Source organism: Ochrobactrum sp. P6BSIII (assembly GCF_014138065.1).
GTDB lineage: Bacteria > Pseudomonadota > Alphaproteobacteria > Rhizobiales > Rhizobiaceae > Brucella.
The window spans coordinates 1-57671 of sequence record NZ_JACGXB010000005.1 but is presented as its reverse complement, the minus strand read 5'-3'; the positions used below and the strand labels follow the sequence as shown (position 1 = coordinate 57671).

The window sequence follows — 57671 nt, the reverse complement described above, 5'->3', positions numbered from 1 at the left end:
CTCATCCACAACCGTCGTGCTGGCGGGGCTGATGGTGGGGCTTTACTGCAACGCTGTTTTCAGCCTGCTGGTCCTGTTTAACCACGATTATCTGATCAATCTTCTCACGTGGCATGCTGGCTCCCTGCAACAGGGTGGGTGGGAGGTCTTCCTCTATCTTCTGCCGCGTCTGCTGCCATTGGCTGTGCTGATTTTGCTATTGCAGCGACCGCTCAACCTTCTGTCGCTGGGCGATGGTCAGGCCAAGGGGCTCGGCGTATCTCCGGCCTTCATGCGGCTGGTCCTGCTGGCAGCGGCTGCGGCGATGGCTGCGATCGTCACCAGCAGCCTTGGACTGATCGGTATGGTGGGGCTTGCTGCTCCCAATCTGGCACGCTCCTTTGCGCCGGGCTATGACGGGCGGCGTCTGGCCTGGTCGGCTATTCTGGGTGCGCTTTTGCTCGTGGGCGTTGATCAGCTGTTACAGGCAATCACGCCAATTGTCGGCACTATTCCGGCGGGCGCTGCTGCGGGTCTCTTTACCGGACCCGTCTTGGTGATCCTCGCAACGCGCGTGCGGCTTGGCAGTGCGCCGCAAATAGGGGAAGCGGCATCGGAAACCAACGCTCTCAAACAGCCGGGGAGAGCGCTGCTCTTGCTTTGCGGTCTATGTGTCTTGAGCGCGGCTTTGTCATTTCTGGTGGCGAAGAACGCGCAAGGATGGGCTTTCAGCCTGCCAGATGTGACGGATATGGCAGCGAGTCTCTGGCGCGTACCACGCATCTTTGCGGCAGCCGGCGCTGGCGTGTGTCTGGCCATAGCAGGCGTGATCTTGCAGGGCACATTGAGAAACCCGATGGCGAGCCCCGATCTGTTGGGTATCGGTTATGGTGCTGGGGTCGGTCTGGCTGTCGCGGTGCTGTTTCTGCCCAATGCCGGTGGCATGTCCAAACTGGCCGTTGCTACCATTGGCGCTTTTGTCGTTCTGGCAGCGATTGCGTTAATCGGTAAACGCATGGCGTTTCAGCCGGAGCGGGTTCTGCTGGTGGGCGTCGGTCTTGGCAGTGCCTTTCACGCCCTGATGATCCTGCTTCTCGCCAGCGGCAACCCGCGTGTGGCAGGGCTTTTGAACTGGTATTCCGGGTCCATGGGCAATGTCGGCAGCAGCGATGCTGTTCTGGTTTGTGTCTGTGCGCTGGTCGTTTTCCTCGCGGCTATGCTTTTGAAACGCCCGCTTGAAATATTCCCGCTTGGCGATACCACCACCCGCGCCATCGGATTGAAGGTGCCGCAAAGCCGTGGGGTTTTGCTGCTGGTCGCAGGCGTGGCGACAACTGCTGCAACACTGACCGTCGGCCCCATTAGCTTCATAGGGCTTATGGTTCCGCATTTCGTGTCGCTGCTTGGCTTTCGCACCATTGGGGTTCGTTTATCGGCAGCGGCGCTGGTCGGCGCGTTGATGTTGATTTTCGCTGACTGGTTGGGGCGCAATATCGCCTATCCATGGCCAATGTCGCCAGGTCTCATCGCTTCGCTGGTCGGCGGTGTCTGGTTCCTTTGGCTGCTCTATCGCAGGAAAGGGATCGTCAGCTAGACGCCTGTCTTGGGGGTGACTCGAAGTACGCGCCAACCGAGCAGCGTGAAGCCGATAGATAGCAGCAGGTTGATGATGTTGAAGAAGCAAAAGGCGGCATAGGCAGTGGTGCTGACCCCAAGTGCCGCCGCCATGTAAGCACCACAGCTGTTCCACGGTATCAGTGGCGAGGTCACGGTTGCGCTGTCGCCGATCACGCGGGACAGGAGGGCTGGTGCGAGGCCCCGGCTGGCAAAGGCCTGTTTGAACATGCGTCCCGGCAGGGCAATTGAAATATACTGATCGGACGTGACCACATTTGTCAGCACGGCGGTCCCGGCAACGGTGGTGACCAGACCGGCATCGGATTTGGTACGACGGATCATCGGGCCGATCAGGCGATTGAGAATGCCTGCATGTTCGATCACCGCACCGAAGGCGAGCGCGGTGATGATAAGCCAGATGGTCGTCATCATGCTGGCCATACCGCCACGGCTGAGAATGATATCGATGTCGTGGTCACCAACGGAACTCGTATAGCCGGTGGCAAGCGCCAGCCATGCGCCTTTCAAAAGCGCAAGCGCGCTGGGCAGCGCGGCATCATTGGCAAAAGTGATCACGCGCTGCGGGTCCATAATGACGCCCTGGATCGCTCCGGCCAGAGCGCCGCCGAATATCGCCACGACGGGTGAAACCCGCGCCACCGACAGCACGAAGACCAGCAGTAACGGCAGGAAAGCCCAGAGCGAAACCTGAATCTGGCTGTCGATCTTCGTCAGAAGAGAACTGGCGTCAAAATCGTTCTGCTCACCCAGAAGGCCAAAAAGTACAATCGTCAGAAGCAAAGCCGGGATCGACACCCAGAGCGATTCCCTGATGTGGTCGAATATTTCCGAACCGGCGGACGCTGCCGCCAGATTGACCGTATCCGATAGCGGCGATGCCTTGTCGCCGAAATAGGCGCCGGAAATGACGGCCCCCGCCGTAATGGCAGGCGACAGATTCATATGGGCTGCCACGCCCATCAGCCCGATGCCGATGGTGCCTGCGACAGTCCAGGAACTGCCGATGCTGAATGCGACAGCAGCGCAAACAATGGCAGTCGTGGCATAGAAATAATCGGGGTTGAGCAGTTTCAGCCCATAATAGACCATGGATATGATCGTGCCGCTGAGCGCCCATGTGCCAATCAGTGCGCCCACCGCCATCAGGATGAGAATGGCGGGTAAGCCCGCGGCGATACCGTCGACGACGGAGGCGCGGACAGCGGACCACGTCGATCCGTTCTTGTAGGCCACGCCTGCGGCGACCATACCGCAGACTGCAAGGGCGATCTGATTGGGACCGGACGAAGCCTCATCACCGAACAGATAATAGGAAAGGGCAAGAAAGACGATCAGTGCGATACAAGGCACCAGGGCATCCAGCATGGATGGAGGGCGGACGCCGCTTGTTGAACCCTGTTCGCTTTCGCTCACTCTATGGTCTCCCCGGTGGTAAATTGAGTGTAGGCGTAAGTTTAAACAAAGAAAACTCCGATCTTTCACCAAAGACCGGAGTTTCAATACTTAATTCAGTGCCAGATTAGTTTCGGAAAGCCTGTGCTGACGATCGTGCCCTTCTTGCCGTCGACAATAGCGGGAATGTCAGCCAGTGCGCCGATGGCGGCGGAGTTTCCCGTCGCCTTGGCGAAGTTACAGGCGGCATCCACCTTTGGTCCCATGGAGCCTGCCGGAAACTGATATTGCGAGAGCGCTTCCGGGGTTGCTTCGTGGATGCCCTTTTGCGTCGGCTTGCCCCAGTCGGTGAAGACTGCCTCGGCATCGGTCGCCATGATGAAGAGGTCGGCGTTGAGTTCACGCGCCAGAAGTTCACTGGCCAGATCCTTGTCGATGACAGCCTCCACACCGCCAAGCGACCGCTCCTTGCCTTTCTCATACATGGTGGGAATGCCGCCGCCGCCCGCGCAGATGAGAATGGTGTCCTTTTCAAGCAGCCATTTCAGCGGGCGTATTTCGAATATCCGCTTCGGCAGCGGCGATGGAACAACCCGTCGCCATTTGTCGCCATCCTGCTTGAAAGCCCAGCCTTTTTCGCCACGAATACGGTCGGCATCGTCTTTCGAATAGACCGGGCCGACGAACTTGGTCGGGTTCTGGAAGCCGGGGTCGTCGCCATCCACCTCAACCATGGTGAGGACGGTGGCGATGGGAATATCGAACGGCAGAACATTGCCAAGTTCCTGTTCGAGCATATAGCCGATCATGCCTTCCGTCTGGGCGCCAAGCACGTCCAGCGGATAGGCTTCGTCGGGCTTGTAAGCTGCGCCCTGCAAGGCAAGCAGCCCCACCTGCGGACCGTTGCCATGGGTGATGATGACCTGGTGGTCCTTGGTGATCGGCGCGATGGCCTCGACAGCAGTGCGGATATTCTTGCGTTGCACCTCGGCTGTCATTGGCTCGCCGCGCCGCAAAAGGGCGTTGCCGCCCAATGCGATGACGATGCGCATCCTCAATCTCCAATCGTTGCCACAAGCAGGGCCTTGATGGTGTGCAGGCGGTTTTCCGCCTGTTCGAACGCGATATTGGCGTGGGATTCGAACACTTCGTCCGTCACTTCGAGACCATCCGAAATGCCGAACTGATCGGCGATTTGTTTGCCCACCACGGTTTCCGTGTCGTGGAAGGCAGGCAGGCAGTGCATGAACTTTACCTGCGCGTTGCCCGCGGCTTTCATCAGCGCTGCGTTGACCTGATAGGGCTTCAGGAGCTTGATGCGTTCGGCCCAGACTTCCTTCGGTTCGCCCATCGACACCCAGACATCGGTATGGATGAAATCCACATCCTTGACCGCAGCCTTGACATCATCGGTGATAGTCAGCTTTGCGCCCGACGCCGCAGCGAGTTCCTCGGCGATCTCCCGATACTCTTCGGCAGGCCACAGTTCCTTCGGTCCACAAATGCGCACATCCATGCCCATCAGGCAGCCGACGATCATCAGCGAATGGCCCATATTGGAGCGCGTGTCGCCAACATAGGCATATTTGATCTGGGGGATCGGCTTGTCGCTGTGTTCCCACATTGTCAGCACATCGGCCAGCATCTGGGTCGGATGGTATTCATCAGTCAGGCCGTTATAGACCGGTACGCCCGCATATTTAGCCAGTGTTTCCACGCCGGTCTGGGATGAGCCGCGATATTCGATGGCGTCATACATGCGGCCCAGAACACGCGCGGTATCCTTGAAGGATTCCTTGTGGCCAATCTGCGAACCCGCAGGGTCGAGATAGGTGACATTGGCGCCCTGATCGGAACAGGCGACCTCGAAGGCGCAGCGCGTGCGTGTGGAGGTCTTTTCGAAAATGAGGCAGATTTCCTTGCCCGACAGGTGTTTTTGTTCGGTGCGGGCATATTTGGCGCGCTTCAGATCGCGTGCCAGATCCAGCAGGAAGCGAAACTCGCGCGGCGTGTAATCCTGCACCGTGAGAAGGGAACGATTGCGCAGATTAAAGCTCATGATACGTCTCCAAAACTATATAACGTTGCGATGAGTGTCCGGTGATCAAACCGGATCGCGCCAGATGGGGCAGGTCATGCAATGCCCGCCGCCTCGACCGCGGCCAAGCTCCGAGCCGCGAATGGTGATGACTTCAACGCCGGCCTTGCGCAGCAGCGTGTTGGTGTAGGTGTTGCGGTCGTAGGAGACCACCACGCCGGGTTCCAGCGCTACGACATTGTTGCCGTCGTCCCACTGCTCGCGCTCGGCTTCATAAGCGTTGCCGCCCGTTGCGACCGAGCGCAGTTTCTTCAGCTCAAGCGCTTCGGCGACCACTTCCAGAAGATGCTTGGTTTCCGGCCGGACAGCGATTTTGCCATCGTCGCCGGGGTAGATGCTGAAGCAGCGGATCTGGTCCACCACTTCGCCAAAAATGGTCACGAGGTCGCGGTCGCAGAAGCTGAACACCGTATCGAGATGCATGGCCGCGCGGCTCTTCGGCATTACGCAAGCGATGACGCGGGTCGCGGCGTTTGCTGCAAACAGCGCTTCGGCTACCTGGCCGACGGCCTGATAGGTCGTGCGTTCGCCCATGCCGATTAGCACGGTGCCATTGCCGATCGGCATGACGTCGCCGCCTTCCATCGTGGCATTGCCGTGGTCGGCGTCGAAGTCGCCCCACCAGATCTTGAAATCGCCATCCTTGAATTCCGGGTGGTATTTATAGATTGCACGCTGGATCAGCGTTTCCGGCTGACGTGCTGGCCAGAACATCGGGTTGACCGTCACGCCGCCATAAATCCAGCAGGACGAGTCGCGCTGGAAAAGCGTGTTGGGGATTGGCGGAATGATGAATTCCGTGCCGCCCAGCACGTCGAGCATCAGTTCCTTGCCCCATATATCGGGAAGGTCGGAAACGGCCACGCCGCCAATGAGAAATTCGGCAAGGTTTTTCGACGGCAGTTCGTCCAGCCATGGGCGCATGGAGTCGGCAACATTGCGTCCCACCTGATTGGCGAGAATGCGCCGGTCGAGCACGAACTGCCGCGCTTCCTTGTCGTTCAGCGTTTCAGCGAGCAGGTCCTGCATTTCCAGAACTTCCACGCCGCGTTCGCGCATTTTGAGCACGAAGTCGAAATGGTCCTTCTGGGCTTCGTGGACCCAGATAACGTCATCGAACAGAAGGTCATGGCAATTGGCTGGGGTCAGTCGTTGATGGGCCAGCGAAGGGCTGCAAACCATCACCGTGCGCAGCTTGCCGACTTCCGAATGCACTCCAAATTGTCTCATCTCGATGCTCCTGTTTGAAACCAGTGGTCTGGGTGGGATGGCTTTGCTGGTCCGGTTGCGTCATCTTGAAAGCCGGCAAAGGACCGTTCCCACGGATGAACATGTCAGAACGGTGTGATGACCCCTGTCCACATCAGATAGATGGCGACCAGAGCCAGCAGGGTAATGCCTGCTGCTATCCACACTTCGTATCCTTCGAAGATCGGCTCGCCATGTTCCTTGCGGGCCTTCGCGTAAACCAGAATGCCGGGTGCAAAGAGCACCGTGCACATCAGCAGGAAGCTTAATCCCGCTGCATAGACGAGCCAGACGCCATAGAGGGTTGCGATCAGGCTCACCCACAGGTCGCGACGCCGCGCCTTGCTGTTGGCGCTATAGGTTTCGCCGCTGAGCGCAAGTTTCAGGGCGAAAGCGCCTGAGAACACATAGGGCGGCAGAATGGCGACCGACGCGATGAAGTAGAAGAACTGGTAGGCGCTTTCGGAAAAATAGGTGAGCAACAGGAAGAACTGGATCGCGAGGTTCGTTGCCCATAATGCGTGGGCGGGCGAGCCGTTCTTGTTCTCGACTGCAAACCATTTCGGGAAGGTGCCGTCACGACCGCAGGAAAACGGGATTTCCGCGCAAAGCAGCGTCCACGACAAAAAGGCGCCGCCAACCGAAATCAGAAGGCCGACATTGATGAGCAGCGCACCCCAATGTCCGACAAGCGGCTCGAAGACACCTGCCATGGATGGCACTTTCAGTCCGGCCAGTTCCGGCTGGCTCGTCAGGCCGGTCGACAGCAGCGACACCAGCACATAGATGCCGAGCGCTCCAAGGAAACCGATGACGGTTGCGCGTCCCACATCCTTGCGGTTGGCCGCGCGGGCTGAATAAACACTGGCACCTTCGATGCCGATGAACACCCACAGGGTCACCAGCATGGTGCTCTTGATCTGGTGCGTGATGCTGCCGAGGGTGGCTTCTTCACCGCGGCCCCAGAAATTGAAGGTGAACTTGTCCCAGTGGAAGGCGATGATGGCGATCAGGATGAACAGCATCAGCGGCACCAGTTTCGCAATCGTGGTGACGATATTGACGAATGACGCCTGTTTGATGCCGTAAAGGACGAGCGTGTGGATCAGCCAAAGGCAGATGGATGCGCCGATGATCGACGGCAGGTTGGAGCCGTCGCCAAAGACCGGGAAGAAGAAGGAGAGCGCCGAGAAAATCGCCACCGCATAGGCGACATTGCCGAGAAAGGCGCTGAGCCAGTACCCCCAGGCGCTGTTGAAGCCAATGAACGACCCGAAACCGGCCTTGGCATAGGCGTAGGGTCCGGCATCGAGATCGGGACGGCGATTGGCCAGCGATTGATAGACCTTCGCCAACATCAACATGCCGATGCCGGTGATGATCCAGCCGATAATCACCGCGCCCGGCGATGCTGCCCGGGACATGTCCGATGGTAGATTGAAGACGCCCCCGCCAATCATCGACCCAAGAACGAGCGCAATCAAAGGAAACAATGTCAGTTTGTGCGGTTCTTTTTCCACCGCAACCTGTCCGCTGTGCGTATCGGCCATGCAATTCTCCAATCGTGCGCGATTATGAGCATGAAACGAAATTTCACAGACAATGATATGAGAGCTAATCTCGCGTCATTGATCTCGATCAGCGGTATAATTAATATTTATCAACGGCATTTTGGCTGGATTTCGTAAGTGAAATAAGTGCAAATTAAATAAAGTCAAGAAATTTTATCAACTTAATTCCGACCAGATATTCCTATGTCAAATTTATTTCTGTAATTTGACTTTTAACCAGCTAAATACTGCAAAAAATAATTTTGGTTTTATGTATATATGTCAAACAATATTTATTCTTTTCGAAAAAACTCTGAGCGTCGGTGGCGGTCACGCCACGCACGCTGGTTTTTCCGTGTCATCCTCAATGCCATTCATTTTTTCACGCGATACGCAATTAAAACCGCCTGCGACCAAACCCGTGGTTGGCTACAGGCAGGGCAATAAATCAGTAAATTCTGATTGAGAGCTATAGCAGCGATACATTTTATCAATATGGTTTTCTTAAAAAAATTCGTGTGGTCCGGTTTTTCCAGATCGCGCGGGTGTAACCTTCGCAAGTGCGCTAAACTTAATTAGCGCCCTTGCGAAGGTTATGACGTTTCGAAGAGTTTTCCGGTGACCCGACTTCGTGATGCGCGCTTTCGATCTCAGCGGTTACGAAACTGTGGCGGGCGCTTTTCGGCGAAAGCGTTCATGCCCTCACGGCGGTCATCCAGCGCAAAGGTTGAGTAGAGCAGGCGGCGTTCGACATAAATGCCTTCCTGCAGGTGGGTCTCATAAGCCTTGTTGACCGCTTCCTTGGCCAATTGAACAACAGGTTGGGAATAGGCCGTAACCTTGGCGGCAAGCTTCACCGCCTCCACCACTTGTGTGCCTGCTGGTACTACGCGACTCACCAATCCCATGCTTTGTGCTTCCGCGGCCGAAAGCGCGCGGCCGCTCAGAATCATATCCATCGCCACGGCTTTGCCGACGATCCGGGTCAGGCGCTGTGTGCCGCCAGCGCCGGGAATAATGCCGATAGAGGTTTCCGGCAGCGCAAAGCGCGCAGTTTCGGACGCGATGATCATGTCGCACATCATGGCGATCTCGCAGCCGCCGCCAATGGCATGGCCGGAAACGGCGGCAATCGTCGGCTTGCGCACCCGCGCCAGTCCTTCCCAAGTCGAGGTGATGAGCTGCTCCTCATAGACTTCGGCGAAAGTCTTGTCCTTGATTTCCTTGATGTCTGCTCCGGCGGCAAAGGCCCTGTCCGAGCCGGTTATGACGATGGCGCCAATAGCCGGATCGGCATCGAAGGTGGCTGCGGCTTCTGAAAGCTCGGCGGTCAACTGCCGGTTCAGCGCATTAAGCGCTTCCGGGCGGTTCAATGTGATGATGCCGACCTGTCCTTCGACGGTGACAAGGATATTTTCATAAGACATGAGAACCTCTCGGCAAGTTCAGGCGATGCGGACCAGAATTTTGCCCATGCGGGCCGGATCTTCGAGTTGGGCAAAGGCAGCAGGTACATTCTCCAGCGTGACGGCGCTGTGGATCAGCGGTTTAAAACCGCCCGTCTCCCAGGCGCGGATCAGGCGGACAAACTCTTCCATGCTGCCCATGGTTGACCCGTGAATGGAAATCTGGCGCACGAACAGGCGTTGAATGTCGGCGGAAGGGTGAGCGCCTGTCGTCGCGCCACAGGTGACGAGGTGGCCGCCGCGCGCAGCACTGCGCAGGCTTGCGCCCCATGTCCGTTCGCCGACATTGTCGATGACGAGATCGGCGCCTTCGCCGCCGGTCAGGCGCAGAACAGTCTTCGGTACATCCTCGTTACGATAGTCGATGACCTCGACGCCGAGATTGCGGAAATGATTGAGCTTGTCATCGCCGGATGTGGTGACAATAACGCGCGCGCCAGCCATGCGGGCAAGCTGCATGGCCGCATAGGCAACGCCGCCGCCCGCACCCTGGATCAACACCACGCTGCCGGGGCCGGTTGGTGCTTTGCCGAACACCATGCGCCATGCTGTCAGATAGGCGACGCCGAGGACGGCGGCCTGATCGATATCCGCCTCGTTGCTGATCTTGACCAGAGATCGCGCCGGCAGAACCACTTCTTCAGCAAAAGTTCCATGGCGATGCTCGCCGAGAATGCGCGCCGAATGGCAAAGCGGCTGGTCTCCGGCAAGGCAGGGGCGGCAGGTGCCGCAAAATTCGTAAGGATAGAGTATGACGCGGTCGCCTGCGGTCAAGCTGCTGTCCTGCGGGGCTTCAAGCACTTCGCCCGCACCATCGACGCCCATGATCAGTGGGAGGTCATGGGTAATGCCCGCGCCATTGTCCCGCATATAAAGATCGACGCGATTGACCGAGGCGGCAAGCATCCGCACCCGCGCAAAGCCCGGTGGGCAAGCCGGGCTTGGCGTATCCATATAGGCGACGCCAGCTGCGCCGCGCTCTTTCAAAACAATGGCTTTCATGATCGATCCTCCCGCCAAAGAAGGTAAATATATTTACTCAAATTATCAAGCTTCTTTCACCGTAGCGCCTAAATAACGGCTTTAAAAGCCTGTTGCCTCAAACGGCATATGGGTATAAATGACAATATATTGCCATACATGGGAGGATATCATGGCTATGGATTCCGATACGCTGGCGCAATTTCTGGATACGCTGCGCCGTTTCGTTGATGACAGGCTGATCCCGGCGGAGGCTGAAGTGGCCGAAACCGACGCCATCCCGGCGGATGTTCTAAGCGAGATGCGGGAAATGGGCCTGTTTGGCCTGACCGCGCCGGAGGAGTTTGGCGGCCTAGGGCTCACGATGGAGGAGGAGGTGCTGGTCATGTTCGAGCTGGGGCGTGCCGCTCCTGCGTTCCGCTCAATTTTCGCCACCAATGTCGGCATAGGAATGCAGGGCATCGCCATTGATGGTACCGATGAGCAGAAGGCAAAATACCTGCCGCTTCTCGCCTCGGGTGAACTGACCGGCTCTTTCGCGCTGACCGAGCCGGATGTCGGTTCGGACGCGGCTGCGGTCAAGACAACGGCGCGCAGGGATGGGGATTTCTATGTGCTGAATGGCACCAAGCGTTTCATCACCAATGCGCCGCATGCGGGTTTGTTCACAGTGATGGCGCGGACCGATCCGACGCAAAAGGGTGCGGCGGGCGTGTCGGCCTTTGCTGTTGAGCGCGGTACGCCCGGCCTCTCTACTGGCAAGCCGGAAAAGAAGATGGGCCAGCAGGGCGCGCATGTCTGTGATGTGATTTTCGAGGATTGCCGGGTGCCCGCTTCCGCACTGATCGGAGGCGTTGAGGGGCAGGGCTTCAAAACGGCCATGAAGGTGCTCGACAAGGGGCGTCTGCATATCGCTGCCGCCTGCGTTGGTCTGTCGGACCGGATCATCGACGACATGCTGGATTATGCAGTGAACCGCCGCCAGTTTGGCAAGCCTCTGTCGGATTTCCAGCTCTTGCAGGCGATGTTCGCGGATTCAAAGGCGGATGCCTATGCGGCGCGCTGCATGGTGCTGGATGCGGCGCGCAAGCGCGACGCAAAGCAGAATGTCAGTGTTGAGGCATCCTGCGCCAAGATGTTTGCCTCGGAAGCTGTGGGGCGTATTGCTGACCGCAATGTGCAGGTGCATGGCGGCAACGGCTATATTCGTGAATATCGCGCCGAGCAGCTTTATCGCGATGCGCGTCTGTTCCGTATCTATGAAGGCACGACGCAAATCCAGCAGATCGTCATTGCCAAGGCGCTTGTTGCAGGCGCGAAAGAGCGGGCCGGTCTGTAACCCCGATGCAGAAGGCGGCGGATTGATCTGCCGCCTTTATTCTATTCGGCAGCGTCTTCGGTTGAGGCTGCTTCGGGGTCGATGGCTTTGAAATTGTGTAGCATCTTGTCGAGGTAATGCAGCATGTGGATCTTGTCCTCGGTCGAGAATCCGTCCAGCGCTTCCTCGTAATAGCCGGTGATGACGGGGCGCATATTTTCGTCCCAGAGGCTAAGCCCCTTTTCAGTCAGCCGGATGAGGCGGGAGCGATTATCGGTTTCCGATACGGCGCGCTCGATATAGCCGAGACTTTCCAGTCGTGACAGGACGCCCGCCAGATTTTGACGGCTGACCAGCAGGAAGGTGGCGAGATCGCCCACCGCGACGCCATTTTCAAAATTCGTGCGCGTCAGCGCGCCGAGCACGGCCCATTGCTGGGTGGTGATTCCATATTCTTCGAGCGCGCGCGTGCCCGTTTTATGCAGCATGTTGGCGCACTGATACATCCGGAAGAACAGCCGGTTGCTGAGACCTAGGGACAGGTCGGTAAATTTTGCGCGCTCTTTTGTGGTCTTTGTCATGTTTTCCGCTTCGGTTGTCGGCGACAGAGTGTACGTCCTTCGACTTTAGGTCAAGAGAGTGTGGCATATAAAATAACGTAAATATATTGACATAAATTTCCGCTGGTTGTAACCATTTCAAATGGGAGTTTGATCCGAGGTTCGGAGCTGACTAAGGCGATAAATGCACTTATAACCGTAGTTATAAGGCATTGCACCGTTGGTCTGCCATTGGGAAGGAGGACGCCATGCGTGGCCTAAAAGGTAAAGTAGTTGTCGTAACTGGCGGCGGCGGTGGGATTGGCTCAGCCACTTGCCTGCGTTTCGCCGAAGAAGGTGCACGTGTTGTCGTTGCCGACATCAGTGCGGATGCTGCCGCAAAGGTCGTGGATGTGATCAAGGCCAAGGGCGGCGACGCAACGGCGATGATCGTGGACCTGACAAATTTCGATGCGACGGGTGCGGCAGTAGCCAAGCTTGAGGCCGAATATGGTCCGGTCGATGTGCTGGTCAACAATGCCGGTTGGGATCTGTTTGTGCCTTTTCTCAAGTCCGAACCGGACTATTGGGCGAAGATCATCGACATCAATCTGCGTGCCGTCCTGAACATCACCAAGCCGGTTCTGGCCTCGATGGTGGCGCGTGGCAACGGCGGTCGTGTCGTGTCGATTGGCTCAGATGCAGGTCGCGGCGGCTCGTCGGGTGAGTCAGTTTATTCGGCCTGCAAAGCCGGTGTGATCGCCTTCATGAAAACGCTGGCGCGCGAGCATTCGCGCAACAACATCACCTTCAACACGGTCTGCCCCGGTGTGACCGAAACGGCCATGCTGGAAAACTTCATGGAAGCGGCGGGCGACAAGGAAAAGCTGCGTACTGCCTTTGCCAAGGCTGTTCCGCTCGGTCGTCTTGGCCGTCCGGACGATCTGCCCGGCGCGATTGTATTCCTGTCGAGTGACGATGCGGCCTTCATCACCGGACAGACGATTAGCGTCTCCGGCGGTCTGACGATGCACGGCTAAGCATTTGCGGCCGGGCGGTAGCGCCCGGCGTCGCAAAATGCCTCAGAACAAGAAGTTTGAGCAGGTTTCCCGATTTGATCGGGATGCTGTTTGCAGGAGGAAGCCATGACTGAATATACCGATATTCTCTATGAGGTTCGCGGCGGTGCGGCATGGATCACCATCAACCGTCCCGACAAGTACAATGCCTTTCGCGGTCATACGATTGACGAGCTGATTCATGCTTTCCAGAAGGCAGGCTGGGACAAGTCCATTGGCGCCATTGTGCTGACGGGCGCTGGCGACAAGGCGTTTTGCACCGGCGGAGATCAGTCGGCCCATGACGGGCAATATGACGGTCGCGGCGTGATCGGCCTGCCGGTCGACGAGCTGCAATGCCTGATCCGCGATGTGCCGAAGCCGGTGATCGCCCGCGTCAACGGTTTTGCCATTGGCGGCGGCAATGTTCTCGCCACGGTTTGTGATCTGACTATCGCGTCCGACAAGGCGCAGTTTGGACAGGTTGGCCCCAAGGTCGGTTCCGTCGATCCGGGGTTCGGGACCGCTTATCTCGCCCGCGTCATCGGTGAAAAGCGCGCCCGCGAAATCTGGTATCTGAACAAACGCTATACCGCGCAGCAGGCACTGGAATGGGGCCTTGCCAATGCGGTTGTCCCGCATGAGGAGCTGGATGCGGAAGTGGATCGCTGGGTGGCCGAGCTGATGGAACGCTCGCCGACCGCTCTGGCGCTCGCCAAGCTTTCGTTCAATGCCGACAGCGAAAACATCCGGGGCATCGGTGCGCTCGGTATGCGTGCTCTGTCGCTCTATTACGATACCGAGGAAAGCAAGGAAGGCGGCGTCGCCTTCCGCGAAAAGCGCAAGCCTGATTTCCGCAAATTCGCGAAATAAGTCCGCCCAGCTAAAACCGGTCGGCGCGCCTGTTGCGAGGCGCGCCGCATATCCGGCGCAGACAACAAACATATGCAGACGTCTATCTGGGAGGAGGGACCAATGCTGAGCATTTCAATGCCCCATAAGCGCCTTTGCGCCTCCTCGTTGACGTCCGGGTCAGTGAGGTAGCCATGTATCCGACCATTTTCGATACCGATGAGATCAACGCACTGCGCGACCTCGCCCGCAAGTTCGCAAGGGACCGTCTTGCGCCGGGTTATCAGGCGCGGGAAAAGTCGGGCGCCTTCGGCCCTGAGCTGGTGCGCGAAATGGGCAGCCTTGGCCTCATCGCCCCTGAACTGCCGGAAGAATTCGGCGGGCTCGGTTCCGGTGCGCTCTATTCAGGCGTCATTATCGAGGAAATCGCCCGTGGCGATTTCAACATGGGCTATATCAATGTGCTCGCCTCGCTGAACGGGCAGATACTGGCGAAGTTCGCCAACCCCGAGATCAAGCGGGAATGGCTGCCGAAGCTCATCGCAGGCGAATTGATGCTTGCCATCGCGCTGACTGAACCGCGTGGCGGATCGGATGCCGCCAATCTTGGCCTCAAGATGGAGCGCGACGGCGACCACTACGTCATCAACGGTGAAAAGACGTCGATCTCCGCGGCTGATCAAGCCAAGGGCGCAGTGGTGTTTGCCCGCACCGGCAAGCCGGAAGACAAGGCACGGGGCATCTCGGCCATTTTCGTGCCGATGGATTTGCCCGGCATTTCCACCACGCGTTTTGTCGATGTCGGTCAGCATGCGATCGGGCGCGGCTCGATCTTCTTCGACAATGTGCGGGTGCCGGTGGATCATCTGCTCGGCGAAGAGGGCAAAGGCTTCGTGCAGGTCATGCAGGGCTTCGATTTTTCGCGCTCGCTGATCGGCCTGCAATGTCTTGGCACTGCCCGCCAGTCGCTGGATGAAGCGTGGGATTACATCAAGGAACGCAAGGCCTTCGACAAGCCGCTGGCGGCATTTCAGGGCATCACGCATCAGCTTGCCGATTTCGATACCAAGGTGGAGGCAGCGCGGCTTCTGTCGCTCAATGCGCTGTGGCTCAAGGATCAGGGCATGCCGCATGTGGCCGAGGCTGCCATGGCCAAGTGGTGGCCGCCGCTTCTGGCCTATGAGGCGATCCATGCCTGCCTACTGATCCACGGCCATGCCGCCTATTCCAACGAACTGCCGTTCGAGCAGCGCCTGCGCGATGTGCTCGGCCTGCAGATCGGCGACGGCACCGCACATATCATGAAAAACATCATCGCACGCGAACGTGCGGGAAGGGCCGCTGTCAGCGGCTGACAATGCGCCGACAATGATTGGGAGGAGGAAACCATGAAATTCGACGCTGTGCTGATCGAGCCCCGCCGCGCGAAGATGGAGGCCGAAGGCTTCTGGCCGGGCAAGACATTGCTGGACTATTTCGAAGATTGCCTTGAAGCCAAGCCCGATGCGCTGGCGATGACCAGCATTGCCGTATCTTCGGGCGCACGACGCGACCTGACCTGGAAACAGATGGAGGATCTGTCCTGGCGCGCAGCGGAGGGGCTGCGGCGTCTTGGATTGGGCAAGGACGATGTTCTGGCCTGCCAGTTGCCCAATTCATGGGAGTTTGTCGTTCTCTATATCGCCTGCCGACGTCTCGGCATCGTCTTCAACCCGGTCATGCCGATCTTCCGCGAGCACGAGCTGCGCTTCATGCTGAAGCATGGCGAGGTGAAAGCCTTTGTCGTGCCGAAGGTGTTCCGCGATTTCGACCATGAAGCCATGGCCGCAGGTTTGCGCCCCGATCTGCCGGATTTGCAGCATGTGATCGTGGCGGGCGGAGCAGGCGACAATAGTTTCGACGCACTGCTGATGGACCCTGCATTCGATAATGCGCCGGGTCTGCGTGATTACTCCCTGACGGTGCGTGGCGACGCCAATGATGTCTGCCAGCTGATCTACACATCCGGCACGACCGGCGAGCCGAAAGGCGTGATGCACACCGCCAATACGATGTATTCCAATCTGGTTGCCTATGCCGCCCGTCTTGGGCTTGGCACGGACGATATCGTCCTGATGGCTTCGCCGATGGCGCACCAGACCGGCTTCATGTACGGCTTCCTGATGCCGTTCATGCTGCAAGCGCGCATGGTCCTGCTCGATCTCTGGGACAAGGCGCTGGCCGCAAGGGTGATTGCGGAAGAGCGCGTGACCTTCACCATGGCCTCCACACCTTTCCTGATGGACTTGTCCACCGCGGTTGAGGACGGAGGCACGGATGCGTCTTCCCTGCGTATTTTCCTCTGCGCAGGGACAGCCATTCCGGGTCCGCTTGTCGAGCGTGGCAATCGCATTCTGGGGGCGAAGGTGATTTCCGCCTGGGGCATGACGGAAAACGGCGCAGTGTCCGTCGTGCCGCCGGAAGACCCGGATGACCGTTCGGTGAATACCGACGGTCCAGCCTTGCCTGGCATGGAATTGCAGGTGCGCGGGTCTGATGGCAAACCCGCCCCGGCGGGTCACGAAGGTGAGCTTTTCGTGCGCGGCTGCTCGAATTTCGTCGGCTATCTGAAGCGTCCGCAATGGAACAATACCGATGCCGACGGGTGGTTCGACACGGGCGATATCGCGCGCATGGATGCGCAGGGCTATATTCGCATCTGCGGTCGTTCGAAGGATGTGATCATTCGCGGCGCGGAAAATATTCCCGTCGTTGAGGTGGAAGCGCTTCTCTACAAGCACCCCGCCGTGCAGCAGGTGGCCATTGTCGCTTATCCCGACGAGCGTCTGGGTGAACGCGCCTGCGCTTTCATCGTCGCGCGGTCTGGTCAGACGGTTGATTTCGACAGTATGATTTCGTTCCTTGGTGCGCAGCATCTGGCGCGCCAGTATTTCCCCGAGCGTCTGGAACTGCGTGACCGTCTGCCTGCGACGGCATCCGGCAAGATCCAGAAATTCGCGCTGCGCAACGAGTTGCGTGAAGAATATGAGAGGAACCGCAAGTGACCATAAACAGTGCCAACCGCATCGCCGGACCGCGTGTCGTCGTAACAGGTGCTGGAGGCCCGATGGGCCGCGCCATCATTCGACGGCTCGTTGCGGACGGCGCCCGGCAACTGGCGCTGACCGATATTTCCGGCACAAGGCTTGGCGAAACAGCCGCCCTGTTGTCGGAGGAATTTCCGGAACTGAATATCGTAACCCTGCGCGGCGATGTGACCGTGACGGCGGAAGCGGAGGCTTTCGCTGCGGAGGCGCTTAAAGCCTTTGGCGGTATAGATGTGCTGGTGAACACGGTTGGCGGCATTCGCTCTTCCCAGCTTTACACGCCCTTTCTGGAAATGGACGAGGCGCGGTTTCGCGCCACGCTCGACCTCAATCTGATGGGCAGTTTCCACCTGATCCGCGCCTTTGCGCCGGGCATGCTGAAGCGCGAGGTTGGACGGATCGTCAACTTCGCATCGGTGGTGTTCGGCGGTGAGGGCGGGCAGGCGGATTATGCGGCGGGCAAGGCGGCGGTCGCCTCGCTCACACGCAGTCTGGCGGAAGAATTTGCGCCCGCGATTACCGTCAATGCCGTTGCGCCGGGGCTGACGCGCACATCCGTCACGCAAACCATGCCCGCCGAAAACGCCGCGCGGCTGGTGTCGAGAGCCTATAACCGGCGCATGGCCGAGCCGGAGGAAATTGCCGAGGCGGTCGCTTATTTCGCTTCGGAACCGGCCCGTTTTGTTACGGGCGAGATCATGGCCGTTTCTGGCGGCTTCCATCCTCATTTGTAAAGAGCGTGTCCCATGTCCGTGTCTATGTCCGATCCGGTCCACCTGTCTATCGATGACGGCATTGCGCTGATCACCATCGATAATCCGCCCGTCAACGTCACATCGCGTGCGGTGCGTGAAGGGCTGATGGCGGCGCTGGACGAGGCACAGGCGGCAGGTGTCGGACGGGTTGTACTGACTGGGGCGGGCAGGACTTTTGTGGCCGGGGCCGATGCGAAGGAATTTTCTGCGCCGCCGCAACCGCCGCATCTGCCAGATATTGTCAGCCGTATCGAGACCTTTCCGGTGCCGGTTGTTGCCGCCATCAACGGTGCGGCGCTCGGTGGCGGGTTGGAGCTGGCGCTGGCCTGCGCTGTGCGCATTGCAGCGCTGAACGCAACGGTTGGCTTGCCGGAAGTAACGCTCGGCGTGGTGCCGGGTGCTGGTGGCACGCAACGTCTGCCGCGACTGGTCGGGCTGGAGAATGCGCTGTCGCTGATCTCCGAAGGCAAGGTGATCGGTGCCGCTGAGGCGGAAAAGATCGGCCTTGTCGATGCTTTGGCCGACAATCCGGTGGAAGCAGCGCGGCGCTATTCCTGGCTGGAACGCCCGGCGACCGGCGCACTCCGTGGCCCTGTGCTCAACAACGCTGCAATCGAAGCGGCCCGCAAGCAGGTGGCAAAACGCAGCCCGAACCAGATTGCGCCGCAAAAGGCCATCGATCTGATCGAGGCGTCATGCACGCTGCCTTTGAATGACGGGCTGGAGCAGGAGCGCGCCGTCTTTCTGGAGTTGAAGTCCAGCGATCAGGCGGCCGCTTTGCGCCATGTCTTTTTCGCCGAGCGCGCAGCGATGGGACAGGGCAAGACTGGCGGTGCGGATATCACCTCCGCCGTGGTGGTTGGCGGCGGCACGATGGGGGCAGGCATAGCCTATGCGCTGGCCGGGCTTGGCATCGATGTAGCGCTGGTCGAGACCGATGAAGCAGGCGCGACGCGCGCCCGCGCCAATATCGCCAAGCTCTACGGCGAGGCGGTCGCGCGCGGAAAATCCACACCGGAAAAAGCCGAAGCGGATCAGGCTGCGCGGTTCAGTTTCCATGTCGGCTATGATGCATTGCCCGCAGCCGATATTGCGATTGAGGCGGTGTTTGAGGATATCGATGTCAAACGCGCAGTCTTTACGGCGCTCGATGCCGCCTTGCCGGAAACGACCATTCTGGCGACCAACACGTCCTATCTCGACATCAATCGTATCGCCGAAGTGGTGCGCAATCCCGCCCGTTTTCTGGGGTTGCATTTCTTCAGCCCAGCCCATGTGATGAAGCTTCTGGAAGTGATCCGCGCGGATGACACCAGCCCGGAAACGCTCGCGACAGCCTTGCGCCTTGCCGGGCGGATGAAGAAAATCCCTGTATTGGCCGGTGTTTGCGACGGTTTCATCGGCAATCGCATTCTGACCCGCTATCGCCAGACCTGCGATATCATGCTGATCGAAGGCGCGTTGCCCGCTCAGATTGATACCGCCATGCGCGGCTTTGGTATGGCGATGGGTCCATACGAGGTGCAAGACCTCTCTGGTCTCGACATTGCCTATGCCAACCGCAAACGTCTGGGCTGGAAGACCAAAGCGGGTTTTCGCTACATTCCCATTGCTGACCGCATCGTGGATGAGACGGGTCGCCTCGGTCGCAAGACCAATGCGGGCTGGTACGATTACGATGGCGGCAAGACGACGCCTTCGGCGGTGATCGACGCCATCATCATCGAAGAATCAAAGCGCGCTGGCATTGAGCGCCGCGCATTCAGCGACGAGGAAATCGTTGCTCGCGCGACCACAGCGATGGTCGAGGAAGGCTTCCGCATTCTGGAAGAAGGTATTGCCGCACGTTCCGCTGATATCGATCTGGTGATGATCTACGGCTATGCATTCCCGCGCTGGCGCGGCGGGCCGATGCATTGGGCGGAGCATGTCGGCTTGCCGGAAATAGAGCGGCGCATCGCGGAATATGCGACCAAGGACCCGGCCTCATGGGGTGTGCCGAACCTGCTAGCGCAAGCTGTTGCCGAAGGCAAGCGGCCGGACGAGCTTTGAGGGCAAAATATGCCCTCAAAGCATAAGTGGAATGTTTAGCGTGCCAAACCTGCATCCTGCAGAAACTTGACCGACGGCATGATCTTGCTTTTGTCGCGCAGTTCGAGGATCAGGCGCGGATTGCTTTCGAGCTCAGCCAAAGCTGCGAAAACGCCATGCCAGCGGATGGTGCCTTCACCGATGCCCCAATGGCGATCGGCATGGCCATCCGCATCCTGCAGATGGACGTGCTGCAGGCGATTGTCCGCACGGCGGATAAAGTAATCGACCGGATGCGCGCCAAGCGAGCCATAGGCGAAATGGGCATGGCCGGTATCGACTGAAACCGCGACCGATGGTGACTGGAAGCTGTCTGCGAGCAGGCAGCGCGCGTCGGTGTCGATATCCTCGATATTCTCGATCACCAGCGTGCAGCCGATTTCCTCGGCACGCTTGACGACCGGCGCCAGCGTTTCATGGGCATAATCCACGATCTGCGGGCCGCTTTCCGGGAAGTTGTCGATATTGTTATAGGTCCAGAAATTGTAAGGGCTGTGAATCACCATCTGCGTTGCGCCGATGAATTCACAGACCTCCAGTCCCTGAAGATAACGCTCAGTGACGATCTTGCGAATGTCTTCGTCCTGATTGGAGAAGTTGAGACCCCAGAATGGACCGTGGATGCCAAGGCGGCCCTTGTAACCGTCGAGCAAGGTCTTGATGCGGCTTGCTGGTGTCTTCCAGTCGGCTTTCAGGAGAGCAACATGGACAAAATCCTGTATCTCCAGATCGCGGTTTTCCGACAGGATGAAATCGAGATTTTCTTCGAGATAGGACAGCGGGACGGCTGCGCCGAGAAGCGGCAGGTCGGACATAATCAATTTCCTGGATTGACCGGAAGCCATAAGGATAGAGCGGTTCTGCCTCGCCTCCGGATTGATGTGCAGGCAGAACCCTCGTTCAGGGGATATGTGTCAGGCTGCGGCTTCAGCCAGTGCCAGACGCGATGCGATCGCCAGATCAGGATTGTCGGAGGTGATGTAGGCAACGTCACGCTCAATCCAGCGGTCGATCAGTGCGCGATTATTGAGCGTCCAGACACCAAGGCGATCCTTGGGGAACAGCGACGTGATGCGGTCGAATTCGGATTCGAAGAATTCGTGGTGCACGCCCACATAACGGACCAGAGGTTCGACGCTGCGGAAGAAGGTTTCCAGTCCGCCATTGCGCTCCACCCATTGTGCGTTGAGCGAGATCAGACGGTCAATTTCCGGCGCGATTTTCGCGCAATGTTCAACCACGCTGCGGTCGAAGGAATGCAGCACAACATGATCACCAATATTGCGGGCGCGGATGATTTCCACGGCCTTTTCCACGAGGCCATCATAGGGCTTGCCGTCGGCGCCGGACTTGAGTTCGACATAGAGAAGCACGTCCGGCCGCTCGGCGAAGACATCGAGCACTTCCTCAAAGGTGGGGATGTGATCGGCGGTAACAGTGCCCTGTTCGTCTTTCAGCCGTATCGCAAGGCGACCGGCATCATCGAGCGCGCGAACGTCACCGGAGCCGGTGGTGGTACGGTCAAGCGATGCGTCGTGGATGACGAGAATTAGCCCGGCATCGGTCAGGTGAAGATCGAACTCCACGCTATCGATGTCGAGCTCCAGAACATTGCGAAAGCCGGTGAGCGAGTTTTCCGCCCAAAGGTTACGAGCGCCGCGATGGGCCATGATCTTTTTCATGTCTTATGTCCTTACTGAACGGTCGGGTCGAGCTTGTCGCGAAGCCAGTCACCCAGAAGCGAAATGGAGAGGGTGGTCAGAACGATCACCAGTGCCGGAGCCAGCATTATCCACGGCGCACGTGTCAGATATTCGCGCGCGAACCCAACCATATTGCCAAGCGACGATTCTGGCGGCTGAACGCCGAGACCAAGAAAGGAAAGACCGGATTCCATCAGGATGATTTCCGGGAATGTCAGCGTCATCGAGACGATCAGCGTCGAGGCGACATTGGGCAGGATATGACGGAAATAGACACGGAATGGTGTTGCGCCGAGCTGCACCACAGCGCTGGCATAGCCTTGCGCCCCGGCGGAAATGGCAAGGCCGCGTGCGATACGGGCGTAACGCTCCCAGCCGTAAAAACCCATCAGGCCGATCAGCAGCGGCATGGAATTGCCGAAGAAAGCGAGCACCGCAAGCGCCAGCACCATGAAAGGCAGGGCGGCCTGAAAGTCGGCCAGCATCAATACAATGTGCTCGACCCAGCCGCGAAAGCGGGCGGCCAGAAATCCCAGCAAGGTGCCGAAGACCGCTGATAGGATCGTCGCGCCAAAGGCAATCACCAGCGAGACGCGGATCGACTGGATCAGGCGCGAATAAACATCGCGGCCCAACTCATCTGTGCCGAGCCAGTGTCCGGGTGATCCCACCGGGACAAGCCGCGCCATCAGGTCCATCTTGGTGATGGAGTGGGGTCGCAGATAGTCGGCAAAGATCACAACGAACAGCATCAGCGCAAGCCAGAAACAGGCAAAGGCGACGCTCATTGGCATGGTGGTGCGCAGGCGCGTGATGAGCGCGGGCGCCTTGACGGCTGCGGTGGGGGAAAGAGCGGTGTCGGTCATTGCGTCCACCTCAATGCGCGGCTTTGGTGCGCAGGCGCGGGTCGAGAACGCCGTAGAGCACATCGACCACGAGATTGGAGATCACCATGCAGCTTGCGATAATCAACAGCAGGCACTGCACCACGGCGAGGTCGCGATTGGCGACAGACACCACCAGAAGGCGGCCAATGCCGGGCCACGAGAAGATGGTTTCGACAACCACAGCCCCGGCGATCAGTGCGCCGACCATGAAGCCGACGATGGTGACAATCGGTACGGAGGCGTTGGGCAGAGCGTGTTTCCACACCACATCGTTCCAGCTGATCCCCTTGGCCGATGCCGTGCGGATATAAGGCTGCCCCAGCACTTCGATCATGGCCGAGCGTGAGAAGCGCGCCAGAACCGCCGTGCCGCCAATAGCAATGGTGAGGGTCGGCAGAATGCCGTGAATCCATGTATCGCTGCCGCCGGATGGCAAGACACCTAGTTGCACCGAGAAGATCAGCACCAGCACCAGGCCGAGTACGAAAGACGGCACGGTGAAGCCGAGGATCGACAGGGTGATGACGCCACGGTCGGCGATGCCCTGACGGTGCAGTGCGGCATAGACGCCTGCCGGAATGCCGAGGCAAAGTTTGATGATAAGCGCTGGAATGGTGATCTGGAGCGTGGCGGGCACACGTTGCAGCACCAGATCGATAGCCGGTGCCTTGTCGCGCATCGAGATGCCGAAATCGAAGCTCAATATGCCCTTGAGATAGGACAGATATTGCAGCCAGATCGGGTCGTCGAGGCCCCAGGCCTTGCGGAAGGCATCGATGGATTCCTGCGGTGCATCGGGGCCGAGCATGATCTGTGCCGGGTCACCGGACATGCGCAGCACCACGAAGGCAAAGGTCATCACCAGAAAGACGGTGATCAGCGCGCGGAAAAGACGGGACGCTATGAAGGTAAGCATGGGTGCCTCACGCAGCGCTTTTCGCCGGCTCAACGAAGTGACAAGCCGTGCGCCGGTCAAAGCCGGTTGTTTCCAGATCGGGCATCGTCGTCGGGCATTGAAAGCCCGCCACCGGACACCGGGGGTGAAACACGCAACCGCTTGGGCGGTTTGCGGGGTTTGGCGGTTCACCCTTGAGGATCATGCGCTGGTTGAATTTTTTGCCCGGTACGGGAACCGAAGACACCAATGCCTTGGTATAGGGGTGCTGGGGCGTTTCGAAGATCACGCCGGAGCTTGCCTCTTCGACGATCTTGCCGAGATACATGACGGCGACGCGGTCGCAGATGTTGCGCACAACTTTCAGATCGTGGCTGATGAACACCATGGCGATGCCATGTTTCTCCTGAAGATCGCGCAGGAGATTGACCACCTGCGCCTGAATCGAAACATCGAGCGCAGAAACCGGTTCGTCGCAGACCAGCAGCCTTGGGCTGGTTGCAAGGGCGCGGGCGATGATGACGCGCTGGCGCTGGCCGCCGGACAATTCATGCGGATAGCGCTCGCCCTGATCGCGGCGCAGCCCGACAGATTGCATCAGTTCGCTGACACGTTCCTTCAGTTCCGCGCCGGAAGCTAGCCCATGAATTTGCAGGGGCTCGCCGATCTGTGCCGCAATCGGCAGACGGCGATCCAGCGCCGCCAGCGGGTCCTGAAAGACGAGCTGCATCTGGGCCCGCAGCTTGCGCCAGCCGGCGGTGTGGCGGCGCGGCAGTGGCTTGCCGTCGAACAGAACCTCGCCTTCGGTGGCGTCGTCAATGCCGAGCAGCATGCGTCCGAGCGTGGACTTGCCGCAGCCGGATTCACCGACGATGCCAAGCGTCTCGCCGGGCTGAACGCGTAGGCTGACGCCATCCACGGCCTTGACCGGATCGGCTTTCTTGAACAGCCCGTCGCTGCGGTAAACCCGTACCAGATTGTTTGCTTCGAGCAGGAAACTCATGCCAGAGCGCCTTCTGTCGGGATTGTGCGGCTGTGATAGAGGTGTGATGCCGCGCTTTCCGCATGGGGGTGGAAACAGGCGACCTTCTGGCCGTTTCGCATCAGAAGATCGGGCATCGCTGTTGTGCATGTTTCGCTAACTTGCGCGCAGCGCGGTGCGAATGCGCAGCCTGTCGGCAGATTGCGCGGATCGGGTACGGTGCCGGGAATGGCGCGAAGGCGCTCGCGCCCGCCATCAAGGCGCGGGATGGCTTCGAACAATCCGCGCGTATAGGGATGCTGCGGTCGGTCGAACAGCTCGACCGTCGTTCCGCTTTCAACGATACGCCCGGCATACATGACACAAACGCGTTCGCATATCTGGCTGACCGCGCCGAGATCGTGGCTGATGAATACCACTGCCATACCGGTTTCGCGGCGAATCTGGTCCAGAAGATCGAGAATTTGCGCCTGAATGGTTACATCAAGGGCGGTGGTGGGTTCGTCGGCGATGAGGACGTCAGGCTGACCGGCGAGCGCGATGGCGATCATCAGGCGCTGGCACTGGCCGCCGGAAAACTCATGCGGATAGAGATTGAAACGACGCGCTGCATCGGGGATGCCGACGCGTTCCATCAACTGAATGGCTTCGCTGCGCGCGGCCTTGTCTTTCAGGCCGCGATGCAACGACAGCGATTCAACGATCTGATGGCCGACTTTCTTGACCGGATTGAGCGACGAACTCGGATCCTGAAAGATCATGGCGATACGCCCGCCGCGGACGCTTTCCTTGACGGAGCGGGCGGAGCCGACCAGCTCCTGACCGTCAACCTTGACCGAGCCTGACACGGAAGCCTTGCCGGGGAGAAGCCCAAGGGCTGCAAGCCAGGTTACCGATTTTCCGCAGCCGGATTCACCGACGAGGCCCAGCGTTTCACCGCGGCTCACGTCGAGATCGATTCCGTGCAGAACCTGTACGCCGCTGAAAGAGACCTTCAAGTCCCGGATGGAGACGAATGCCACGGTCGTCCCTTTCTGTCGGTCAATCGCGGTCTTTTGCGATTATCGATGCAATTTCATGGAGAATGAGAAGGCTGGCATTGTGAAATGCCAGCCTTGGTCTGTGGATCAGACGTTCCAGTTGCTGGAACGGAAATCCATGGCGAATGCCGGCGCGGCCTTCCAGTTCAGTTCCTTCTTCATGCCGGTGAAGACGGCATTCTGATGCAGGATGTTGTAGACCGGATCTTCGCGCTCGCAGATTTCCAGCATGCGCTTGATGGCCTTCTTGCGCTGGTCGTGGTCGGTGGATGTTTCCATGATGACCGACAGTTTGTTGACCTCGTCGTTCGACCAGTCCTTCTTCTGCTGCGCTTCGCCATTCGGGCCGAACTGGACCACCAGCGGCGTGATCGGATCGTTGATGTTGTTGGATGCCGACCAGTCGCGAACGCCCTTGACGCCTTCCGGATCGTGGATCTGGGCCCAGTTTTCCTTCATCTCGATTTCGACATTCAGGCCGACCTGCTTCCACATTTCCACCAGAACCTGCGCCGTCGGCGTCTGATTGGTGTAGTAGTTGTTCAGCAGGCGGTAAGGGATAGCATCGCCCTTGTAATTGGCCTGCTTGAGAAGATCACGCGCCAGTTCAGGATCGAATTTCGGCGGCTGCCAGTCGTCAATGAACATGTCGGAAGTGCGGAAGCTTTCAAACTGCATGCCAGCCGGTACAACCGTCTGACCGGCCCACAGCGCATCCACAATCGCCTGACGGTCGATCGAATGGGTCATGGCGCGGCGCACCAGCGGATTGCGCAGGATTTCGTTCTGTGTGTTGAAAACGGTTGTGCGGTGGTTCCAGATGGTCGAGCTCTGGATTTCGAGACCCGGATTGGCGGTCACGGTGCCGATCTGGTCTGGCGGCAGATCGCAGGCAAAGTCGTACTGGCCGGAGATGAGGCCGTTCACGCGGCTTGCAACTTCCGGCACTTCGACGAAGCGGATCTGCTGCAGCGGCGGCTGGCCGCCCCAATATTCGTCATGGGCTTCGAGAATGAGTTCTACGTCCGGCTTGTAGCTGGCAACCTTGTAGGGTCCGGTCGTGACCGGCTTGCGCGCCCATTCGGCATAAGACTTGGCTTCATCCCAGGCGCGCTTATTGGCGATCTGCGAGCCAAAGGCATAAAGGCGGCCCTCAAGCGTGACGTCCGGCGTCGCATTGTGGAAGCGGACGGTATATTTATCGACAGCTTCGACGCCGCGCAGCGCGGGCCAGAGACGGCGCGAAACACCGGGAATGGCGGCAGGCAGTTCTTTTTCCGTCTGCGGCTTGAAATTCGCTTCATAAAGCGTCTTGCCGCCAGCAGGCTCGGTGCCGGCAAACAGGCGCTCGTCGGAGAAAGAGAAAACCACGTCTTCGGCGGTCAGTTCATCGCCATTGTGGAACTTCACGCCCTGACGCAGCTTCAGTTCGATGGTCTTGTCGTCGAGACGCTTCCATTCGGTGGCGAGGCCCGGAACAGGACCCTGATTGCCCATCCAGTCACGCAGAATCAGGCCTTCCCAAAGGTTCGGGAAGAAAACGCGCTCACCGACATTCGACTGTTCGTTCCAGATGTCGAGCGTGTTGTTGTTGGTGATCTTCTGAACGGCGACGGTGACCGAGCGGCGCTGATTGGCGCGGACAATCCCCGGCATGATGAACGTGCCAGCGGCAGCGCCCATGAGGCCCAAAGCGTGACGACGGTTGATAAGCATGTTTTCCCCGATCCGTAGCGGCCACGGAAATCCGCTGGCCAGACTAAAACTGAGGGCGGGGAATAGGCCTCAAATGTAACAGGCTTTTCTCAATTGGTTGAAGCTTTCTTGACACTGTTGTTTATAAGATATGATAGATACATATCTATTAAGTTGAACTCTTCAAATAGCACTTATTTTTACGTGCACCCATTATTATAAAACGGCAATCTGTCGTGGCTGCACATTGGCGCCCTAAATTTTTTTCCGCCCCGCTTTCCGCCGAGAAAGACCTGCCGTAACTTTCGCCTGCAATCTGATTTGTTCTGCGGGGTTTGAAAGCAGCGTTTATGTCCATCGATAAGGGTAATCTGGAAAAACTTGCCTCGCAGCGCGTCAATGGCGTGGGCGGACTAACCGTCCATTTCAAGGATGGGCGCTCCCGCATTTCCCGGCTTTATCAGGAAGGCGCGGCCAAAATCCGTATGCCACAGGTGGCGCATGATCCTCTGGAAGCCATCCTCATCAACACGTCCGGCGGGCTGACCGGCGGTGACCGGCTGCGCTGGGATGTGGTGTTGCAGGAAAACGCCTCCGCCGTCATCACCACGCAGGCCTGCGAACGTATTTATCGCTCGGGCGGTGGCGAGGCGCGCATCGAAACACACATCAAGGTGGCAAAAGGCACGCGTCTTGCATGGCTCCCGCAGGAGACCATTTTGTTCAACCGCTCCGTGCTCTCCCGAGAGCTGGATGTCGAGATGGATGAAGGGGCGGAAGTGCTGATGGTCGAGGCAAGTGTGTTCGGACGTCTCGCCATGGGTGAAGAAGTCGAACAGGCATCGTTCAGCGACCGCTGGCGGGTGCGGCTTGGCGGGCGTCTGGTTCATGCGGAAGAGTTCCGCCTTGGGCCTGATGTTGCCGCTGAATTGCAGGCCAGAGCGGTCGCGGATGGCGGGCTTGCCGTTGCCACGGTGCTTCTGGTTTCGGCGCAGGCCGAAAGGCAGCTGGAGGCCGTGCGCGCCATTATCGGCGAGGAAGGTGGCGCCAGCGTCTGGCAGGTCGGCGGCGCCTCGAAACTTGGCGTGCGGCTCTATGCGCCGGACAGTTATGCCTTGCGCAAGCGCCTCGCTCCTTTGCTGGCGCTGCTCAATGGAAAGGCAGGATTGCCTAAAGTTTGGTCAATTTGAATTTGCGGCCACCGGGCCGTGTTTGTTGAGAAGGTTCGGTACGAAGTCATGAATTTGACGCCCAGAGAAAAAGACAAGCTGTTGATCGCCATGGCGGCGATGGTCGCCCGTCGCCGTCTGGAGCGCGGTGTGAAGCTCAATCATCCGGAAGCCATCGCGCTGATCAGCGATTTCGTCGTGGAAGGCGCGCGTGACGGGCGCACTGTGGCCGACCTGATGGAAGCGGGCGCGCATGTCATCACACGGGAACAGGTGATGGCGGGCGTTGCCGAGATGATCCACGACATTCAGGTCGAGGCGACATTTCCGGATGGAACCAAGCTCGTCACGGTGCATGAGCCGATCCGCTGATTTTGAATTTTAATTTTTGAAAAGGTGCAAGATGAAGAAGATGACGGTTCTGACGGCAGCAGGTTTTGCGCTTATCGCAAGCCCGGCTTTTGCCCATCTCAATCCCGCCGAGCACGGCTCCTTTGCCGCCGGTTTCTCGCATCCGCTTTTCGGTACGGATCATATTCTGGAGATGGTTGCCGTCGGTCTCTGGGCGGCAATGCTGGGCGGGCGAGCACTTTTCATCGTGCCTGCGGCTTTTGTCGGCGTCATGCTGCTGGGCTTTTTGGCGGCGCTCATCGGAATGCCGCTGCCTTTCGTCGAGCCGGTGATTCTGGCTTCGGTGGTCGTGCTTGGCTTTCTCGTTGCGCTGGCCCTGCCGGTCTCGCCGGTTGTTGGTGCAGCGATTGCCGGTTTCTTCGCCTTCTTTCACGGCCATGCGCATGGCGGTGAAATCGGTGCTGCGGCCTTCTTTGATTATGCGGCGGGCTTTGCGCTGGCCACGGCTCTGCTCCACGCGGCGGGCATTGCCATCGGTCTTGGCGTCGGGCGTTTGGCTGCTGGTCCAAGCGGACGCCTCGCCTTGCGCGTCGCTGGCGGCGCTACGGCGCTTGGTGGTCTGATGTTGATGGCTGGTTGAGGTGCACCATGATACCCGGCGAAATCTTCACGCTTGACGGCGACATAGAACTGAATGAGGGGCAACCCACGGTCACGATCAAGGTCGCTAATACCGGCGACCGCCCGATCCAGGTTGGCAGCCATTATCATTTCTACGAGGCAAATGCGGCGCTGTCATTCGACCGGCAAAAAGCGCGCGGTTGCAGGCTGGATATTGCCGCTGGCACCGCTGTGCGCTTCGAACCGGGGCAGGAACGCGATGTGACGCTGGTTCCCCTCGGCGGCAAGCGCGAGGTCTACGGGTTCCGCCAGAAAATCATGGGTAAGCTTTAATTCAGAACCAAAGCATATCCCGAAAAGCGTGAAACGGTTTTCGGACGAGATGTGCGTCAAAACAATCGGTTAGAGCGCCGACGGAGAGTTTCATGCCAGCCAAGATCAGTCGCGCCACCTATGCGCAGATGTTCGGCCCCACCACCGGCGACAAGGTCCGCCTTGCCGATACGGAACTCGTCATCGAGGTCGAGCACGATCTCACCACCTATGGCGAGGAGGTCAAATTCGGGGGCGGCAAGGTTATCCGCGACGGCATGGGCCAAAGCCAGCTTTCGCGGGCGCAAGGTTCCGTCGACACGGTCATCACCAATGCGCTCATTCTGGATCACACCGGCATCTACAAGGCCGATATCGGTCTGCGTGACGGGCGCATTGCGGGCATCGGCAAGGCGGGCAATCCCGATACGCAACCGGGCGTCACCATCATCATCGGCCCGGGCACGGAAATCATTGCTGGCGAGGGCAAGATCGTCACGGCGGGCGGTATCGACTCGCATATTCATTTCATTTCGCCGCAGCAGGTGGATGAGGCGCTGAATGCGGGCATCACTTGCATGGTGGGCGGTGGCACCGGCCCCGCACATGGCACGCTGGCCACCACCTGCACACCGGGGCCATGGCACATTGCGCGGTTGATTGAATCCTTCGACGGCATGGCGATGAATTTCGGTGTGTTCGGCAAGGGCAATGCCTCATTGCCGGGCGCGCTGGAGGAAATGGTTCTGGCAGGGGCTTGTGGCCTCAAGCTGCATGAAGATTGGGGCACGACGCCTGCGGCAATCGACAACTGCCTGTCCGTTGCTGACCATTTCGACGTGCAGGTGGCGATCCACACCGATACGCTCAATGAAAGCGGCTTCGTGGAAGATACGCTCAATGCCTTCAAGGGGCGGACGATCCACTCCTTCCATACGGAAGGTGCGGGCGGGGGGCATGCACCGGATATTATCCGCGTCTGCCAGTATCCGAATGTTCTGCCCGCGTCGACCAATCCGACACGGCCCTATACGATCAATACGGTCGCGGAACATCTCGACATGCTGATGGTCTGCCATCACCTGTCACCGGCTATCCCCGAAGATATTGCCTTTGCGGAAAGCCGTATTCGCAAGGAAACCATCGCCGCCGAAGACATTTTGCATGATATGGGCGCTTTCTCGATCATTTCGTCCGACAGTCAGGCCATGGGCCGCGTCGGTGAAATGATCATCCGCTGCTGGCAGACGGCGGACAAGATGAAGCGCCAGCGCGGCAGCCTGCCGGACGACAAGCCGGGCAATGACAATTACCGCGCCCGTCGCTATGTGGCGAAATATACCATCAACCCGGCCATTGCTCACGGCATGTCGCATGAGATCGGTTCGGTGGAAGTTGGAAAACGCGCCGATCTGGTCTTGTGGAATCCGGCGTTCTTTGGCGTCAAACCGGATTTGGTGTTGCTGGGCGGCTGGATCGCGACGGCGCCGATGGGCGACCCGAACGGTTCTATCCCGACACCGCAGCCGATGCATTACCGGCCCATGTTCGGCTCCTTTGGTAAAGCGCGCACCAACACCTCGATCACCTTCGTTTCGCAGGCGGCAATCGATGGCGGTCTGCGTGAGAGGCTCGGCGTGGAGAAGCACATGGCGGCGGTCGTCAACACGCGGAGTGGCATCGGCAAGCAGTCGATGATCCTCAACAATGCCATGCCGCAAATGGAAGTTGACCCGGAAACCTATGAAGTGCGCGCCGATGGCGAACTTTTGACATGCGAACCGGTGGACGTAGTGCCGATGGCACAGCGTTATTTCCTGTTCTGAGAATTGAGGTAGAGAATGTTTCGTGCAGTAGACATCATCCGCGCACATGAAGTGATCGACGCCGTTCCGGCGGCTCATGCCGTGCTGGAGCGTGACGAACGCCATCTGCGCCGCAAGGCAATTACGCTCGACACGGGAGAGAAGGTGCTTGCCGATTTTGCCGATCCGGTGGTGCTGGAACATGGCGACCGGCTTGTTCTGGACGACGGGCGTGAGATTGAAATCCGCGCTGCCAGCGAGGCACTTTACGAAATCCACGGGCGCGACCAGCTGCATATTGCCGAGCTTGCATGGCATATCGGCAATCGCCATCTGGCGGCGCAGATCGAAACAGACCGCATCTTCATTCTGCGTGATCATGTCATCAAGGCGATGCTGGAAGGGCTGGGCGCAACCGTGACCGACGTGGTCGCGATTTTCAGCCCGTTGCGCGGAGCCTATTCGGGCGGCCATGCGCAACATGACCACGATCATGATCACGGGCACCATCACCACACGCACGACCATGACCATCACAACCACCATCACGACTGATCCCAACACCGCTCTTCTGCGGTTGATGGCGTGGCTGTCGCCGGTCTTTCCGGTCGGCTCCTTCAGCTATAGCCATGGGCTGGAGCGGGCGGTGCATGACGGCTTCGTCACCGATGCGACAGGGCTGAAGGACTGGCTGCGCTGGCTCGTCACACGCGGGTCCGGCTGGAACGATGCGGTCCTGTGCGCGGCAAGCTGGCAACGGGCAATGGCGGGTGAGGATTTGCGCGACGTGGCCGATCTGGCGGAAGCACTGGCAGGTTCGCGTGAGCGGCATATGGAAACCATGCTGCAGGGCGGGGCATTCCTGACCGCTGCGCGCAGTTGGTCTTCGCCAGTCTTTGATCAGTTGCCGGGCGACTGTGCTTATCCGGTGGCCGTCGGCGCAGTGGCAGGGGCGCATGGCGTTCCGCTCGGCTCAACACTTGCGGCTTTCTTGCAGGCTTTCTGCATCAACATGTTGCAGGCGTCGATCCGCCTTTCGGTCACGGGGCAAAGCGGCGTCACGACCACCATGGCCGCACTGGAAAACACGCTGGCAGAAACCGCCACGCGCGCCGGACAATCCAGTCTGGATGACCTTGGTTCGGCGACTTTCATCGCCGACATCATGGCCATGAAACACGAAACACAGCATTCGAGGCTTTTTCGCTCATGACACAGAAGAATGGACCGCTCAGGATTGGTATCGGCGGGCCGGTCGGCTCCGGCAAGACGACGCTGACCGAAAAGCTCTGCAAGGCGCTGCGCGACACATATTCGGTCGCTGTCATCACCAACGATATTTATACGCAGGAAGACGCCTATATTCTGGCGCGCCATCAGGCCTTGTCGGAAGACCGCATCATGGGCGTGGAAACCGGCGGCTGCCCGCATACGGCGATCCGTGAGGATGCGTCGATCAATCTTCAGGCAATTGCCGAGATGAACCGGCGCTTTCCCGATCTGGATATCGTGTTTATCGAATCCGGCGGGGATAATCTCGCAGCCACCTTCTCGCCCGATCTCGCCGATCTGACGCTCTATGTCATCTCCGTCTGTCAGGGCGAGGAAATTCCCCGCAAGGGCGGACCGGGTATCACGCGGTCGGACTTTCTGGTCATCAACAAGAGCGATCTTGCGCCTTATGTGCGGGTCGATCTTGAGGTGATGGAAAGCGATGCAGCGCGCATGCGTGGCAAGCGCCCGTTTGGTTTCACCGATCTGCATCGCGGTCAGGGCGTGCAGGAGGTGATCGACTTCATCGTCGAAAACGGCGGTCTGGATATCCGCGCCGCCTGAGAGGCGGCGTTTCGTTATATCTGAACCAGCGGCGTATCTTCCTCGAAGAAGCCGGAAAGATTGTGCAGCGGATCGTTCAGCGACCGCTTACGGATGGTCAACAGCGTGTTGAGACCGTTTGCGATGCGTCTGGCATAGCCAAGATCGTTGAGAAGCGAGCTGAGCTGCAAGCCGCTGACTTTCTCCTGCCGGTTCGCCTCGAACAGCTTTGCGCCGAAGTCTCGCTCGAAGTCTTTGACCTTCTCGATGAAAGCCTGCTGGTGGGCGTCCCATTTGTCGCTGGCGGCATCGGCGCGGCTCAGCACGCGGACCTCATGCAGCACATTGACCAGATGTTCACGCAGCTCCACATAGGCGTCCCGTGCCGGTGAATTGGTCTGCCGGAGATAGAAGCCGAGATTCTTCTGGAGATGCTTGGCGTCCTTGACCATTTCCGCCATTTGCAGCGCGATGACCTGACCGGTCATCAAGAAATTCTGCTGGTCCGCGTTGTTCCCGGGATCGACCTTGCCGATGAAGCTCAATATGTCGCCATAGACGCCCTTGATATAGAGCCGATAGAGCAGATCGGCATCGACATAATCGACGTCGGGGGCGGCGCGCATGATGGCCTCATCATGCTTGGCGCGATTGATTTCGCTGACCGGCAGGTAAAGCGCGTGGCAGATCACTTCGACACTCAGACGCCCAAGATGCTGCAATTCATGCACAAGAGCCTGCGCAGCCGTTTCGGGTGAACTGAGCGCCGACTTGTCGAGATAACGGGCGCGCAGCGCGTTTTCAGGAAGATCAGGCGAGCCTGCCGGAATGAGAACACGCGGCTCCGGTCTGTCCGGCAGCACGCGTTCCAGAAAGCGTGTGAACGGGACCAGAGCGGGCCAGAAGATCAGCACGCCCAGAATGTTGAACTCGCTGTTGAAGATCGCGAGCTGGATCAACTGATTGTCACCGACCCCCATTGCCTGCGAAAGCCATACCGCAAGGCGAACCAGCATTCCCATCAGGATCAGCGAAATGCAGGCGGTGACGACATTGAAAATCACATGCGCCAGCGCAAGCCGCTGACCGCTGCGATTGCCGCCGAGCGCTCCGGCAACGCCGGTGGTGACGCTGCTGCCGACATTGGCCCCGATGGCGATTGCCGCGGATTGCCAGAGATCGACCTGTCCGAGACCCAGCGCTGCAAGTGTCAGCATCAAAGTCGCATGGGTTGATTGCAGCAGCAGGGTCAGCACAAGGCCAATGCCCGCAAAGATGACCTGACCAAGCCAGCCGTCGATCTTGTATTGGGCGAGATCGAAATTCTCGGTGACGACGGAAAAGCCCTGCTTGATGCCGTCAATGCCGAGGAAAATGAAGGCGATACCGAGCAGAATGCGCCCGATGGCCTTGATCTTCGGCCCGAAGAAACTTGCCAACACGCCGAACACCATCAGCGGTAGCGCCAGCGACGACAGGCTGAAATTTTGTCCGGCCAACGACAGCAGCCATATGCCGGTTGCGGAGCCCAAATTTGCGCCGAAGATGATGGATATGCCTGCCGCCAGTGAAATGAGGCCGGTGGTAATGAAGGCGATGGTCATCAGCGAGACAAGCGTGCTCGATTGCATCACCGTTGCGCCGACCAGCCCGACCAGCAGACTTTTCCACGAGGTGGAGGTGCCGCGCGCCAGCATGCGTTCCAAGGCACTGCCCGCCAGATTGCGCAGGCCTTCTTCAAGGCACTGCATGCCGAACAGGAAAATCGCCAGTCCGGCGCAGAGTGTCAGCCAGCTTTCATTGAGCCAAAAACTATAGCCGAGGATGGCAATCAGTATCAGGCCAAGAAAGCGCGCTGCCTTCTGGCTCACCCCATTTTCCGACGACACGAGAGCTGCCATGGTTGCTGTCTTGTTTCCTTCGTGCGGGAGGATGTTTCCGTATTGCAGCCCGTCGGTCGGATTTTCGCGCCTGCGGGTGAAGTATAGGTTGATGATAAGCAGCTCGCTCCGAAAGCGCTATCTGGAAATTTCGGTCAGAAAGTTTCTATGGGAGAATTCCCAATGCGAAATTCGTTTCAACTGAATTAATTTGAATTGCAAATCAAATTAATTCGTGCTTTATTGCACTCATGCAATCCAATTCGTCTTCCCCTCGATCCCAGTTCGGGATCCGCTTTTCGTTGCTTGCCCGGCGCTGGCGGCGTGCGCTTGACGCGCGCCTTGCCGAAGCGGGGCTGTCCGACGCCACCTGGGTGCCGCTGATCCATCTTCAGGCGACGGGCGGCGGCGTGACGCAGAAGGAACTCGCCGCGCTGGTCGGCATCGACGGGTCAAGCCTTGTGCGGCTTCTCGACATTTTGAGTCGTCAGGAGCTGGTCGAGCGTCGGGTCGATGAAAACGACAATCGCGCGCGGCTAATCTTTCTCACGCCGAAGGGAGAGCAGCGCGTGACCGAAATCCGGCGTGAGCTGGCCAAGGGCGAAGAAGACATGCTGGCGGATATTTCCGATGCGGATCTGGCCGCCATGCTTGACCATTTTGACTCTATCGAACAGCGCCTTGCGGCCAACCAGCTGAGACGCTCACAGGAAACCGGAGAATGAGCACCGAAACCTCGTTGACGACGTCGGCCCGCAGGCTGGACGCCGCGCGCCAGCTTTTGAAGCCGCAGCAGTTTCAGGAGAGCGTCGCGCTTTCACAGCAGCCTTCCATTCGCAATTCGTCGCTTGCGGGCTTTCAATCGGCGGCCACGGCGGTCATCGCCTTGCCGCTTATCTATCTTTCGCCCTGGTCGCATCTGATCGGTTTTGCTTCGCTTGGCACTCTGGTTGCTTTGTTTGGACGTTTCGCACCGCAGGCACGCCGCAACCATGTCGTGCTTCTTTGCGCGATCTGTCAGACGCTGGCCGTGCTCAGCATGTCGCTTGTCGCTGCAGCGGGTGCGCCGCTGGCCTTGCAGCTTATGCTGCTGGCTGTCCTGTGCGGTGTCTTTTGTTTCGTGACAACGACCGGAAATTTCGGCCCTCCCGGAGCGTTGATCTTCATATTCGCTGCCGGCGCATCGATGAGCCAATCTGTTACATTGCAGCAGACGATGGAACGCACGACTGCTACTGCGCTTGTCGCGTTGCTGGCCTGCGTGATCTGTATGCTGACGGAGTATTTCCGTCATAAGGCCAGCCCGGAAAAGCCTTTCCCTGCCGAACCGTTGCGGCCAGTCCGTCACCGGCTGATAGCCGCCGCGCGCGTTGCTTTCGGCGCGGGCGTGGCAGCGTTTGTCGTCTACGCCATGGGTGTCGCTCATCCAGCCTGGGCGGCGATGGGTGCTGTTGCCGTAATGCAGGGCGCGCATTTGCATATCAATATGAGCCGCGCCTTGCAGCGCATGGTCGGCACGCTTCTGGGCGCTGTCGTTGCCTGGATGATCCTAACGCATGCTCCGTCCATATGGACGCTGATTGCGATACTGGCGTTCCTGCAATTCGCAACAGAGGTGATCATTGGCTCCAATTATGCGCTGGGGCAAATCCTGGTCACGCCGATGGCGCTGCTGATGACCTATATCGCCGCGCCCGGCTCGAACGGGGTCGATATGGTGTCGGAACGGGTGCTGGACACATTGCTCGGTGCGGGTATCGGCATTGTCTTTGCCGTGCTGTTTTCAACGCAGGACGATCGGGCCTATCTCGCCGAACATCATATAAAAAGAACGCAGCGCTGATTGGACTGCGTTCATTCCCTCCAGATTATGCGCCTCGTCGGTTGAAGCGGATTAATTCCATTCATTTTATAGAAAATAGAAAATGCTTTCCCTATTCGGGGTGAGAAGGCAGTCGTCGGCTTTGAACGCCGCTGCATAGCGTGACAACATTTCGTTACGTCTGGTCCGGGCGACCGGAGGGACAAAGACCGTAATGAAATGATGGTGGCAAGCATGGGCGAAAAAGCGTTGAGACTGGTGGAAGATACAGCGGATATTGCTGTTTCACCCGATGAGCTGAAGGCTGCGATGCGGCAGTTGGCTGGCGGCGTCAGCGTTGTTACCGCCGGTTTTGGCGATGGCCGCACCGGTGCGACCGTCACCTCGGCGACCGCGCTTTCGGTCGATCCGCCGACGATCATCGTCAACATCAATCGCGGTTCGTCGGTCTGGCCCGCCATCAGCCGCCATAACCATTTCTGCGTCAATGTGCTGTCGGCTGCACAGCAGCCGATTGCGGATCGCTTTGCGGGCAAGGACGGTATCAAGGGCGTTGCGCGTTATGCCGATGCGGAATGGTACACGCTGGAAAGCGGTGCACTGGCGCTGACAGGTGCTCTGGCTGCCGTCGATTGCGCCGTGGAAGACGTCATCGAACGGCACACCCATGCCATTATCATCGGTCGTGTTTTGAAAATTGTAGCAGGCAGCGGCGAGCCGCTTGTTTATCACAATGGCGGCTACCGGCTGCTGGACCTGTTGTCAGGCGCTTAACTTGGCCCATTCTGGCGCGGTGCTGTCGTCTTCGAGGCCACCGTTGCGGGCGAATTGTTCCAGCGTCATGGAATCGAGAACGCCAGCAATGGCTTCGCGCACGAGCAGCATTGACCGGCGCACCTGACAGGCGCGGTGATCTTCGCAATCTTCGCAGGGCTGATAGGCCATGCGGCTTGCGCAGCGGATGGGTGCGAGCGGTCCGTCGAGAACGCGGACCACCTGGCCTATCGTGACATCGGCTGCCGGTTTGGAAAGGCTATAGCCGCCGCCGGGGCCTTTCTTGGAGCGCAGGATGCCATCGTTTCGCAGTTCCAGAAGAATGGCGTCGAGAAATTTCTTGGAGATATTATTCTTGGAAGCAATCTCGGCGACGAAAGCGCTTTCGCCGGGTTCAAGCAAGGCAAGATGCGCCAGTGCTTTCAAACCATATTTGCCCTTCTTCGTCAGCATGAACACTCCACCGATAGTCGCCAATGGCTGGTTGCGCATGCTTTTGCACGAAATCGAGCGAATAGATAGTCTATTTACAGGTAATAGACCCCGATGCGCTTCCCGCCGATGATCTCGACTGCGATATCCATATCGTAAATGTCGCTCAGAATTTCCGGATGGATCAGTTCGTCCGGCGTGCCCTGATGGGCGACCTTGCCATTGCGCATGGCAACGATGTGGTTGGAATAGCACGACGCGAAGTTGATGTCGTGCAGCACCAGCACGACCGTCTTGCCAAGCTCATCGGCAGCGCGGCGCAGCAGTTTCATCATCGATGCCGCGTGTTTCATATCGAGATTGTTCAGCGGCTCGTCGAGAAGCACATAGTCCGTATCCTGACAGAGCACCATTGCCACAAAAGCGCGCTGGCGCTGGCCGCCGGACAGTTCATCCAGAAAGCGTTCGCTTAAGCTTTCAAGGCCAAGATAACCGATGGCCTGTTCCACATGCTTGCGATCTTCGCTGTTCGGTCGGCCCTTGGAATAGGGGTAGCGCCCGAATGTCACGAGGTCGCGCACGGTCAGGCGTGAATTGATGGCGTTTTCCTGCCTCAGAATCGACAGACGTTTTGCCAGCACATCGCCCGATGTGGTGGTGACATCAAGACCGTCCACGGTCACGCGCCCCTTGTCCATCGGCAAAAGGCGGCTGATCATGGAAAGCAGTGTCGACTTTCCAGCGCCATTGGGGCCGATGATCGACGTCACGCCGCCAGCGGTTAAGCGCAGGGACACGTCATCGACGACAAGGGCGCCGCTATAGGATTTGCTGACTTGGCTTATTTCGATCAACGCGCATTTCCCCTGACAAGAAGGATAATGAAGACGAGACCGCCCAGGAATTCGATGATGACGCTGAGCGCGGTATTGAAGGCAAAGGCCCGTTCGAGAATGGTCTGGCCACCGACAATGCAAATGATGGCCAGTAGAACGGCAATCGGCAGAACGACGCGATGTTTCCCCGAGCCTGCCAGCATGTAAGCGAGGTTGGCGACCAAAAGGCCGAAGAAGGTGATTGGTCCGACGAGTGCGGTCGAAACGGCGACAAGCACCGTGACCATCAACAGGATGAGCCGCACCACTCGGCGGTGGTCGACGCCGAGATTGATTGCGGGCTCGCGTCCGAGCGCCAGCACGTCGAACACATGCAACAGCCGCCAGCCATAGAGCGACACGGCAGCGACGATAATCGCCGAGAGCGTCAGAATATCAGCGTTGATCGTGTTGAAACTGGCGAAGAAACGATCCTGCAAGACCGCGAACAGGTCGGGATCGAGCATGCGCTGCATGAGATTGGACAGGCTGCGGAAGAAAACGCCACAAATAATGCCGACCAGCATCACCAGATGCAGGCTACGCGCCGCGCCCGAAAACAGCCAGTAATAGAGCGAACCCGCAAACAGCACCATCACCACGGTTTCGGTGATGAAGCGTATGTTCGGTCCGATCCAGTCGATATGCACCGCCCCGAAGAAAAAGACGATGACGGTCTGGATCAGAATATAGAGCGCATCAAAGCCCATGATGGAGGGAGTCAGGATGCGATTGTTGGTGACGGTCTGAAACAGCACGGTCGAAACGGCGATTGCATAGGCCACCAGCACCATGGCGGCCAGTTTTGTGCCGCGGAAGGACAGGATGAATGACCAGCTGCCCTTTGCGCCGATCGTCATGAAGGCGACGGCGGCAAGAAGGGCAATCACACCGAGAACGGGGATGAGGATCGCAGGACGTCTAAGCAAGGCGCGAACCCCGCCGCAACAGGAGATAGAGGAAGATGACGCTGCCCACGACGCCCATCATCGTTCCGATGGGGATTTCATAGGGAAAGCGGATCAGGCGACCGGCAATATCGCAGGCGAGCACCAGACCCGCGCCGAGAACTGCGATCCACGGCAAGGCGCGGCGCATATTGTCGCCGAGGAACATGCTGACGACATTGGGCACAATCAGGCCGAGAAACGGGATCATGCCGACCGTGACGACGACCGACGCGCTGACCATCGATACGATTATAAGGCCGAGCGTCACCACGCGACGATAATTGAGACCGAGATTGGTGGTGAAGTCTTCGCCCAGTCCCGCAACTGTAAACCGGTCGGCTGCGATATAGGCTACGACGGTGAGGGCAAATGCGATCCACAGCAACTCATAACGTCCGCGCAGCACGCCGGAGAAGTCGCCAGTCGTCCACGAATTCAGCGATTGCAGGAGATCGAAGCGATAGGCGATGAAAGTGGTGATGGCGCTGATAACCCCGCCGAGCATGATGCCAACGAGCGGGACGACCAGCACGGAGCGAAGCGGGATGCTGTGCAGGATGCGCAGAAACAGCGCCGTTCCCGCCACTGCGGTCACCGAGGCGACCAGCATCTTGACGAAGACAGGCGCTTCCGGCGCGAACAGAATGACAAGAAGAATACCAAGGCTGGCAGATTCGACGGTTCCCGCTGTTGAAGGCTCGACGAAACGATTGCGGGTCAGCATCTGCATGATCATGCCGGCAACGGCCATCGACATGCCCGCCAGCACAATGGCGATGGTACGCGGAATGCGGCTGACAAGCAGAAGTTCAAGCGCGCTGCCCGGGCCGTCATTCGCACTTTCACCGGGGTAAATCAGTGCGTGCAGTGAGACGTCGCCGACCCCGATAAACAGGCTGATGACAGCCAGCACGGCGACAACAACAATGGCTGCGGCTAGACCTTTCACGCTTTGTCCTGTTCTCTTGCCTTGTCATGCATCGGGCTGTCCGGCATGGCGGACAGCCCGGGTGACTGGGTCAGAAAGTGCCTGACGTTTACTTTGCCTTGTCGAACACTTCCGACAGTTGGTCGATGGTGCCGTGCAGCCCATTGAGGCCGCCGCCGACGAGATACCAGTTCTGCGACTTCAGATAGACGATCTGGTCTTTCTTCGCTGCCGTGGTCTGGCGAACGAGATCATTGTCGAGAACCTGCTGGGCGGAATTGCCTTCGCGACCGATAGCGGCGTCGCGGTCGATCACGAACAGCCAGTCAGGGTTGGTCTTGAGAATGAATTCCTGGCTGATCGGCTGGCCGTGATTACCCTTGGTGGTCAGGTCGGCTGCGGCAGGCGTCACGCCATAGGCGTCATGCAGCATGCCGAAGCGCGAGCCGGGGCCATAGGCGCTCATCTTGCCGCCGGTGGTGAGGATCAGAAGACCCGTGCCCTTGCCAGCGGTCTTCTGCTTCAGCGCGGCGACATCGGCGTTGAGCTTTTCGATTTCAGCCTTGGCTTCCGCTTCCTTGCCGAAAATCTGGCCAAGCTTTTCAACATTGGCTTCGGTCCCGCCGATCAGGTCTTTCGCAGAAACCGTCAGATCGATGGTCGGAGCAATCTTTGCGAGTTCCGGATATTTGGCTGCCGAACGACCACCGACAATGATGAGATCCGGCTCGGCGGCATTGATGGCTTCATAATCCGGCTCGAACAGGGTGCCGACTTTCGGATAATCGTCGGACTGGTACTTCTTGAGGAAGTCCGGGGCGGTGACCAGTGTCGGCACACCGGAAACCTTGACGCCGAGGCGGTCGAGATTGTCCAGCGTCGCGAGATCGAGCACGATTACCTTGGCTGGGGAAACAGGCACTGCCGTTTCACCCTGCGCATGCTTGACGGTGATGTCGGCAGCGCTCGCAACGGAGGCCAGAGAAAGAGCCACGACGGCTGCGCCACAGAGGCGGGCGACATGTTGGCCGAAATTCAGCATGGTGCACAATCCTTTCGTCAATCCTGTGCTTTATAGTCCAGTTTTCCGCAGGTCCAACCCCGGCGGAAGAAAAAGTGTCAATTGTCTGCGTGTTCCGGCTTCTTGCCGAGCAGAATGAAATCCAGACTGTCCTTCACCGTCAGCGGGATCATCGAGCCGTGGCCCTCATCGGGGAAGCGGTGGAACGTTGTTTCCAGCTGCGGCAGTTGTTCCAGTTCCTTGTAGACATCCACGCCCGAAGGCCCGCCGCGCAGCTTGCGCATGCGCTGAATGTCCTTAGCCGATTGGCCGGGACGGGAACCGCGTTTGCCGGAGGTTTCCATCAGCAAACGCAGCGGGTGCGGAGCCGATTTGAACGATGCGATGAAGCGATCCTTGTCCGACAGGATCGAATGATTATCCCACCAGATCGACGGATCGGCGGCGCTGTAGGTCTGGAAGGAATCCGTGTGATTGAACAGCGCATAGAGCGTGAACATCCCGCCCAGCGAATGGCCGAACAGCGCCTGCTTGCGCTTGTCGATGGCGAAGCGCTTCTCGATTTCCGGCTTCACCTGTCCTTCGATGAAGGTGAAGAAGGCATCGCGACCGCCGGTTTTCGGTTGGTTGGCAGGATCAGGCGTCAATTGTTCGCTGGTTGCCGAGGTCAGGTCGAAATAGCGCAGACGCACGATTTCATCCGGAACGTCGGTCGGATAACCGATCCCCACCAGAACGGCTTTCAGCTCTGCATCCTTGCCCATTTCAGCGGCGGCAAGCGGCAACATGCGGTTGCCGTCGACCATGTAGATGACGGGGTAGCCGCCTGCGGGAGCCGCCTCGGCAGGCGTTGCGGTGAAAATGCGATAGGAAATGCCGTTGGCTTCCATATCGAAGAATGCCCGCACAGGTTCCGCTGCCTGAACCGTGGAGGCAAAAAGCATGCTGCCAAGCATCAGGCACACGATCTTCATTATGTTTTTCAGAGCGCTCATCGAGCATCCATTCAATCCAATAATGACGCCAGCCTAACGAACGGCTGGCGTCATATTGCGTCAGATCAGAAGCGGGAGGTCATGCTGACCCAAAGGCGGCGACCGTCAACAACCGTGTTGAACTCATCGACATCGATCTGCTTGTCGAAGATGTTGTAGATGGCCGCGTTGAAGGTGACGTTCTCGCTGAAGTCATAGGAACCGCCGAGATCGACCGTTGCATATGGCTTGTATTTGCGCGCCAGAACGGTCTTTCCATCCGCTGCATAGATCGGCGTTCCAGCCGATCCGATACGAGCGCCGGCATTGGTTTCCTCGCCATGATAATTGGCGGCGGCCCATGCCTTCAGCCCATCGACCGGGGTGACCCAGTCGCCGCGCAGGCTCGCCATGTGCTTCGGCGTGCGGGCGAGCGGCAGGCCTGCATAGGTGCCGGTCTTCTGTTCCGAGTCCGTATAGGTGTAGTTACCGCGAAGGGTGATCGTATCTGTCGCTTCCCAGTTGAAGGTCAGCTCCACACCTTGAAGCACGGCTTCATCGATGTTGAAGGCATACCAGAGGCGATAGTTCGGATCTTCGCTCCAGCGAACCGGATCGCCATTGCTGTCGGTAACGAGCGCGTTGGAAATCTTGTCCTTGAAGTTGGTGTAGAAATAGGTCGCGCCGAGACGCAGCCCTTCCTGATTGTCCCACAACACGCTGGCTTCGTAGCTGGTGCTCTTTTCCGGCTCCAGATTTGGGTCGCCGATAATGACGCCACACGTACCGGTCGGGCCGTAGGAGCAACCGCCGCCGCCCGTCGTATAGGCATAGCCCGGCGCAATGGTGCGGATATCGGGGGCCTTGAAGCCGGTCGAAATGCCGCCCTTGAAGGTGATCTGGTCGGTTGCGTGCCAAACGGCGTAGCCGCGCGGGCTGAGATGCGAACCATAAACCTCGTGATCATCCATGCGCAGGCCGCCGGTCAGCGAGAAATCGGGCGTCAGCCACCATTCGTCTTCGGCGAAGAGCGCCCATTGGCGCACGCTGAATTCTTCGTCCAAACCTGTACGGCGTCCCGGATTCTGATCGGTGAGAACCGTATCCATGAACTGGCCGCCAGTGACGAGCGTGTGAGCGCCGTAGAGTTCGAACGGCGTGGTGAACTTGCCGTCCAGCACCGAGTTCTTCACATGTGGAGAGCGGAGATTCTCGACATAGCTCTTGGACGCGTTGCTCCAGTTGAAATTGGTCCGCTCGGACCATTCCTGCATGAAGGAGAATTCCGACGTCGTCGGGCCCCAGCGGCCGGTATGGCTGATCGACCAATGGTCACGGTCATTATAGTTGTAGGAATCGACAGCCGTAGCAGTCTTCTCCGTCGTATTACCGACCGTGCTGTCGCGGCGCAGACGCGTCTTGCCCAGCTCGAGCTGAACGTCGTGATCCTTGTTCGGCGTCCATGTGATACGCCCGGTGATGTCCACATCCTGCTGTTCGGGCGAACCGCTGACGATCTTGTCTTCCTGACGCTTCAGGCCGCGTCCCCAGAGCTGCACGCCGACAAGGTTCGGCACCAGCGGACCCGTTATGTAATAGGAGCCCTGAAGCGAGTTTCCGAACTTGGAGTGCTGCTGGGCAATGCCGTCCACCGTGAACGAGCCGCTCCACTTGTCCGACACTTTCTTGGTGATGATGTTGATGACGCCGCCCATCGCATCCGAGCCATAGAGCGAAGACATCGGGCCACGGATGACTTCGATGCGCTCAATGGCGTTTGCAGGCGGCAGGAAGCTTTGCTCGAAGCCCGAATTACCATTGGTGCGGGCATCGCGGGTGCTCTGGCGCTTGCCGTCGACCAGTAGCAGTGTGTAGGAGCCGGGAAGGCCGCGAATATAGATGTCGCGCTCGGCGGCAGGGCCGGTCACGGCCACACCCTGCACGTCCTTCAGGGCGTCAGTGAGGTCGCGATAAGCGCCTTTTTCAAGCTCTTCGCCCGGTACGACGGTGATGCTGGCGGGGGCATCGGTGATGTTCTGCTCAAAGCCTGTCGCCGTCACCACGATCTGGTTCAGCTTGACAGTGCCATCGGATGCCACACCGGCATCCTGCTCACCTTCCGCAGCCTTTTTCTTCTGGGCTTCGGTTTCTTCCGTTTCAGCCGCTGCCCCGGCCGTCTGTGCAAATGCAGCTGTCTGTCCGGCGAGCAGAACTGTCGAAAGACATGTTCCTGCGAGAATCGCCCCACGGATCAATTGCTTATTGGTCGTGTGCCTGCTTTGTGCGCCAATGACGCACAAGCCCCAAAACAAGCTCGTCATTTTTCATCACCGTCTAAAGTTGAGTTTTCTACTCTCCTTATGTATGGCAATAAGATGACGTCAATCTTCATGTTTTAGAAAAGTTCCAAGTTTCAAAAAACGCAACTGGCGAGGGCAGACAAAGGCTATGGCGGACAAGCGGACCAAGAGCGCAAAGCTGGCGGAAAAGGCCGAAAGCGACGGTGCGAATCTGCGTCTTGGCCAATTGCGCCTGCTGATTGCGCTCGATGCGCTTCTTGTGGAAGGCAGTGTCGGCGGTGCGGCCAAGCAGATGGGCTTGAGCATTCCAGCCATGAGTCGCCTGCTCGGACAGATTCGCGAACATTTCGATGATCCGATCTTTGTCCGTTCCGGTCGCGCGATGATCGCGACGCCAAAGGCCGAAGCATTGCGCGGGCGTTTGCGGCGTTTGGCCAATGAAGCCGATGCCTTGATGAAGCCCGGTTCTGAAAACGCGCATGTGTCGGCCTGTACGGGCCATCATGGATGGAACCGCAGCGCCATCGTAACGCCGCCGCCATTGACGATCCGCAAGGTGACGGACTTGGAGAACCATCCATCGGCGGAATATACCGCCGCCCAGTTTGCCGATATCCAGAGCGAAAACGATCCGACACGGCGGCTTGCGAAATATATTGCGGTCATTGGCCGTAAAGCGGGACACACCCGCCCCCTGGAAATGCATGAGGCCGAAGATGCCTTCACGACCATCTTCGCGGGCGAAGCCGACCCGATGCAGATCAGCGCGCTTCTGCGCCTGATCCATTATCGCGGTCTGACAGCGCCGGAGCTTGCGGGCATGGCACGTGCATCGGGACGGTTCTATGCCGCCGATGCCAGCATCAACACACCGGCGCTGGACTGGCCTGCCTACCTGTCTCCAAATTCCGCGCAGTCGCCTTGGTTCATGCTGTCAGCATTGCTTGTCGCGCGCGCCGGTTATCCGGTACTCGTGCATGGTAGTTGCGGTGTGGGCGAACTGGCGGGCAAGCTGGAGATCGCAGCAGAAGCGATCAATCTGCCGATTGCCACGTCGCATGAGATGGCGGAAAGCGCGCTCAGAGCCCATGGCATATGCTTCATGCCGATGCCGGGTTTTGCACCGCAGGTGCAGGCGCTGTTGGCGCTTTATCCGCTGTTCGAATCCCGTTCGCCGGTGAACAGTCTCGTGCACCTTCTGAACCCGATGGGGCTGAAATCGACGTTTCTCGGCGTGTCTCAGCCCGCCTATCGCGAGCTGCACCGCGATGCGGCTGTGCTTCTCGACATGCAGTCGGTTTCAGTCGTCTCGACCAGCCGCGATGTGGCGGAACTCGTTCCGCACCGCAAGCACACCATCTATCGCTATGTGCAGGGGCAATCGAGCGCATTACAACTGCCGACGCTTTCGAAGGAAAGCAGCGACAAGCATTCAAGCCTCAGTTCGTTTGAATATTGGCATGGGGTGTGGACAGGTGCGGCGGTGGACAAACGCGCCGAAGGCACGGTCATAGCCACGGCGGCCATGGCGATGATGACGGCTTCTGCCGCTGGCAATGACAGCTATGATGCGTTCCATCAGAAGGCCGCCGACTTGTGGCGCAGCCGCCATGCGAGTCATGCATAAGCCGAAAATTGGTAGGGGTTAACCCCAATATCGGGAGCACATCCTCCGTCCTATTATCCCCCCGTCAAGCAAATGGGGAGGATTTGCCGGAGGAGCGATACGTGCGAACTGATGGGCCATGTTCTGGCATCCGTTCCGCCACGACCCAACCCGTCCAGCGTCCTTTCAAGCTGACTCACCGCACCACCGCTTAAGGCGTGCTGCGCGCGTATCCGCGCGCCGGTCAAGCCTCCCCATTTGGCGTCTGGTGTGGCGACCTGAGGAAGATCAGAAAGGACCCACTATGTCCAAGAAGAAATGCGCGATCATTGGTTCCGGCAATATTGGCACGGATTTGATGATCAAGGTGATGCGCACGTCGAAGAATATCGAGATGGGCGCAATGGTCGGCATCGATCCGAATTCGGATGGTCTGGCACGCGCCGCACGGCTTGGCGTGCCGGTCACCCATGAAGGCATCGACGGGCTGATGCGTATGCCGGAATATCGCGATATCGATATCGTGTTCGATGCAACCTCGGCCAAGGCGCATCTGCATAATGACGCGCTGTTGCAGAAGGACGGCAAGAAGGTCATCGACCTGACACCTGCCGCCATCGGCCCTTTCACCATTCCGGCCATCAATGGCGACGCCAATATTGATGAGCCGAACGTCAACATGGTCACATGCGGCGGTCAGGCGACGATCCCGATGGTCTATGCCGTCAAGCGCGCCACCGACCGCGTGGTCTATGGCGAAATCGTCGCTTCGATTTCGTCGCGTTCGGCTGGTCCCGGCACCCGCGCGAATATTGACGAGTTTACCGAAACCACGTCGAAGGCGATCCGCGATCTGGGCGGTGCCGAACGTGGCAAGGCACTGATCATTCTCAATCCGGCCGAACCGCCGCTGATCATGCGCGATACGGTGTTTGTTCTGTCGCAGGGCGGCAGCCGCGAAGCCATCGAGGCTTCGATTGCCGAAATGGTCAAGACGGTTCAGGCCTATGTACCGGGCTATCGCCTGAAGCAGAAAGTGCAGTTCGAAGTCATCGGCGATAATGCACCGGTTCGCGTGCCGGGCATCGGGCTCGTATCGGGTCTCAAGACGACGATCCTGCTCGAGGTGGAAGGCGCTGCACATTACTTGCCTGCCTATGCGGGCAATCTCGACATCATGACATCCGCTGCATTGGTCACTGCCGATCATTGGGCAGCAAAAGCGCTTGCCAAGGAGGCTGCATAATGGCCCGCTCCAATCCCGATAAGCTCTATGTTCAGGATGTCACGCTGCGCGACGGCATGCATTCGATCCGCCATCAATACACGCTGAAGGATGTCGTTGCCATTGCGAAGGCGCTGGATGCAGCCAAGGTGGACGCGATTGAAATCACCCATGGTGACGGCCTTGCCGGTTCGACCTTCAATTATGGTTTTGGCCTGCATGACGATGTCGAATGGATCGGCGCAGTTGCCGACGCCTGCGAGCATGCCCGCGTCACCGTGCTGCTCATTCCGGGCATTGGCACGGTGCATGATCTGAAGGAAGCCTACAAGGCTGGTGCACGTTCGGTTCGTGTTGCAACCCATTGCACCGAGGCTGACGTGTCGCGCCAGCATATCGAGGCTGCGCGTGAACTGGGCATGGACACGATCGGCTTCCTGATGATGTCGCATATGGCTGAGCCGGAAAAGCTGGTCGAACAGGCGAAGCTGATGGAAAGCTATGGCGCGGAATGCGTCTATGTCACCGACTCGGCAGGCGCGCTGCTGCCCGAGCAATATACGCTGCGCGTGAAGGCGCTGCGCGATGCGCTGCGTCCGGAAACCGAAATCGGCGTTCACACCCACCACAATCTGACACTCGGCGTTGCCAATGCCGTTGCCGGTATCGAAGCGGGCGCTGTTCGCGTTGATGCATCGCTGGCAGGCATGGGGGCTGGCGCTGGCAATGCGCCGCTTGAAGGTCTGATCGCCGTTCTCAACCGCAAGGGCATTGATACGGGCTGCGATCTCTATGGCCTGATGGATGCAGCTGACGATCTGGTGCGTCCGCTGCAGGACCGTCCGGTGCGGGTGGACCGTGAAAGCCTCTCGCTCGGCTATGCAGGCGTCTATTCGAGCTTCCTGCGTCATGCGGAAAACGCCTCGAAACTCTATGGCGTCGATACGCGTGAAATCCTCATCGAACTTGGCAAGCGCCGCATGGTCGGCGGCCAGGAAGACATGATCATCGACGTCGCCCTCGACATTCTTAAAAACAAGGCCGCTTAAGCGGCCCACTCAGGAGGAAATGCTATGACCGTCTTGGAGGGCGCGGCTTCTGCACGCGTAGAAAAAGACACTTTGATTACCGATGGCGACCGCCGTCGCGCGCTGATTGGCAGCGCGGTTGGCAGCACCATCGAATGGTATGATTACTTCCTTTATGGCACCATGTCGGCCATCGTGTTCGGAAAGCTGTTCTTTCCGTCCGACGATCCGGTCACCAGCCAGCTTCTGGCGCTTGCCTCTTTCGCGCTGGCTTTCTTGATCCGCCCCATTGGCGGCATTCTGTTCAGCCATATCGGCGACCGTATCGGTCGCAAGAAGACGCTTGTCATCACCCTTTCCATCATGGGTGTATCGACGGTGCTGATCGGCCTGATGCCGACCTATGCCACCATCGGCGTCTGGGCGCCGATCATCCTGACGCTCTTGCGTCTGTTGCAGGGCCTCGCCCTTGGCGGTGAATGGGGCGGCGGCGTGCTTCTGGCGGTGGAATATTCCCCGCGTCAAAAGCGCGGCTTCTATGGCGCGGTGCCGCAAACCGGCGCATTGTTCGGTCTGGCGCTCGGCAATCTGGTGACATCCGGCCTTGCGCTCGGCTTCTCGGAAGAAGCTTTCCTGTCCTATGGATGGCGCATTCCGTTCGTGCTTTCCATCGTGCTGGTCGCTATCGGCATGTGGATCCGCAACGCTGTTGACGAAACCCCGTCCTTCAAGCGTGTGGCTGCGGCCAATACCGCGAAGAAAGTGCCGCTGTTCGAAACGCTGACCAAGCATTGGCGCGCGGTTCTGATCGTCATCGGTGCGAAGTTCATCGAAACCTCGACCTTCTTCCTGTTTGCAACCTTCACCGTTTCCTATCTCGTAGGACTGGGTTTCGAGCGCGTTCACGCTCTCAATTCGGTGCTGATCGCCGCTTTGATCGCTGTTCCGGTCATGCTCTATTTCGGCAGCCTGTCCGACCGAATCGGCCGCAAGAAGGTCTTTCTGCTCGGCACGGTCGCGATGGTCATCTATACCGTGCCTTACTTCTGGCTGCTCAATCAGGGTTCGTGGCTCGTGGCGACGCTCGCCGTCGTGATCGGCTTTGCCATCATCTGGTCGACCTACGGTTCGGTGCTTGGCACGTTCTTCGCAGAAAGCTTCCCCGCAGATGTCCGCTATACGGGCGTTTCGCTTGGCTATCAGGTGGGCGCAGCTATTGTCGGCGGTCCGCTGCCGCTGATCGCAACGGCTCTGCTGGCCAAGTATAATGGCAGCTATCTGCCGATTGCTGTGTTCATCGCGGCTTGTGGCGTCATCTCGCTGATTGCGGTGGCCTGCACGACCGACCGAAGCGGTCAGCAGCTCGACGACTGAGCCTGATCTGCAAAATTGAAGAAGCCGGCTTATGCCGGCTTCTTTTTTGCGCTTTCGCTAAAGGACAGTTTCTGGCGAACCAGCTCCGCCACATTCGTCACTTGCATCTTTTCCATCACGCGGCTGCGATGCACCTCAACCGTCTTGATGCTGATATCCATCAGATCGGCGATCTGCTTGTTGAGCTTTCCGGCCACAATATATTCCAGCACTTCCTTTTCGCGCTGCGTCAGGCTCTCATAGCGGCGGGCAAAATCATCCGCCTGCTGGCGCAGCCGCGCATTGTCGCGCGCCTTGGCGAGAGAGAATTCGATCCGCTCCAGTACATACTGGTCGTCGAGCGGCTTTTCTATGAAATCTACCACGCCGTCGCGAAAGGCTGTGACAGCCATCGGCACGTCGCCATGGCCGGTGACGATGATGGTCGGCAGATCGACGCCAAGCGCCTGCAGACGGCGGTGCAGTTCAAGGCCAGTTATGCCCGACATGCGTACATCGGCAATCACGCAGCCGGACATGTCTGGCGATGCAACATCCAGAAAAGCTTCTGCCGAATCGAAAGCGCGAACGGTGTATTGGCTCGATTCCAGCAACCAGACGAGCGAATCCCGAAAAGCTTCGTCGTCATCGATGACATAGACCGCTTCGCTCATGCCGCCTTTTCCTGATGAGTGCTGCTTACAGGCAGCGTGAAATGAAAGGACATCCCCAGAGCTTGGCCCTGAGTTTGGCCTTGATTTGGCGCCGCCCAGAGCCTTCCACGGTGAAACTCCATGATCGAGCGGCAGATATTGAGCCCAACGCCCATGCCCTCGGCCTTGGTCGTATAGAAAGGGTCGAATATCTTGCCCAACTCGTCTTCCGCAATGCCTTGCCCGAAATCCTGCACGGTTGTTTCCACTTCCTGCCCGTCGGGACTGATTCTGGCGGAAACAATGATATCGCGTCTCGGCGCGGGCATTGCCGATGTGGCCTCGATGGCGTTTCGTAAGAGATTGAACACAACCTGCTCGATCATTACCCGGTCGGCCAGAACGGTTGGCAGGTCTTTCGCGATATCAACCTTGATCTTGAACCCGCGCCTGCGCGATTCGATCTCGGCGATGGATGCGGTCTCCTCGACAATCTCCCGCAATATTTGCGGCTGCGGGGTCGGTTCGCTGCGACGCAGAAAATCGCGAATGCGCGACACGATGCCGGATGCGCGGCTTGCCTGCCGCGACGCTTTCTTCATGGCGTCGAGCAGTGCAGCGCGGTCATCGGTGCCAGCCTCCAGCCGCCGCACCGATCCCATGCAATAATTGCTGACTGCGGCGAGCGGCTGGTTCAGCTCATGGGCAAGGCTAACGGCCATTTCACCCATGGAAATCAGCCTCGCCGTCTGTTCGAGCCGCAGGGCGCTGTCGCGCTCGAAGGCAAGTGCGGCCTCGCGTTCGGCTTGCGCCTTGGCTTCCTGTTCGCGCATCTTCGCTTGCAGAATCTCGAACTCCTGGCCGGTTTTCTTGAAAATCTCCACGGCGCGCGCAATATCGCCAATCTCGTCGCGGCGATCCTGATCCTTGACCGTCAGATCATATTTGCGGCGGGTCAGCTGTCCGATTACCGCTGTCAGTCGCCCGAGCGGTCGCGTGATGCTGCGCGACAGGAGAATCAGAAGTGCTGTGGTGACAACGGCGATGGTGGCAAGAATGCCGCCTGCGCGCAGCAGCACGGCCTTGGTTTCGCTATCCACATCTTCCAGATAGATGCCGGTCGCGATGAACCACCGCCACGGCTCGAACGGCATGACATAGGCCATTTTCTCGCCGCTCACATTCGTATTGGGCTTGGTGAATTCATAACGCACCACGCCGCCGCCGGACTTGGCGGTGTCGATCTGCATCTGCACGTAATGGCGGCCTTCGGAATCGACCAATGTGGATGCATCCGTGCCTTCAAGATCGGGGCGGATCGGCAAAAGCACGGAATTGCCGTCGAAATCGTCGATGAAGAAATACTCGTCATTGGCATAACGCAGCTTGCGCAGCGTTTCGACGGCATTGTGCTTGGCCGCAGCTTCGCTGATCTCGCCGCCTTGGAAGCGATCATATTCTTCCTGAATGATCTTGCGGCCGATTTCCGTCAGGTTGCGAACCATGGTGACACGGTCATCGATCATCTGTTCGCGCAGCGCATGCACCGTCACGGCGGCCATGACCAGCAAGCCGATCAGGCTGACAAGGCTCGACAGAAGAAGTTTGGAACCGATACCCAATTTGATTCTCATGATGAAATTTCGCCACCGCCGATAGAAGCGGTCAGCCCGCAATTCTCGTTTCCATTCACTGTTGCAGCAGCACGGCGGCGTTGGCAACCGCCAGTGCACAAGGATTTTTTCCGGTGCCGGGGTCTATCAACTTTGTGTCATTTGCCCTAGATCATCCAGGAATACGATACAGATTATCAGCCGTTGTCGTCGAAATGCCGCGACAACCAAATATGCCGGGTTCCAGCCTGTTTGCAGTGGATGCCTCCCCATTGCCACGCGACAGGCCAGCTGGTTGCATCTCTGAAGGGCCTAAAATGGAAAAAGCAGATATCGGAATGGTCGGTCTTGGCGTGATGGGTTCCAACCTGGCGCTGAATATAGCCGAGAAGGGCTACACGGTTGCTGTCTATGATCGTGACGAGCCCGTGCTGAAAGCTTTCCTCGATAAAGCTGGTCCGCTGCGTGACAAGATCATCCCTTGCGTCACCTTCGAAGAATTGGCGGAAAATACGCGCAAGCCGCGTCCGTTCATCTTTCTGATCAAGGCGGGCGCGCCCGTCGATGCTGAAACGACCCGCCTCAAGGCTCTTCTCGAGAAGGGCGATATCATGATCGACGCGGGCAATTCCGATTATCGCGACACGGTCCGCCGTCTCAAGGCGCTCGGCCCGAACGATCCGACCTTCGTTGGCATGGGTGTTTCCGGCGGTGCGGAAGGCGCGCGCCATGGCCCGTCGATGATGGTGGGCGGAACGCCGGAAGCTTATGAGCGCATTGCGCCGATCCTTCTTGCTGCCGCTGCGAAATATAAGGGCGAGCCGTGCTGTGCACTGGTTGGTCCCGACGGTGCGGGCCATTTCGTCAAGACGATCCATAATGGCATCGAATATGCCGATATGCAGATGATCGCCGAGATCTACGGCATCCTGCGCGACGGTCTCAGCCTGTCGGCTCCGGCCATTGGCGATGTGTTCGAAAAATGGAATTCAGGCCCGCTCGATTCCTATCTGATCGAGATCACCGCCAAGGTTTTGAAGACCACCGATCCGGAAAGCGGCAAGGCGATGGTCGACATGATCCTCGACGAAGCCGGGCAGAAGGGCACCGGACGCTGGGCTGCCATCGAAGCACAGATGCTAGGCGTTCCCGCAACAGCAATTGAAGCTGCGGTTGCGGCGCGTTCGCTTTCGTCGCTCAAGGCCGAGCGGCAGGAAGCCGCGAGCATCTACAAGCCTGCGCCGCGCACGCTTGATGTTGCTGATCACACCAAGTTCCTTGCCGATCTGGAGCAGGCACTGCTTGCTGGCAAGATCGCAGCCTATGCGCAGGGCTTTGCCGTGATGGAAGCGGCCTCGAAAGAGCATGGCTGGAACATTCCGCTGGCCACCACCGCCCGCATCTGGCGCGCCGGTTGCATCATCCGTTCGGAACTGTTGGACGATATCGCCCAGGCATTCGAGGGCAATGAAAGCCGCAACCTTCTGCTGGCTCCGGCTTTTGTCGGGCGTATGCAAAAGGCGTCCAAGGGCTTGCGGAACATCGTTTCCAAGGCTGCGGTTGCTGGCTTGCCGGTTCCCGCACTTGCTTCGGCGCTCAACTATTTCGACAGCTACACGCAGTCACTGGGTACGGCCAACCTCATTCAGGGCCAGCGCGATTTCTTCGGTTCGCATGGCTTCAAGCGCATCGACAAGGATGGCGATTTCCACGGCCCGTGGGGCGAGTAATCGCTCCCTTTTGTTACTGCATTAAAAAAGCCGCCCAATCGGGCGGCTTTTTGTTTGCGGTTATGCTTTGTCAGGTTGCATCGAGATAGGGCTTCAAGGGCATATCGTCGTGCGTAGGGACCGTTTGCCGCTCGATCATGTGGTGAATACGGGGAGGGCCGTCGCCGCGATGCAACTCATCAAGATGCTTTGCGACCTCGGCATCCGCATGGGTCAGCCGCTGGCTGTGGCGAATATATTCGATCCAGGTCGGCACGTGGTAGCTTTCCGTCCAGATGCGCGGATTTTCCAGATCGCGCAACAACACCCATTGCTTGGCGCCGTCGCGAATTCTGGTGCGCCGCCGCAGCGCCATTGTCGCAAGGAACTCCGGCACATCTGTCTGGTCGATGGAATAATCGACCATCACCATGATTGGGCCGCTGCGCGCGCGCAGATCCAGCTGCAGTTGTGGTTCGCTGAAGGCGTTGGTCGGATCGAGGTTCAACGATTCGAAATTGGGCTGGCGCAGGATGAAGCCGAGCAGCCCGCCGACGATCAGTACGGCGCTCGCGATAAACAGTGCGCCTGAAACGCTTTGCAGATCGGCCAGTTCACCCCAGACCCAGCTTCCCAAGGCCATGCCGCCGAAGGTCGCCGTCTGGTATAGCGACAAGGCACGACCAACGACCCAGCGCGGGGTTGAAAGCTGCACCGTCACATTGAACAGCGAGAAGGCCTGCACCCAGGCCATGCCTGCTGGCATCAGCAGAAGACAGCTCAGCCACACCCGGTTGCTCATCGCGAGGAAGAAACAGCTGACGGCGAGCGCGAAGAATGCGCCGCGGATCACCCATTCATTGCTGAGAATATCGCGCACCCGCCCGATCAGCAGTGCTCCGCAGATTGCGCCGAACCCGAAAAAGCCGAGCATAATGCCATAGGTAATGGCGGTGCCCTGCACCTGATCGCGAGCAACAAGTGGCAGGAGCGCCAGAATCACCACGGCGCTGAAGCCGAAAGCGAATGAACGCACCATGACTTTCAACAGATTGGGCGACATGGTCACATAACGAAAACCTGCCGACATAGCGCTGCCGAAGGATTCGCGCGGCAACGGGTTTCGCGGCGTCACTTTCTTCCAGCGGAAAAGCGCGAAGATCAGGGCGAAATAGCAGAATACGTTAAAGAGAAAGGCAAAGGCCGCACCAGCCGTCGCAACGATGATGCCGCCAATAGCCGGGCCGATGCTGCGCATGAGATTATAGCTCATGCTGTTGAGCGCAACGGCTCCCGGCAAGTGCTCACGGGGAACAATGTCGCCCATCGAGGCCTGCCAGGATGGATTATAGAGTGCGCCGCCACATCCGATCAGAAATGTGAGGCTGAGCAGCAGCCACGGTGTCAGCACATTGCCATAAGCCAGCAGCGCCAGCATTGCCGAAAAGCACAGCATCATCATCTGCGCGATCAGCATGATGCGGCGACGATCGTAATTGTCCGCCAATGCCCCGGCAGCGAGCGAAAAGATCATCACTGGCAGGGTCATCGATGCCTGAACGAGAGCCACCATCCCGTGCGATGTGGTCAGACTGGTCATCAACCAACCGGCGGCGACACCTTCGATCAGTCCACCCAGATTCGAAACCAGCGTTGCCGACCAAAGCGAACGAAATGTCCGGGACTGAAAGGATTCGAGCGGAGAGGCGCTTTTGGGCATGGCGATTTTCTGCATCTACAGGCTTGGCTCTGGCCTGTTGAAAACGGACTCAGAGAAAGCGCATCGGCGGGATGCAGACGAAAGTATAATGAATTGCGCGTTTCGGGAACAACCGAGTAAGAAATTGCCCATCACTGAACAAAACAGGATGAAATATCCCGTCGTTCGGGGTTCGAGGGCATTCTGCACTCTTCTTACGACACTATTTTATACGTCATCCTTATATATAGCAGTGTGAATGACGCCGTCCGCCCCGCACCAGGCGCGATACATGCCCTCGCTGTTCATAGGTAGGCTGATATTGCCTTTGCGATCCACGGCAATCAGTCCGCCTTCGCCGCCGATTCCCCCTAGTTCCCGTACAACATCGCCCGCAGCTTGCTGCAGAGCCTGACCGGCCCAGCGCATGCGCGCGTCAATTTCATGCCCAACGGCCCAGCGAATGAAATATTCGCCATGTCCTGTCGCCGATATGGCCGCCGTTGCATCGTCAGCCCAGGTTCCTGCGCCAATGATCGGGCTATCGCCGACCCGTCCCGGTGTTTTGGCGGTCATGCCGCCTGTGGACGTCGCTGCCGCCAGATGGCCTTGGCTGTCAAGAGCGACTGCTCCGACGGTTCCGTGCTTGCGGGCAGGGTCTTCGTCACCAGTTAACCCCTGCTTGCGCCGGTCCATGACGGCCTTCAGTGCAGCCCGACGCGGTTCGGTTGAGAACCAGTCTGGCGACATCATCTCAAGGTCGGCAGTCTCGCAGAATTGCTTTGCGCCTTCGCCCGCGAGAAAAACATGTTCGGTTTTCTCCATCACGGTGCGGGCTGCCAGAATCGGATGCCGTGGCCCGCAGATACCGGAAATCGCGCCGCAACTGCGTGTCGCGCCGTCCATAATGGCTGCGTCCATCTCGTGAGTCGCATTCGAGGTAAACACTGCACCGCGCCCGGCATTAAATAGAGGGTCATCCTCAAGCGCCATCACCGCGGCCGTTACGGCATCAAGCGCAGATCCGTCTTTCTGCAAGACGCCAAGACCAGCCTGAAGGCAGGCTTTAAGGCTGGCGTGAAACGCAGCTTCGCGTTCCGGCGTCATCTTTGATTTGAGGATGACGCCTGCGCCGCCATGCAATGCGATAACTGGCGTGAATTCACTCACGAGGCAGCCCCTTAATTATATATACGTCGCGAATAGCCTACCTAAGTTAGCAGGCAGATGCGATCCTCTGCCAACCATATAGTGTCGCCGGTAATTGGGTGACTGCTCAGTTCTGCCCACTCAACGCAGAATCGAAGGCCTATCCTGCCTAAGAAGTGGTAAATTTCTGACTTTCTCCCTGTGGAAAAGAAAACCGGATTTTTGTTTGAAGTGGTGTTGACAGTTTGGCTTAGTCCGCCCTATATAGCGCCACAACGAGGGCGGCGACGCTGCTAGCGGCAGGTTGCTTCGTCCTTGAGTTCTGGTGAAAGCGGTTGACTTAGTGTTGGCAGG

At 58.6% G+C, this 57671-nt stretch carries 51 protein-coding genes (1 of these 51 running past the window's edge); 24 read left to right on the top strand and 27 right to left on the bottom strand.

The window, feature by feature from the left end; all coding sequences use genetic code 11:
• Positions 1–1573, top strand: the 3' portion of a protein-coding gene (gene fhuB, locus FHW00_RS08445) for a Fe(3+)-hydroxamate ABC transporter permease FhuB (protein ID WP_078338366.1). It extends 458 nt beyond the left edge of the window; only the last 1573 of its 2031 coding nucleotides appear in the window; the start codon falls outside the window, past its left edge; the stop codon is at positions 1571–1573.
• Here fhuB and FHW00_RS08440 read toward each other — a convergent pair.
• From FHW00_RS08440 to FHW00_RS08410, 7 genes are all read right to left on the bottom strand, one after another.
• Positions 1570–3030: a Na+/H+ antiporter NhaC family protein gene (locus tag FHW00_RS08440; protein ID WP_210189477.1), complete on the bottom strand. Its 1461-nt coding sequence runs from the start codon at positions 3028–3030 to the stop codon at positions 1570–1572. The two genes, fhuB and FHW00_RS08440, sit on opposite strands and share 4 nt — an antisense overlap.
• Positions 3031–3125: 95 nt before the next feature.
• Complete coding sequence (gene arcC / locus FHW00_RS08435; RefSeq protein ID WP_078338367.1) at positions 3126–4061, bottom strand: carbamate kinase; 936 nt, start codon at positions 4059–4061, stop codon at positions 3126–3128.
• Positions 4062–4063: 2 nt separating this feature from the next.
• Positions 4064–5068: an ornithine carbamoyltransferase gene (locus tag FHW00_RS08430; RefSeq protein WP_078338368.1), complete on the bottom strand. Its 1005-nt coding sequence runs from the start codon at positions 5066–5068 to the stop codon at positions 4064–4066.
• Between the two features lie 45 nt (positions 5069–5113).
• On the bottom strand, positions 5114–6337 hold the full coding sequence (gene arcA, locus FHW00_RS08425) for an arginine deiminase (protein WP_078338369.1): 1224 nt from the start codon (positions 6335–6337) through the stop codon (positions 5114–5116).
• A 104-nt stretch (positions 6338–6441) separates the two neighbouring features.
• Positions 6442–7905, bottom strand: a complete 1464-nt coding sequence (gene arcD, locus FHW00_RS08420; protein ID WP_078338370.1) for an arginine-ornithine antiporter — start codon at positions 7903–7905, stop codon at positions 6442–6444.
• A 650-nt stretch (positions 7906–8555) separates the two neighbouring features.
• Positions 8556–9332 (bottom strand): enoyl-CoA hydratase-related protein, encoded by a 777-nt coding sequence (locus tag FHW00_RS08415; RefSeq protein ID WP_078338371.1) that lies wholly within the window; start codon positions 9330–9332, stop codon positions 8556–8558.
• An 18-nt stretch (positions 9333–9350) separates the two neighbouring features.
• On the bottom strand, positions 9351–10373 hold the full coding sequence (locus FHW00_RS08410) for a zinc-binding dehydrogenase (protein WP_078338372.1): 1023 nt from the start codon (positions 10371–10373) through the stop codon (positions 9351–9353).
• A gap of 151 nt (positions 10374–10524) precedes the next feature.
• On the opposite strand from FHW00_RS08410, the gene FHW00_RS08405 reads away from it, so the two are divergent.
• Positions 10525–11691, top strand: coding sequence for an acyl-CoA dehydrogenase family protein (locus FHW00_RS08405; protein WP_078338373.1), 1167 nt, complete (start codon positions 10525–10527; stop codon positions 11689–11691).
• A 41-nt stretch (positions 11692–11732) separates the two neighbouring features.
• Here FHW00_RS08405 and FHW00_RS08400 read toward each other — a convergent pair whose 3' ends face one another.
• Complete coding sequence (locus FHW00_RS08400) at positions 11733–12251, bottom strand: MarR family winged helix-turn-helix transcriptional regulator (protein ID WP_078338374.1); 519 nt, start codon at positions 12249–12251, stop codon at positions 11733–11735.
• A gap of 227 nt (positions 12252–12478) precedes the next feature.
• Between FHW00_RS08400 and FHW00_RS08395 the strand changes: the two genes are divergently transcribed.
• The 6 genes from FHW00_RS08395 to FHW00_RS08370 all read left to right on the top strand — a co-directional run bounded on the left by FHW00_RS08395 (position 12479) and on the right by FHW00_RS08370 (position 20012).
• A complete protein-coding gene (locus FHW00_RS08395) occupies positions 12479–13249 on the top strand; it encodes an SDR family NAD(P)-dependent oxidoreductase (protein WP_078338375.1) in 771 nt (256 codons plus the stop codon).
• A gap of 105 nt (positions 13250–13354) precedes the next feature.
• Positions 13355–14140 carry a 2-ketocyclohexanecarboxyl-CoA hydrolase gene (gene badI / locus FHW00_RS08390; protein WP_078338376.1) on the top strand — a complete coding sequence of 262 codons (786 nt, stop codon included), beginning with the start codon at positions 13355–13357 and terminating at the stop codon, positions 14138–14140.
• Positions 14141–14313: 173 nt separating this feature from the next.
• Positions 14314–15474: a cyclohexanecarboxyl-CoA dehydrogenase gene (gene aliB, locus FHW00_RS08385; protein ID WP_113534360.1), complete on the top strand. Its 1161-nt coding sequence runs from the start codon at positions 14314–14316 to the stop codon at positions 15472–15474.
• Between the two features lie 33 nt (positions 15475–15507).
• Positions 15508–17163 carry a cyclohexanecarboxylate-CoA ligase gene (gene aliA, locus FHW00_RS08380; protein WP_078338377.1) on the top strand — a complete coding sequence of 552 codons (1656 nt, stop codon included), beginning with the start codon at positions 15508–15510 and terminating at the stop codon, positions 17161–17163.
• The gene (locus FHW00_RS08375) at positions 17160–17939 is read left to right on the top strand and encodes an SDR family oxidoreductase (RefSeq protein WP_139364367.1); all 780 of its coding nucleotides are present in this window, start codon (positions 17160–17162) and stop codon (positions 17937–17939) included. The genes aliA and FHW00_RS08375 overlap by 4 nt, the downstream gene beginning before the upstream one ends.
• A gap of 12 nt (positions 17940–17951) precedes the next feature.
• Positions 17952–20012, top strand: a complete 2061-nt coding sequence (locus FHW00_RS08370) for an FAD-dependent oxidoreductase (protein WP_445557916.1) — start codon at positions 17952–17954, stop codon at positions 20010–20012.
• A gap of 35 nt (positions 20013–20047) precedes the next feature.
• Here FHW00_RS08370 and FHW00_RS08365 read toward each other — a convergent pair whose 3' ends face one another.
• The 7 genes from FHW00_RS08365 to FHW00_RS08335 form a co-directional block, all read right to left on the bottom strand.
• Complete coding sequence (locus tag FHW00_RS08365; RefSeq protein WP_078338379.1) at positions 20048–20866, bottom strand: sugar phosphate isomerase/epimerase family protein; 819 nt, start codon at positions 20864–20866, stop codon at positions 20048–20050.
• Between the two features lie 99 nt (positions 20867–20965).
• Entirely contained in the window at positions 20966–21733 is a 768-nt protein-coding gene (locus tag FHW00_RS08360; protein ID WP_078338380.1) for a glycerophosphodiester phosphodiesterase family protein, read from the bottom strand.
• 11 nt (positions 21734–21744) lie between these two features.
• A complete protein-coding gene (locus tag FHW00_RS08355; RefSeq protein ID WP_078338381.1) occupies positions 21745–22620 on the bottom strand; it encodes an ABC transporter permease in 876 nt (291 codons plus the stop codon).
• 10 nt (positions 22621–22630) lie between these two features.
• A complete protein-coding gene (locus tag FHW00_RS08350; protein WP_078338382.1) occupies positions 22631–23557 on the bottom strand; it encodes an ABC transporter permease in 927 nt (308 codons plus the stop codon).
• A 7-nt stretch (positions 23558–23564) separates the two neighbouring features.
• Complete coding sequence (locus tag FHW00_RS08345; RefSeq protein WP_078338383.1) at positions 23565–24539, bottom strand: ABC transporter ATP-binding protein; 975 nt, start codon at positions 24537–24539, stop codon at positions 23565–23567.
• A complete protein-coding gene (locus FHW00_RS08340; RefSeq protein WP_078338384.1) occupies positions 24536–25540 on the bottom strand; it encodes an ABC transporter ATP-binding protein in 1005 nt (334 codons plus the stop codon). Before FHW00_RS08340 ends, FHW00_RS08345 begins: the two co-directional genes overlap by 4 nt.
• Positions 25541–25645: 105 nt before the next feature.
• Positions 25646–27274, bottom strand: a complete 1629-nt coding sequence (locus FHW00_RS08335; protein ID WP_078338385.1) for an ABC transporter substrate-binding protein — start codon at positions 27272–27274, stop codon at positions 25646–25648.
• 329 nt (positions 27275–27603) lie between these two features.
• On the opposite strand from FHW00_RS08335, the gene FHW00_RS08330 reads away from it, so the two are divergent.
• The 8 genes from FHW00_RS08330 (at position 27604) to ureG (ending at position 33347) form a co-directional block, all read left to right on the top strand.
• Positions 27604–28443 carry an urease accessory protein UreD gene (locus FHW00_RS08330; protein ID WP_078338386.1) on the top strand — a complete coding sequence of 280 codons (840 nt, stop codon included), beginning with the start codon at positions 27604–27606 and terminating at the stop codon, positions 28441–28443.
• Positions 28444–28491: 48 nt separating this feature from the next.
• Entirely contained in the window at positions 28492–28794 is a 303-nt protein-coding gene (locus tag FHW00_RS08325; RefSeq protein WP_078338387.1) for an urease subunit gamma, read from the top strand.
• A gap of 31 nt (positions 28795–28825) precedes the next feature.
• Complete coding sequence (locus tag FHW00_RS08320) at positions 28826–29413, top strand: HupE/UreJ family protein (protein WP_078338388.1); 588 nt, start codon at positions 28826–28828, stop codon at positions 29411–29413.
• Between the two features lie 8 nt (positions 29414–29421).
• Positions 29422–29727, top strand: a complete 306-nt coding sequence (locus FHW00_RS08315) for an urease subunit beta (protein ID WP_078338389.1) — start codon at positions 29422–29424, stop codon at positions 29725–29727.
• Positions 29728–29819: 92 nt separating this feature from the next.
• A complete protein-coding gene (ureC, locus tag FHW00_RS08310) occupies positions 29820–31532 on the top strand; it encodes an urease subunit alpha (protein WP_078338390.1) in 1713 nt (570 codons plus the stop codon).
• A gap of 15 nt (positions 31533–31547) precedes the next feature.
• Positions 31548–32066: an urease accessory protein UreE gene (gene ureE / locus FHW00_RS08305; protein ID WP_078338391.1), complete on the top strand. Its 519-nt coding sequence runs from the start codon at positions 31548–31550 to the stop codon at positions 32064–32066.
• Entirely contained in the window at positions 32038–32724 is a 687-nt protein-coding gene (locus FHW00_RS08300; protein WP_078338392.1) for an urease accessory protein UreF, read from the top strand. The genes ureE and FHW00_RS08300 overlap by 29 nt, the downstream gene beginning before the upstream one ends.
• Complete coding sequence (gene ureG, locus FHW00_RS08295) at positions 32721–33347, top strand: urease accessory protein UreG (RefSeq protein ID WP_078338393.1); 627 nt, start codon at positions 32721–32723, stop codon at positions 33345–33347. The genes FHW00_RS08300 and ureG overlap by 4 nt, the downstream gene beginning before the upstream one ends.
• A 14-nt stretch (positions 33348–33361) precedes the next feature.
• On the opposite strand, the gene FHW00_RS08290 is transcribed toward ureG, so the two are convergent.
• A complete protein-coding gene (locus FHW00_RS08290; protein WP_078338394.1) occupies positions 33362–35227 on the bottom strand; it encodes a Na/Pi cotransporter family protein in 1866 nt (621 codons plus the stop codon).
• A gap of 281 nt (positions 35228–35508) precedes the next feature.
• On the opposite strand from FHW00_RS08290, the gene FHW00_RS08285 reads away from it, so the two are divergent.
• From FHW00_RS08285 to FHW00_RS08275, 3 genes are all read left to right on the top strand, one after another.
• Positions 35509–35931 carry a MarR family winged helix-turn-helix transcriptional regulator gene (locus FHW00_RS08285; RefSeq protein ID WP_440631495.1) on the top strand — a complete coding sequence of 141 codons (423 nt, stop codon included), beginning with the start codon at positions 35509–35511 and terminating at the stop codon, positions 35929–35931.
• A complete protein-coding gene (locus FHW00_RS08280; RefSeq protein ID WP_078338396.1) occupies positions 35928–37049 on the top strand; it encodes an FUSC family protein in 1122 nt (373 codons plus the stop codon). The genes FHW00_RS08285 and FHW00_RS08280 overlap by 4 nt, the downstream gene beginning before the upstream one ends.
• A 198-nt stretch (positions 37050–37247) precedes the next feature.
• The gene (locus FHW00_RS08275; protein ID WP_078338397.1) at positions 37248–37802 is read left to right on the top strand and encodes a flavin reductase family protein; all 555 of its coding nucleotides are present in this window, start codon (positions 37248–37250) and stop codon (positions 37800–37802) included.
• On the opposite strand, the gene FHW00_RS08270 is transcribed toward FHW00_RS08275, so the two are convergent.
• The 7 genes from FHW00_RS08270 to FHW00_RS08240 all read right to left on the bottom strand — a co-directional run bounded on the left by FHW00_RS08270 (position 37791) and on the right by FHW00_RS08240 (position 45303).
• Positions 37791–38255: an Rrf2 family transcriptional regulator gene (locus FHW00_RS08270; RefSeq protein ID WP_078338419.1), complete on the bottom strand. Its 465-nt coding sequence runs from the start codon at positions 38253–38255 to the stop codon at positions 37791–37793. The genes FHW00_RS08275 and FHW00_RS08270 overlap by 12 nt on opposite strands.
• A gap of 74 nt (positions 38256–38329) precedes the next feature.
• Positions 38330–39088: an iron ABC transporter ATP-binding protein gene (locus FHW00_RS08265; protein WP_078338398.1), complete on the bottom strand. Its 759-nt coding sequence runs from the start codon at positions 39086–39088 to the stop codon at positions 38330–38332.
• Entirely contained in the window at positions 39085–40038 is a 954-nt protein-coding gene (locus FHW00_RS08260) for an iron chelate uptake ABC transporter family permease subunit (RefSeq protein WP_078338399.1), read from the bottom strand. The genes FHW00_RS08265 and FHW00_RS08260 overlap by 4 nt, the downstream gene beginning before the upstream one ends.
• The gene (locus FHW00_RS08255) at positions 40031–41008 is read right to left on the bottom strand and encodes an ABC transporter permease (protein ID WP_078338400.1); all 978 of its coding nucleotides are present in this window, start codon (positions 41006–41008) and stop codon (positions 40031–40033) included. The genes FHW00_RS08260 and FHW00_RS08255 overlap by 8 nt, the downstream gene beginning before the upstream one ends.
• An 88-nt stretch (positions 41009–41096) precedes the next feature.
• Entirely contained in the window at positions 41097–42029 is a 933-nt protein-coding gene (locus tag FHW00_RS08250; protein WP_078338420.1) for a siderophore ABC transporter substrate-binding protein, read from the bottom strand.
• 77 nt (positions 42030–42106) lie between these two features.
• Entirely contained in the window at positions 42107–43003 is an 897-nt protein-coding gene (locus tag FHW00_RS08245; protein ID WP_078338401.1) for an alpha/beta hydrolase, read from the bottom strand.
• A 65-nt stretch (positions 43004–43068) separates the two neighbouring features.
• Positions 43069–45303 (bottom strand): TonB-dependent receptor domain-containing protein, encoded by a 2235-nt coding sequence (locus FHW00_RS08240; protein WP_139364368.1) that lies wholly within the window; start codon positions 45301–45303, stop codon positions 43069–43071.
• 127 nt (positions 45304–45430) lie between these two features.
• On the opposite strand from FHW00_RS08240, the gene FHW00_RS08235 reads away from it, so the two are divergent.
• The 4 genes from FHW00_RS08235 (at position 45431) to FHW00_RS08220 (ending at position 50515) form a co-directional block, all read left to right on the top strand.
• Positions 45431–46909 carry a glycosyl transferase family protein gene (locus FHW00_RS08235; protein WP_078338402.1) on the top strand — a complete coding sequence of 493 codons (1479 nt, stop codon included), beginning with the start codon at positions 45431–45433 and terminating at the stop codon, positions 46907–46909.
• 283 nt (positions 46910–47192) lie between these two features.
• Positions 47193–48134, top strand: a complete 942-nt coding sequence (locus FHW00_RS08230; RefSeq protein ID WP_113534992.1) for an acetaldehyde dehydrogenase (acetylating) — start codon at positions 47193–47195, stop codon at positions 48132–48134.
• On the top strand, positions 48134–49162 hold the full coding sequence (dmpG, locus tag FHW00_RS08225; protein ID WP_078341324.1) for a 4-hydroxy-2-oxovalerate aldolase: 1029 nt from the start codon (positions 48134–48136) through the stop codon (positions 49160–49162). The genes FHW00_RS08230 and dmpG overlap by 1 nt, the downstream gene beginning before the upstream one ends.
• A 24-nt stretch (positions 49163–49186) precedes the next feature.
• Positions 49187–50515: an MFS transporter gene (locus FHW00_RS08220; protein WP_078341323.1), complete on the top strand. Its 1329-nt coding sequence runs from the start codon at positions 49187–49189 to the stop codon at positions 50513–50515.
• A gap of 29 nt (positions 50516–50544) precedes the next feature.
• Here the strand turns inward: FHW00_RS08220 and FHW00_RS08215 are convergent, their stop codons facing one another.
• Both FHW00_RS08215 and FHW00_RS08210 read right to left on the bottom strand, forming a co-directional pair.
• Entirely contained in the window at positions 50545–51168 is a 624-nt protein-coding gene (locus FHW00_RS08215) for a response regulator transcription factor (protein WP_078341322.1), read from the bottom strand.
• Entirely contained in the window at positions 51165–52781 is a 1617-nt protein-coding gene (locus FHW00_RS08210) for a cache domain-containing protein (protein WP_078341321.1), read from the bottom strand. The genes FHW00_RS08215 and FHW00_RS08210 overlap by 4 nt, the downstream gene beginning before the upstream one ends.
• 296 nt (positions 52782–53077) lie before the next feature.
• Between FHW00_RS08210 and gndA the strand changes: the two genes are divergently transcribed.
• On the top strand, positions 53078–54490 hold the full coding sequence (gene gndA, locus FHW00_RS08205) for an NADP-dependent phosphogluconate dehydrogenase (RefSeq protein ID WP_113534990.1): 1413 nt from the start codon (positions 53078–53080) through the stop codon (positions 54488–54490).
• A 70-nt stretch (positions 54491–54560) separates the two neighbouring features.
• Here gndA and FHW00_RS08200 read toward each other — a convergent pair whose 3' ends face one another.
• Together FHW00_RS08200 and FHW00_RS08195 are read right to left on the bottom strand one after the other, a co-directional pair.
• On the bottom strand, positions 54561–56189 hold the full coding sequence (locus tag FHW00_RS08200) for an MFS transporter (RefSeq protein WP_078341325.1): 1629 nt from the start codon (positions 56187–56189) through the stop codon (positions 54561–54563).
• A gap of 207 nt (positions 56190–56396) precedes the next feature.
• Positions 56397–57338: an isoaspartyl peptidase/L-asparaginase family protein gene (locus FHW00_RS08195; RefSeq protein WP_078341320.1), complete on the bottom strand. Its 942-nt coding sequence runs from the start codon at positions 57336–57338 to the stop codon at positions 56397–56399.
• Positions 57339–57671: the final 333 nt, after the last annotated feature.

What these genes read in the sequence shown, in the direction of transcription:
- arcC (WP_078338367.1), bottom strand. Translation starts at nt 4,061, where the DNA reads ATGCGCATCGTCATCGCATTGGGCGGCAACGCCCTTTTGCGGCGCGGC.
- FHW00_RS08430 (WP_078338368.1), bottom strand. Translation starts at nt 5,068, where the DNA reads ATGAGCTTTAATCTGCGCAATCGTTCCCTTCTCACGGTGCAGGATTAC.
- arcA (WP_078338369.1), bottom strand. Translation starts at nt 6,337, where the DNA reads ATGAGACAATTTGGAGTGCATTCGGAAGTCGGCAAGCTGCGCACGGTG.
- arcD (WP_078338370.1), bottom strand. Translation starts at nt 7,905, where the DNA reads ATGGCCGATACGCACAGCGGACAGGTTGCGGTGGAAAAAGAACCGCAC.
- FHW00_RS08415 (WP_078338371.1), bottom strand. Translation starts at nt 9,332, where the DNA reads ATGTCTTATGAAAATATCCTTGTCACCGTCGAAGGACAGGTCGGCATC.
- FHW00_RS08410 (WP_078338372.1), bottom strand. Translation starts at nt 10,373, where the DNA reads ATGAAAGCCATTGTTTTGAAAGAGCGCGGCGCAGCTGGCGTCGCCTAT.
- FHW00_RS08405 (WP_078338373.1), top strand. Translation starts at nt 10,525, where the DNA reads ATGGCTATGGATTCCGATACGCTGGCGCAATTTCTGGATACGCTGCGC.
- FHW00_RS08400 (WP_078338374.1), bottom strand. Translation starts at nt 12,251, where the DNA reads ATGACAAAGACCACAAAAGAGCGCGCAAAATTTACCGACCTGTCCCTA.
- FHW00_RS08395 (WP_078338375.1), top strand. Translation starts at nt 12,479, where the DNA reads ATGCGTGGCCTAAAAGGTAAAGTAGTTGTCGTAACTGGCGGCGGCGGT.
- badI (WP_078338376.1), top strand. Translation starts at nt 13,355, where the DNA reads ATGACTGAATATACCGATATTCTCTATGAGGTTCGCGGCGGTGCGGCA.
- aliB (WP_113534360.1), top strand. Translation starts at nt 14,314, where the DNA reads ATGTATCCGACCATTTTCGATACCGATGAGATCAACGCACTGCGCGAC.
- aliA (WP_078338377.1), top strand. Translation starts at nt 15,508, where the DNA reads ATGAAATTCGACGCTGTGCTGATCGAGCCCCGCCGCGCGAAGATGGAG.
- FHW00_RS08370 (WP_445557916.1), top strand. Translation starts at nt 17,952, where the DNA reads ATGTCCGTGTCTATGTCCGATCCGGTCCACCTGTCTATCGATGACGGC.
- FHW00_RS08365 (WP_078338379.1), bottom strand. Translation starts at nt 20,866, where the DNA reads ATGTCCGACCTGCCGCTTCTCGGCGCAGCCGTCCCGCTGTCCTATCTC.
- FHW00_RS08360 (WP_078338380.1), bottom strand. Translation starts at nt 21,733, where the DNA reads ATGAAAAAGATCATGGCCCATCGCGGCGCTCGTAACCTTTGGGCGGAA.
- FHW00_RS08355 (WP_078338381.1), bottom strand. Translation starts at nt 22,620, where the DNA reads ATGACCGACACCGCTCTTTCCCCCACCGCAGCCGTCAAGGCGCCCGCG.
- FHW00_RS08350 (WP_078338382.1), bottom strand. Translation starts at nt 23,557, where the DNA reads ATGCTTACCTTCATAGCGTCCCGTCTTTTCCGCGCGCTGATCACCGTC.
- FHW00_RS08345 (WP_078338383.1), bottom strand. Translation starts at nt 24,539, where the DNA reads ATGAGTTTCCTGCTCGAAGCAAACAATCTGGTACGGGTTTACCGCAGC.
- FHW00_RS08335 (WP_078338385.1), bottom strand. Translation starts at nt 27,274, where the DNA reads ATGCTTATCAACCGTCGTCACGCTTTGGGCCTCATGGGCGCTGCCGCT.
- FHW00_RS08330 (WP_078338386.1), top strand. Translation starts at nt 27,604, where the DNA reads ATGTCCATCGATAAGGGTAATCTGGAAAAACTTGCCTCGCAGCGCGTC.
- FHW00_RS08325 (WP_078338387.1), top strand. Translation starts at nt 28,492, where the DNA reads ATGAATTTGACGCCCAGAGAAAAAGACAAGCTGTTGATCGCCATGGCG.
- FHW00_RS08320 (WP_078338388.1), top strand. Translation starts at nt 28,826, where the DNA reads ATGAAGAAGATGACGGTTCTGACGGCAGCAGGTTTTGCGCTTATCGCA.
- FHW00_RS08315 (WP_078338389.1), top strand. Translation starts at nt 29,422, where the DNA reads ATGATACCCGGCGAAATCTTCACGCTTGACGGCGACATAGAACTGAAT.
- ureC (WP_078338390.1), top strand. Translation starts at nt 29,820, where the DNA reads ATGCCAGCCAAGATCAGTCGCGCCACCTATGCGCAGATGTTCGGCCCC.
- ureE (WP_078338391.1), top strand. Translation starts at nt 31,548, where the DNA reads ATGTTTCGTGCAGTAGACATCATCCGCGCACATGAAGTGATCGACGCC.
- FHW00_RS08300 (WP_078338392.1), top strand. Translation starts at nt 32,038, where the DNA reads ATGACCATCACAACCACCATCACGACTGATCCCAACACCGCTCTTCTG.
- ureG (WP_078338393.1), top strand. Translation starts at nt 32,721, where the DNA reads ATGACACAGAAGAATGGACCGCTCAGGATTGGTATCGGCGGGCCGGTC.
- FHW00_RS08290 (WP_078338394.1), bottom strand. Translation starts at nt 35,227, where the DNA reads ATGGCAGCTCTCGTGTCGTCGGAAAATGGGGTGAGCCAGAAGGCAGCG.
- FHW00_RS08280 (WP_078338396.1), top strand. Translation starts at nt 35,928, where the DNA reads ATGAGCACCGAAACCTCGTTGACGACGTCGGCCCGCAGGCTGGACGCC.
- FHW00_RS08275 (WP_078338397.1), top strand. Translation starts at nt 37,248, where the DNA reads ATGATGGTGGCAAGCATGGGCGAAAAAGCGTTGAGACTGGTGGAAGAT.
- FHW00_RS08270 (WP_078338419.1), bottom strand. Translation starts at nt 38,255, where the DNA reads ATGCTGACGAAGAAGGGCAAATATGGTTTGAAAGCACTGGCGCATCTT.
- FHW00_RS08250 (WP_078338420.1), bottom strand. Translation starts at nt 42,029, where the DNA reads ATGCTGAATTTCGGCCAACATGTCGCCCGCCTCTGTGGCGCAGCCGTC.
- FHW00_RS08245 (WP_078338401.1), bottom strand. Translation starts at nt 43,003, where the DNA reads ATGAGCGCTCTGAAAAACATAATGAAGATCGTGTGCCTGATGCTTGGC.
- FHW00_RS08240 (WP_139364368.1), bottom strand. Translation starts at nt 45,303, where the DNA reads ATGACGAGCTTGTTTTGGGGCTTGTGCGTCATTGGCGCACAAAGCAGG.
- FHW00_RS08235 (WP_078338402.1), top strand. Translation starts at nt 45,431, where the DNA reads ATGGCGGACAAGCGGACCAAGAGCGCAAAGCTGGCGGAAAAGGCCGAA.
- FHW00_RS08230 (WP_113534992.1), top strand. Translation starts at nt 47,193, where the DNA reads ATGTCCAAGAAGAAATGCGCGATCATTGGTTCCGGCAATATTGGCACG.
- dmpG (WP_078341324.1), top strand. Translation starts at nt 48,134, where the DNA reads ATGGCCCGCTCCAATCCCGATAAGCTCTATGTTCAGGATGTCACGCTG.
- FHW00_RS08220 (WP_078341323.1), top strand. Translation starts at nt 49,187, where the DNA reads ATGACCGTCTTGGAGGGCGCGGCTTCTGCACGCGTAGAAAAAGACACT.
- FHW00_RS08215 (WP_078341322.1), bottom strand. Translation starts at nt 51,168, where the DNA reads ATGAGCGAAGCGGTCTATGTCATCGATGACGACGAAGCTTTTCGGGAT.
- FHW00_RS08210 (WP_078341321.1), bottom strand. Translation starts at nt 52,781, where the DNA reads ATGAGAATCAAATTGGGTATCGGTTCCAAACTTCTTCTGTCGAGCCTT.
- gndA (WP_113534990.1), top strand. Translation starts at nt 53,078, where the DNA reads ATGGAAAAAGCAGATATCGGAATGGTCGGTCTTGGCGTGATGGGTTCC.
- FHW00_RS08200 (WP_078341325.1), bottom strand. Translation starts at nt 56,189, where the DNA reads ATGCCCAAAAGCGCCTCTCCGCTCGAATCCTTTCAGTCCCGGACATTT.